The organism is Microbacterium sp. ProA8 (assembly GCF_039905635.1).
Classification (GTDB): Bacteria; Actinomycetota; Actinomycetes; order Actinomycetales; family Microbacteriaceae; genus Microbacterium; species Microbacterium chionoecetis.
On the sequence record NZ_CP157000.1, the window covers coordinates 2,966,130 to 3,021,979 of the forward strand.

The window sequence follows — 55,850 nt, forward strand, 5'->3', positions numbered from 1 at the left end:
GGTCTCGTCGCGGTGCTGGAGGACCTCGATGAGCAGCTGGTCCTTCGAGCCGAAGTGGTGCAGGATCCCGGCGTGCGTCATGCCGACCTGGTCGGCGATGTCCTGCAGGGTGCCGCCGGTGAAGCCCTTGCTGCCGAAGATCTCGACCGCGGCGTCGAGGATGTCGCGCCGGCGGGCGAGCGTCTCGGGCCGCGAGCGCGGCTGTCGTCGCTGAACAGCCATCGGGGACCCCCTTCTCATCCGCGGTTTTCCGGGCGCATGAACCGGTGTGTGCGAGTTTATCGACGGCCATCCGGGGCCGCGGGTGAAGCCTACTTGCAAAGATTACTTACTTGATTGTAAGTTGATCCGGCAATCACCCTGACGCCGTCGTCACCCCTCCTGGGGAGACACGATGTCGTGCTCACATCAAGGAGAAGCAATGAGGCTCAGAACATCCCTCGCCGCCGTCGGTGTCGCCGCGGCGCTGGTGCTCACCGGCTGCGCCGGTGGAAGCGGCAACGATGACAACTCGGCGGGTGCGGCGCTCACCATCGCCAAGCCCGACGGTGCGATCACCACCGAGTCCCACAACCCCTACCTCGGCGACTCGTCCGCCTCGAAGTACGGCTACGCCAAGGTCATCTTCGAGCCGCTGGCACTCGTGAACCCCACGGGCGACCTCGGCACCACCCCGTGGCTGGCCGAGTCGGTGGAGTGGAACGACGATTACACCGAGCTGACCGTCGTCCCACGCGCCGATGTCACCTGGAGCGACGGCGAGGCCTTCACAGCCGACGACATCGTCTTCACCTTCAACATGTACATCGACGGCACGCTGAACGACACGTCGGCCCTCAATCTCGAGAGCGCGACCTCCGACGGCGACACCGTCGTCCTGAAGTTCGCCGACTCGAAGTACACGGCGCAGGCCCGCGTGCTGCACACGCCGATCGTCCCCGAGCACATCTGGGAGAACATCGACGACCCCAACACCGACCCGCTGACGGACGAGGGCGCGGCCGTCGGCACCGGCCCGTACGTGCTGGACAGCTGGACGACCGAGTCCGTCGCCCTCACGGCCAACGCCGACTACTGGGGCGGCGACCTGGCGGTTCCCCAGCTGAATTACGTGTCGTACGGCGACAACGCCGCCCTGACGACGGCGCTCGTCTCGGAGGAGGCCGACTGGGCGCAGGCGTTCATCCCGCAGATCGAGGACAGCTTCCTGGCCGCCGACGAGGACAACCAGTTCCTCGCCTCCCCCACTGCGGGCGCGGGCACGCTGTTCATGAACCTGCAGACCAAGCCGTTCAACGACCCGGCCCTGCGTCAGGCGATCGCGTGGACCATCGACCGTCAGGCGTACGTCGACGTGGCACGCGAAGGCGCGAGCACGCCCATCTGGAGCGTCACCGGCCTCGGAGACCTGCTCGCCGACGAGATCGACGCGGAGTACGAGGGCGCCGTCTACAGCGTGGACACCGACAAGGCCAAGCAGATCCTCACCGACGCGGGCTACACCTGGAAGGACGAGAAGCTGATCGACCCGGACGGCGAGGCCGTCTCGTTCTCGATCTCCGTGCCCGCCGGCTGGAGCGACTGGAACACCGAGCAGGCGCTCATCGCCGAGGAACTCGGCGAGGGCCTCGGCATCGAGGTCAAGGTCGACCAGCCTGACTGGGGCGGCTGGGACGCGGCTCGCCAGGAGGGCACGTTCGACATGATCATCCACTGGCTGGAGGACACCGGCAACGCCTACGGCCTCTACACCTCCACGATGGATCCGAAGTGGATCGTCGACGGCAAGGCGCAGTTCAACTTCGGCCGCTACGACAACCCGGCCGTCACCGAGGCGCTCAACACCTACGCGAACACCTCGTCGGACGAGGAGCGCACCGCCGCCGTCGCCGTGATGGAGAAGGCATTCGCCACGGACGTGCCGGCCATCCCGCTCGGCTCCCACCCGCTGCTGGGCGAGTTCAACACCCGCAACTACGTCGGCTGGCCCTCGGAGGAGGACCAGTACGCATCGGCGGACCCGACGCAGCCGGCTGTGGTTCAGATTCTGACGAAGCTGAAGCCTGCCGAATGATGTCCGGCAGGCGGGGCGGATGCGCGGCATCCGCCCCGCCTGCACGTCACCCTCACGAAAGCGAACCAGCATCGATGCATGATCCGCTGCTCTCCGTCCACGACTTCTCGATCGTCTACGATGTCGATCCCCCCGTGAAAGCGGTCAAGAACGTCACCCTCGAACTCCAGCGCGGTGAAATCCTCGGACTCGCCGGCGAGAGCGGGTGCGGCAAGACCACCCTCGCGTACGGCATCCAGCGCCTGCTCAAGCCACCGGCCGTCATCACGAGCGGCTCGGTGATGTTCCACGATGCGGACGGCGAGGATGTCGACGTCAACAGCCTCGACGCCGAGGAGATGCGCCGGTTCCGCTGGGACAAGGTCTCGATGGTCTTCCAGGGCGCGATGAACTCGCTCAACCCCGTTGCGACCGTCGGGTCCCAGCTGGAGGACGTCTTCGAGATCCACCGGCCGAACCTCACCGGCGCCCAGCGCCGCGAGGCGGTCGTCGAGCTTCTCGAGATCGTCAAGGTCGGCGCACAGCGCTACCGCTCGTACCCCCACGAACTGTCCGGCGGCATGCGCCAGCGCGTCATGATCGCGATGGCGCTCGCCCTGCGCCCGCAGCTCATGGTGATGGATGAGCCGACCACCGCGCTCGACGTGCTCGTGCAGCGCGAGATCCTGCGACAGATCTCGCACCTGCGCCGCGAGTTCGGGTTCTCGGTGATCTTCATCACGCACGACCTGCCCCTGCTGCTCGAGATCAGCGACCGCATCGCCATCATGCGGGAAGGCGAGATCGTCGAGCTCGACACCGCAGAGCGCATCTGGACCGACCCACAGGACGAATACACGCGGACGCTGCTCGCATCGTTCCCCCGCCTCACCGGAGAGAGAGGGGTGGTCCACCGATGACCGTCCTCGAATTCGACGCCGTCACCAAGACCTACTCGGTGCGCGGCGCCGGCCAGATAAACGCCCTCGACGACGTGAGCTTCACGCTCCACTCGGGCCAGACCATCGGCCTCGTCGGCCAGTCCGGCAGCGGCAAGTCGACCATCGCCAAGATCCTCACCCAGCTCGAGACTCCCACGAGCGGCGAAGTGCGCCTCGACGGCCAGCCGCTCCCCCGCCGCGGCAAAGCCCTGCGCACATACCGCCAGCAGCTGCGCATGGTGTTCCAGGATCCGTTCGCGTCGCTCAATCCCTACCACTCGATCCGGTACGCGATCCAGCGCCCCCTCCAGCTCGACAAGGTCGTGCCGAAGGATCAGCTCGACGACGAGGTTCGGCGAATACTCGGCCGCGTGCGGCTCGACGCCGATCAGGTCATCGACCGCCGCCCGCATGAGCTCTCAGGGGGTCAGCGTCAGCGGGTCGCGATCGCGCGCGCGCTGGCATCGCGCCCAAAGCTGCTCGTCGCCGACGAGCCGGTCTCGATGCTCGACGTGTCGATCCGCCTCGGTGTGCTCAACCTGCTCGCAGACCTGCAGCGCGAAGAGGGTCTCGGCGTGCTCTACATCACGCACGACCTCGCAACCGCACGTCACTTCAGCGACGAGATCCTCGTGCTCAACCAGGGACGCGTCGTCGAGCGCGGTCCCGCCGACGACGTGATCCTGCGTCCGCAGAACCCCTATACCCAAGAGCTGCGTGCGGCATCCCCCGATCCCGACTCGTTCTTCGCACACGCAGCAGGCATCCTCGGAGGTGAGAAGTGAGCGCCGTCGCCCCCCAGCTCCCCCCTGCAGAGACGCGCACAGCAAACTTCGATGCGATCGAGGCGGGAACGACGGCGACGAGTGCCGTCAAGGGCCGCTCCCGCATCCCGTGGCGCTTCCTCGGCGGTCGCGCCGTGTTCTACCTGTTCACGCTCTGGGCGGCCATCACGATCAACTTCTTCCTGCCTCGGCTGATGAAGGGCGACGCGGTGGACGCGTACCTCGCCCGCAACCGCAACGTCTCGCCCGAAGCGGCCGAGGCGCTGCGCGCACTGCTCGGTCTCGACACCGACGCGTCGCTCTGGCAGCAGTACCTCGACTACTGGGCTCTGCTCCTGCGCGGCGACCTCGGCATCTCGCTGCTGCACGGCATGCGGCCCGTCACCGAAGTGGTCGGCCAGTCACTGATCTGGACGGTGGGCCTCGTCGGCGTCGCGACGTTCGCCGCGTTCGCGATCGGCACCATCGGCGGTGCGATCGTGGGATGGCGTCGCGGCAGCCGGCTGGACGCCCTCGTCCCCATCACGACGTTCTTCAGCACCATCCCGTACTTCTGGCTCGGCCTCCTGGCCATCTCGGTGTTCTCGGTGACGCTCGGATGGTTCCCGATCGGCAAGGCCTACGGCGTCGGAGTCAGACCCGAGTGGTCCGCGGAGTTCATCGGCGACGTCATCCATCACGGCTTCCTGCCGGCGGCGACGATCATCCTCGCCTCGCTCGGCGGCTGGATGCTCGGCATGCGCAACATGATGCTCACCGTGCTCGACGAGGACTACGTCACGGTCGCGCAGGCCAAGGGCATGCCGAACAGGCGCGTGCTCTGGCGCTATGCCGCACGTAACGCGGTGCTGCCCCAGATCCAGAGCTTCGCGCTGGCCCTCGGATTCATCGTCGGCGGCACGATCGTCATGGAGGTCGTCTTCAGCTATCCCGGCGTCGGCAAACTGCTGCTCGACGCCACGAATGCGAAGGACTTCGCCCTCATGCAGGGAGTGTTCCTCGTGATCACGATCTCGGTGCTCGTCGCGAACCTCCTCGCCGACATCGCCTACGCATTCCTCGACCCGCGCACGCGCCAGACGGAGGCCTGAAAACATGGACACGATCGCCGACGACACGATGACCAGACGCCCCGCGAACACCCCCACGACCGCGACGGTCCGCACTCCCCGCTCCGGCGGAACGGCCCCGCACAAGAGGCCGACGTTCCGGTCGAAGCTCGGCTCCGCCTTCGCCATGTTCGGAAACGGCAAATCGATCACGGGCCTGTCGATCCTCGGGTTCTTCGTACTCGTGGCGATCTTCGCCGACGTCCTCGCGCCTTACTCGCCGACGAAGGTGGACAACACCGCCCGCTTCCAGCCGCCGTCGGCCGAGCACTGGCTCGGCACCACGCACATCGGCGAGGACGTGCTGAGCCAGGTCATCCACGGCACCCGTGGCGTCATCGTCGTCGGCTTCCTCGCCGCGATCATCGCGACGATCATCGCGATCGTCGTCGGCGTCATGTCGGGCTACCTGCGCGGGTGGCGCAGCGAGGGACTCTCGGCGCTCACCAACGTCTTCCTCGTGATCCCGGGCATCCCCCTCATCATCATCGTGGCGACCATGTTCGAGGACCCGCCGTTGTGGGTCATCGCCTTGGTGCTCGGTCTCATCGGCTGGGCATGGGGAGCGCGGGTGCTGCGCGCACAGACGATGTCGCTGCGCAGCCGCGACTTCGTCCAGGCTGCCAAGGCCAACGGCGAGCCGCTGCGCCGCATCATCACGGTCGAGATGCTTCCCAATCTGATGGCGCTGATCGCCGCGAGCTTCGTCGGCACGGTGACGGCCGCGATCATCGGCCTCACGACGCTGTCGTTCATCGGGGTCATCCCGGTGACGACCTACAACTGGGGCACGATCCTCAACTGGGCCAGCGCCCAGGGGGCGTTCCGGCAGGGCCAGTGGTGGTGGTTCCTGCCTCCGGGCCTGTGCATCGCGGCGATCGGCGTCGCACTGTCGCTCATCAACTTCGGCATCGACGAGTACGTCAATCCGCGCCTGCGCTCCGCCGGCGAGCGGGCTCGCGCGATGAAGAAGAAGGGCATGAACGTGAACGACACCGTCACGGTCGTGCGCACGAACACGAAGACCCAGGAGAACGCGTGACCACCGCGACCGTCCCGAACTATCTCGACGAGGCGCTGCCGGTGGCCGACCGCATCACGGACCTCCTCGGCCGCATGACGGTCGAAGAGAAGGTCGGGCAGATGATGCAGCTCGACGCGCGCGACGACCTCGACGACCATGTGCTGCGCAAGCACGTCGGCTCGATCCTGCACACGTCGCCCGAACGCGTGCTGCGTGCGCGCGAGCTGACGTTGCAGACGCGGCTGCAGATCCCGCTGCTGGTCGGCGAGGACTGCATCCACGGCCACTCGTTCTGGGAGGGCGCCACGATCTTCCCGACGCAGCTCGGCATGGCGGCATCGTGGGACGCCGATCTCGTCGAGCGGGCCGCGCGCGCGACGGCCGTCGAAGTCGCGGCGACCGGCATCCACTGGACGTTCTCGCCGGTGCTCTGCATCGCGCGTGATCTGCGCTGGGGCCGCGTCGACGAGACGTTCGGTGAGGACCCGCTGCTCATCGGGGAGCTCGCCTCCGCCATGGTGCGCGGCTACCAGGGCGGCGGTCTCTCGGACCCCACCGCGATCCTCGCGACGGCGAAGCACTTCGCCGGCTACTCCGAGACGCAGGGCGGGCGCGACGCGAGCGAGGCCGACCTGTCGCGCCGCAAGCTGCGCTCGTGGTTCCTGCCGCCGTTCGAGCGGGTGGCGAAGGAGGGATGCCGCACCTTCATGATCGGCTACCAGAGCACCGACGGCGTGCCGATCACGGTGAACGACTGGCTGCTCAACGATGTGCTGCGCGGCGAGTGGGGCTACACGGGCACGCTGATCACCGACTGGGACAATGTCGGCCGCATGGTGTGGGAGCAGCGGGTGCAACCCGACTACGCGCACGCCGCGGCCGCCGCGGTGAACGCCGGCAACGACATGATCATGACGACGCCGGGATTCTTCCAGGGCGCCCTCGACGCTCTCGCACGGGGGCTGCTGACCGAGGAGGCGCTCGACCGCGCAGTGGCGCGCATCCTGCTGCTCAAGTTCGAGTTCGGCCTCTTCGCTGATCCGCGCCTCCCCGACGACGCCCGCATCGCGAGCGAGATCGCGACCGCCGAGCACCAGGCGCTGAACCTGGACCTCACGCGTCGATCCATCGTGCTGCTGCGCAACGACGGCCTCCTGCCCCTCGACGGCGGATACACGGCGGATGCCGGCGGTCGTGCTCTGCCTGGAGCCGCCGGAGCCCGTCGCGTCGCGGTGATCGGCCCCCTCGCCGACGACGCCCAGACGCAGCTCGGCGACTGGGCAGGCGGTTCCGGCCAGGCAGGATGGCTGGCCGGCCAGCCGCGCGACATGATCACGACCGTCCTCGACGGGTTCCGCTCATACGCACCCGCCGGCTGGAAGGTCACGCACGCGCGCGGCGCCGACGTGCTGACGCTCGAAGAGGACCCCGCAGGCGCGTTCTTCCCCGACGGCCAGCCGCGCCCGCAGATCGTCGTACCCTCACCGCCCGACGACGCGCTGATCGCCGAAGCCGTCGCCGCCGCCCGGGCCGCCGATGTCGCGGTGGTGGTCGTCGGCGACGTGATCGAACTCGTGGGAGAGGGGCGCTCGACGGCGACCCTCGACCTCATCGGCGGGCAGATCGCGCTCCTCGATGCGCTCGCGGTGGCCGGCACGCCGTTCGTGATCGTGCTCGTGGCGTCGAAGCCGCTGGTACTGCCGCCGTCGGCGCAACGGGCGGCCGCGGTGATCTGGGCCGCGTCGCCCGGCATGCAGGGCGGCCGCGCGGTCGCCGAGCTCGCGCTCGGTCTCATCGAGCCCACCGGGCGTCTGCCGATCTCGTTCGCCCGTCACGTCGGCCAGCTGCCGATCTTCTACAACCAGATCCGCGGTCAGCACGGCAACCGCTACGCGGACCTCACCCAGTCGCCCGCGTGGGCGTTCGGCGAGGGACTCTCGTACACCACCGTCGAGTACGACCGCCTGCGCATCGTCGACACCGAGCTCGGCCCGGACGACACCGTGCGCGCGACGGTCGAGCTGCGCAACACCGGCGCGCGCCCCGCACACGAGATCGTGCAGCTCTACGTGCGCGACGTCATCACCTCGGTCAGCTGGGCCGACAAGGAGCTCAAGGCGTACCGCCACGTCGACCTGCAGCCCGGCGAGACCGTGACGGTCGAGCTGTCGCTGCCGGTGGCGGAGTGCACGATCGTGGATGCCGCGGGCCGGCGCATCGTCGAGGCCGGAGAGTTCGAACTGCTGGTCGGACCGTCGTCCCGCGACGACGTGCTCCTCAGCGCCCACTTCCTGGTGGCCGACGGGTCGGCGAGCTGACAGGAACGGCGAAAGGGGAGATCTCCGCGGCGCTGCGGGCCGCGGGAATCTCCCCTTTCCAGCGTCGAGCCGTCGGCTCAGTCGCGCTCGTCGTCGTCCTCGGAGTCGTCGTCGTCGGAGTCGTCGTCCTCGTCGGCGTCGTCGTCCTCGTCGGCGTCGTCGTCCTCGTCGTCGGAGTCGTCGTCCTCGTCGTCGGAGTCGTCGTCCTCGTCGTCGGAGTCGTCGTCCTCGTCGGAGTCGTCCTCGTCGTCCTCGTCGTCGAAGTCCTCATCGTCGTCCGCGCCGGCCTCGGCGAGCTCGTCGATGTCGACACCGTCGACATCGCCGGCGTGGAGGATGGGCGACCCGTCGTCGTCGAAGTCCGACGCATCGAGGTCTTCGACGTCGTCGAGGTCCTCGTCGTCGAGGTCCTCGTCGTCCTCGTCCTGGGCGGCCTCGGCGATCGCCGCCTGCGCGGCGTGGTAGTCGGCGAGCCGCACGGCCCACGGCACCCAGTCCGGTGCGAGCAGCGCGCCGTCGCCGGGGAGCAGCTCGGCCTCGAGCACCGTCGGTTCGGCGTCCTCGACGCGTGCGATGCTCACCGTCCAGAACCACCCGGGGTAGCCCGGGAGCCGGTTGGCGAACCGCAGCGAGACCACGCCGCCGGCCTCCACACGGTAGTCCGCGGGCGCGCCGACCGTCGCCTCCGGCGTGATCTCGCGCAGCGCCGCGAGGGCGAGGTCGTGCGCCGCCAGCAGCTGCGGGTCGGGCTCAGCCTCGGGCTCGGGCGCGGGCTCAAGCTCGGGCTCGGGCTCGGGTGCGGGCTCAAGCTCGGGCTCGGGCTCGGGTGCCTCGACCGCGGAAGCGGACGCCGCCTCCGGCTCCGCCGGCGCCCGCGACTCCGGCTCGTCGACCGGGGCCTCGTCGGTGACGGCGGCCGCGGCATCCGTCACCGTCGACTCGTCCGAGGGCGCGCCGGACTCGCCGTCCACTGCGGTGACGGCGTCGGCAGGATCGGCCGGATCAGGCGTCGAGCTCATCAGCCACCTTGCGCAGCACGGCGGCGACCTTCTTGCCGTGCGCACCGCTCGGGTACCGGCCGTGGCGCAGATCGCCGCCGATGCCGTCGAGCAGCTTCACGAGGTCCTCGATGATGATCGCCATGTCGTCGGCGGGCTTGCGGGAGCGCTTCGCGAGACTCACCGGCGCCTCGAGCACACGCACCGAGAGTGCCTGCGGGCCGCGCTTGCCGTCGGCGATGCCGTACTCGAGCCGTGTGCCCGCCTTGGGCGCGGGCGTGCCGGGGGGCAGGGCCGTGGCGTGCAGGAAGACGTCCTGGCCGTCTTCCGAGGTGATGAAGCCGAACCCCTTCTCCTCGTCGTAGAACCTGACCTTGCCGGTGGGCATCGAAACCTCGCTGGATCGGTCGCCGCGCGAACACCGCGGCGAAACAGAGCATGACAAAAGCGGGGTCTTCCAACCCCACCACCCAGCCTAACGGACCGGTGCACGATCGTCCCCGGCTCGCCGACGCCAGCGAGTAGGCTGGAACGGATGAGCACCAACCCCGCCGGCGACGTTCCCGTACGCCGCATCGACCGCATCCTGGCCTTCATGTCGCTGGGCCTTCTTGTGCTCTCGATCCTGAGCTTCTTCGCGATCATGATCGCGTCCGCCTCCGGCGCCGACATGCGCACGGGCGTCTGGCCCCTCGTGGGCGTGCTGGTGTACATCGCACCGCTCGTGGCGTTCGCGCTGCTGCTGGCGGTCCTGATCATGAGCTTCGTGCGAAGGGCTCGCGCCAACCGAGGGGGCTGACGCGCGTGGTCTCCGACGCGCGCGCACTCGCGACGCGGCTCGCCGATCTCGGTGACGCTGCGCTCGCCCGGACGCTCGCGGCCCGGGGCGTCTCGCCCCAGAGCGGCTGGCACGACTTCTTCGACGCCGCCGAGGGACTGCTCGACCCCGCATCCGTCGACCGCGCCCTGACGCATCTCGACCGACGCGACCTCATCGCCCTGCACAGCGCCACGCCCGCCGACAACGGCGTCGGGACGCGCGACGGCCGACCGTCGCTGCTCGCCCTCGTCGATGAGGACGGCAGCGCGTACGCCCCGGTCGCTGAGCGTGTGGCGGCAGCCGCGACGGCAGCCCCCGACGCCTTCCGGCCCACGCCGTCGCCTCCGGCACCCCTTCCCGCCGACACGCAGGCCGCCGCCGCGGCCGCAGAACGCGCCTTCACGACGGCCGGCTCGCTCGCCGACATCCTGCTGGCGTGCCTGCACACTCCCCTCGCGCGCACGGGTGCGGGTCCCGTCAGCGCGGTGGATCGGCGACGGCTCACGGATGCCGGGGCGCTCGAGTTCGCGGACGAGCTCGAGGATCTTCTCGGCTCCGCCGCCGACGCGGGGCTCGCCGTCGCGCGCGAGCGCGAGTGGACGGTGACCGAGGCGGGCGAGCGGTGGCTCGAGGCGCCCACCCCGCTGCGCTGGGAGACGATCGCGGAGGGCTTCCGCGCGGAGCTTCCCGACGGCCTGCGGACCCCGGCGAACGGGTTCCTCGTCCCGGATGCCTGGCCCGATGTCTACCCGCTCGACCCCGAGTGGCCGGCCCGCGCCGACCGGTTGCGCCGCATGGGCGTGCGGTGGGGACTGTTCGCGGCGGACTCCGCCGCCGAGTTCCCGTGGACCGCCGCACTTCGTGCCGGCGAGCCCGCGGACGCCGCGACGATGGCCGCGTATCTTCCCGCCGAGATCGACCGTGTCTACCTGCAGGCCGACCTCACGGCGATCGCCCCCGGGCCGCTCGCCCCCGCCCTCGACCTGCGACTGCGCTCGATCGCGGTGCGCGAGTCCCGTGCGCAGGCGTCGACGTACCGGTTCACCGCGTCATCGGTCGGCGCCGGCATGACCGAGGGCGAGACGGCGGCGTCGATGCGCGCCTTCCTCGCAGAACTGTCGCTCACCGGCATCCCTCAGCCTCTGGACTACCTCATCGAGAGCACGGCCGCGCGGCACGGCCTGGTGCGCGTGCGCACCGACGACGCCACCGGACGCACGCGGGTGGAGAGCTCGGATGCCGGCCTGCTGGACGCCATCGCGATCGACCAGGCGCTGCGCCCGCTGGGTCTGCTCGTGCTCGAGGGCGACGACGCGCTCTCGTCGCGGGTCGCCCGCGACGCGGTGTACTGGAGCCTCGCCGACGCGCGGTACCCGGTCGTCGCGCTCGACGCGACGGGTGCCCCCGAGTCGATCCATCGCCGCACCGCGGCCACGCCGTCGGTCCCCGCCGCCGCCCCGGAGGCGACGTACGCGCGTTTGATCCGCACGATGCGGGGCGGCCACGGCACCCAGGGCGAGGCCGGCTGGCTCGAGCGCGAACTCGAGCAGGCGGTGCGCGCACGCGCCGAGATCGTCGTGGTCGTGCGCATGCCCGACGGTTCGGAGCGCGCGTTCACGCTCGAGGCGGCGGGCCTCGGCGGCGGCCGCCTGCGCGGCCGCGACCGCGCCGCCGACATCGAGCGGACCCTGCCGGTGTCGAGCATCGTGAGCGTCGGCGCGGTCTGAGGCTGCGGCATCCACCGCCCGTCGGCGCCCAGCGGCCGGCCGCGCCCGGTGGCCCGTCTCGCGGCCGCGAGACCGGGGATTCCTGCCGACACCGAGGCCATCGCCCCACGTCTCGGCGCAGATCCCCGATCTCGGGGAGCAGTGCCGCGTCGCGCGGGCGGTCGCAGGCCGCGTCAGTGGAACCCGGCATCGGAAAAGCGCCGGTAGACTGGCACGTTATGGCTGACGGCCCCCTCATCGTCCAGAGCGACCGCACGGTTCTCCTCGAAGTCGCACACCCCGATGCCGAGAGCGCGCGGCACGAACTCGCGATCTTCGCCGAGCTCGAGCGCGCCCCCGAGCACATCCACACCTACCGCATCACGCGGCTGGGTCTGTGGAACGCACGCGCCGCCGGCCACGGCGCCGAGGACATGCTGGCGACGCTCGACCGGTGGTCGCGCTTCCCGGTGCCCCCCTCGGTGTCGATCGACATCTCCGAGACGGTGGGGCGCTACGGCCGCCTGGTCATCGAGCGCAACGACGACGGCGAGCTGGTGCTGCGATCGACGGATGCCGCGGTCCTGGCGGAGGTGTCCAAGAACAAGCGCATCCAGCCGCTGCTCATCGGCCGTCCCTCCCCCGACGCGTTCATCATCGACGCGTGGGCGCGCGGCCACATCAAGCAGGAGCTGCTGAAGATCGGCTGGCCGGCCGAGGACCTCGCCGGCTACACGCCGGGGACGCCCCATCCCATCGACCTGGCCGAGAACGGCTGGCACCTGCGGCCGTACCAGCGGCAAGCCGTCGACATCTTCACGCAGGGCGGATCGGGCGTCGTCGTGCTCCCCTGTGGCGCCGGCAAGACCCTCGTGGGCGCCGCCGCGATGGCCGACACCAAGACCACGACGCTGATCCTCGTGACCAACACGGTCAGTGCCCGCCAGTGGCGCGACGAGCTCCTCAAGCGCACGTCGCTCACGGCCGAGGAGATCGGCGAGTACTCCGGTCAGACCAAGGAGATCAAGCCGGTCACCATCGCGACGTACCAGATCCTCACCGCCAAGCGGAAAGGCCAGTACGCGCACCTCGCCCTCCTCGACGCGCTCGACTGGGGTCTCATCGTCTACGACGAGGTGCACCTCCTCCCGGCGCCGGTGTTCAAGCTCACCGCCGACCTGCAGGCGCGACGACGGCTCGGACTCACCGCGACGCTGGTGCGCGAGGACGGCCGTGAAGGCGATGTGTTCAGCCTCATCGGCCCCAAGCGGTTCGATGCGCCCTGGAAGGAGATCGAGGCCCAGGGCTTCATCTCCCCTGCCGTCTGCTACGAGGTGCGGGTCGACCTGCCCGCCGGCGATCGCCTGGAGTACGCCGCGGCCGCGGACGACGAGCGGTACCGCCTCGCGGCGACCGCACCGGCGAAGATCGGCGTCGTGCGCGACCTGGTGGCGCGCCACGAGGGCGAGCGCATCCTGATCATCGGCCAGTACCTCGACCAGATCGACGTGCTCGCCGAGGCGCTGAACGCCCCCAAGATCACCGGACAGACTCCGATCGACGAGCGCGAGCAGCTCTATCAGGCGTTCCGCGTGGGCGAGATCTCGGTGCTCGTGGTGTCGAAGGTCGCGAACTTCTCGATCGATCTGCCCGAGGCATCCGTCGCCATCCAGGTGTCGGGGTCGTTCGGCTCGCGCCAGGAAGAGGCCCAGCGTCTCGGACGCCTGCTGCGCCCCAAGCAGTCGAACCACACGGCGAGCTTCTACACGCTGATCGCCCGCGACACCGTGGATCAGGACTTCGCGCAGAACCGGCAGCGGTTCCTCGCGGAGCAGGGCTACGCCTACACGATCCTCGACGCGCACTCGCTGGCGGCCTGAGCCCCCGAGAACGCCGAACGGCCCGGCGCTGCGAGGCAGCGCCGGGCCGTTCGTCCGTGCTTACTGCTTGATGATGCGGTCGAGCGGCGTCGGCGCGTACGGGCTGTTCGCGCTGAGGTACGCGGCGAACGCGTCGATGTCGAGGCCGCCGTAGTACACGTTGTCGGCCGCCAGGAACGTCGGGAACCCGTCGCCGCCGCCCGCGAGGAAGTTGTTCGTCACGACGCGATACACGGTCGTGTCGACCAACGGCGCGCCGTTCAGCGTGACCGTGCCGAGCGTGGTGCCCGAGTACGTGTAGGCGAAGCCCTCGCTCACCTGCAGGATCTTCGGCTGGGCGGCATTCGCGCCGCTCCACTGCTGCACCAGCAGCTGCTTGATCTCGGCGCCGGTGAGGTCGAGCGAGACCAGGTAGTTGTTGAACGGCTGGACGTTGAACGCCTCCTCGTAGGTGACCTCACCCGGCGCTTCGCCCCATGCCGACGCGCTGTAGGTGAGATCGGTGCGGATCCCGCCGGGGTTCATCAGCGCGATCTGCGGCGCGGCGTACGGCCCGATGACGCTCGGGTCGGCCAGCTGCGCGTCGGCGATCAGATCTCCGAGCGCCGACTCGCCGCCCGCATTCGTCGTGCGGTCGATGGTGCTCGCGATCGAACCGATCACCTCACTCGCGATCGGCGCGACCAGTTCCTTGTACTTGGCGATCAGATCCGTCTGGACCGGGTCCCTGTCCACGTTGCGCGTCACGAGCATGTTCGCGCTCTCCACGGACGTGCGCACGATGTCCTTCGTGCGCCGGTCGTAGGTGAGATTCGTCTCGGTGTACAGGCGACCGAAGGAGGAGGCGGACGTGACCAGTCGGTCCTGGCCGGCCGGGTCCTTGATGTTGCAGATGTACGGCGCGTGGGTGTGCCCCGACACGATCAGGTCGATCGCCGGATCGAGGTTCTGTGCGATGGGGATGATCGGGCTGTTCGCCGCGATCTCCGCCCCGTTGCCGCAGGCCGCGTTGTAGGCGGCGCTCGACGGAGGCGTGCCGCCCTGGTGGATCAGCACGACGATCGCGTTCACGCCTTGGGCCCTGAGCACCGGCACCAGCGCGTTCGCGGTCTCGACCTCGTCCTTGAAGTCCAGGCCGGCCACGCCCGCCGCCGTGACGATGTCGGGGGTCTCCTCGAGCGTCATGCCGATGAAGCCGATCTTGGCGCCTCGCACATTCTCAACGGAGTACGCGGGGAGGATCGTCTCGTTCGTTCCGTCGTAGACGACGTTCGCCGCGAGGAAGTCGAAATCGGCCCCGGCGAACGAGCCGTCGGGGCACGAGTTCTGGTTGTTCGCGCCGTCGCCGTCGTCGAGGCAGCCGCCGTCCGCCATGCGGAGCAGCTCGACATAGCCCTCGTCGAACTCGTGGTTGCCGACGGCCGAGACGTCGAGGTGGAGCGCGTTGAGCGCCTCGATCGACGGCTCGTCGTGGAAGGCGCCGGACAGCAGCGGCGAGGCCCCGATGAGGTCGCCCGCCGCGACGGTGAGGGAGTTCTTCTCGTGCCCCTGCCGCGCCTGCGCGAGGTGGGTGGCGAGGTATTCGACGCCGCCGACCCCGGGAGGGGTGAGGGTGTCGGTCGTCACGCCGCCGGGCAGGTTCAGCCGGCCGCTGGAGCCTGCGGGCGGCTCCAGGTTGCCGTGGAAGTCGTTGAACGACAGCAGCTGGATCTCGATCTCCGGTCCGTTCGGAGTGTTCTTGTCGCCAGGCGCTGCGGTCGCAGCGCCGGGACCGGCGAGCGCCAGCGCGACCGCGGTCGCGGCGATGACCGCTCCTCCGGTCAGCCGTGAGATGGATGTCGAGCGCATGTGCAAGGGCCCTCCCCTTCGTGGCGGACGCCTCAGCCCGCCGCGTTCACGCGTCCTCGTGGGCGCGATCAGGATGAACCTAATACAGCGCGCGCGGACGCGACAGTGGAAATTGGATGCCGGGTGCGCTGCGCGCACGAGTGCGCCTGTCTGCGAACCCTCGCCGCCGCCGAATCCCGTCCGTCCTTCCGCTGGCCGATGTCGGAATGGGCGAGTAGAACGGGGGCATGCCAGAGAACAATCGCGTCGATCTCGTGGAACTCCCCGCCGACCCCGCCACGCTGAGCGCCGCACGCGGCTTCTACGAGGCGGTGTTCGGCTGGTCCTTCACGTCCTACGGCGAGGGCTACGCCGACACCACCGACAGCGGCGTCGCCCTGGGTCTGAACGGTTCGGCAGACGACACGCAGCAGCGCGCGCCCCTCGCGGTGCTGTTCGTCGACCATCTCGAGGCCGCGCGCGATCGCGTGACATCGTCCGGGGGCACGATCCGCCACGACATCTATCGCTTTCCCGGGGGACGCCGCTTCCACTTCGTCGATCCCGCGGGCAACGAGCTCGCCGTCTGGTCGCACGACCCCAACCAGCCCTGAGGTGGATGCCGCGAACCCTGCTACGCGGATGAGACATTCCCGACCGGCGAACGTGTTGCACTACGAAGGTAGTACTCCTACACTACATTCGTAGTATCACCGCCGAGGTTGGTGCCATCCGCGGTGCGGAGGGAGCGACGACATGCCCACAGCACTCGTCACCGGGACCAGGCGCGGGATCGGAAGAGCGGTCGCACGACGGCTGGCAGGATCAGGGTGGACCGTCTTCGCCGGGGTCCGAGACCTCGCTGACTGGAAGGACGTCACCGAGGCGGACGAACGCATCACCGCCGTCCGCCTCGACGTCACCGACCCGGCGCAGATCGACGCCCTCGCCGACGTCCTGCCCGACCGTCTGGACGCGCTCGTCAACAACGCCGCGGCTGCCGCTCTGGGACCGATCGAGGCGCTCACCACGGCCGACCTTCGAAGGCAGTTCGAGGTCAACGTCGTGGGCACGGTGGCCGTCACCCGGGCGGTACTGCCCCGACTGCGCACCGCAGCGGGCAGGATCGTGTTCGTCTCGTCGGTCGGCAGTCGGTCGGTCGTCCCCATGGAGGGCGCCTACTGCGCCTCGAAATGCGCGGTGGAGGGGATCGCCGATGCTCTCCGGGTGGAACTTCGGCCGTGGAACATCGCCGTTTGCGTCGTCGAACCGGGGCCGACCGATACCGAGACCTGGCGCGAGGTCGACACCATGATCGACGACATGGAGGCGCGGATGTCGCCGCACCACCGCAAGCTCTATGCGCAGCATGTGGTCGGACTGCGCAAGAACATCGCGCGCTTCGGATCATCGGCCGCAGCGCCCGACGCCGTCGTGCGCGCGGTAGAACATGCGCTGACCGCGCGGCGGCCGCGCGCCCGCTACGTGGTGGGGGCTCCGGCACGGACGATGGTCGCCATGCACGCCCTTCTCCCGACCCGCACCGGAGACGCCATCGGCGCCCGCATCGCGGGTCTGACGTGAACCACTGAGCCCGGGCGACGCGATGGCGCTCTGCGCTCATCCGTCGCCTATCGTCAGAACATGGCTTCAACGAGGGACCGCGCGCTGGATGCCGCGGTCGCGCTCGTGGGTGAGCAGGGCATCCGGGCTTTGACGCACGCCCGGGTCGACGAGCGGGCCGGGCTGCCGAAGGGCTCGACGTCGAACTGGTTCCGCACGCGTGACGCGCTCATCGCCGGGGTCGTGACGTGGATCGCCGAGAGCGAGCGAGCCGATTTCGGCTCGGACGAGAGGCCCGCCATCGAGACGCCCGAGCAGCTCATCGACGCGCTCAGCGGTGCGATCGCGCTCCAGACCGGGCCACTCGCCTCGCGGACGAAGACGCGCTACGCGATCTTCCTCGAGTGCGCCGGCGATGCCGAGCTGCTGGCTCCGCTGCTCGCTCAGCGTCGCGTCTTCGTGGACTGGACCATCGCCCTGCTGACAGCCGTCGGCGCGCGCTCCCCCCGGGACGCTGCCCGGGCGCTGATGGCGACCGGTGAGGGGCTCGTCCTTCATCGCATGACCGTGGATCCGGATGCCGAGATCCGGCCCGTCATCGAGCGCGCCGTGCGCGCCGCGCTCGACTGAGGCCGATCCGCGCCGGTACGGCGTCACACCGCGACGTAGCGCAGGAAGACGAATCCGTCCTCGTCCGTCACGACCCCGGCGAGGGAGAACCGGCGGTCGGACTCCGCGCCGCCCTGAGCGATCCGCCCCGCTTCTCCGGCCACGAACCGGGGTGCCAGGGTGAGGCAGACCTCGTCGACCAGCCCCGCCTCGAGCAGCGCGCCGAAGAGGTGCGGTCCGCCCTCGCACAGCACCTGGGTCCAGCCCCGACGCGCGAACAACTCGAGCATCGCCGCGAGATCGACCGATTCCTCTCCGCAGGCGAGCACCTCCGCCACCTCCGTGAAGCGGCCGCCGCGGGCGTCGGCCGCGGCATCCGTCGTCACGATCAGCGGGCGCCCTACCGCCGCGGCGAACACGGAGTCGCCGGGCTCGAGATGCAGGCCGCCACTCACCACGGCGAGCCCCGGCTGATCTGCGAGACCGTGAGCGCGCCGCCACTCGACATGGTCGGCGTCGACGTGCAGTCCGCCGTAGCCCTCGGCACGCACGGTGCCGGCGCCGACCACCACGACGTCGGCCATCGCGCGCAGCACCTGCATGAGCGTGCGGTCGGTCTCGCCGCCGAGGGCGCCGCTCTGCCCCCCGAGCGTGACGGCGCCGTCGGCGCTCGAGACGAAGTTCATGCGCACCCGTGGCTCGCTCCGACCGGGCAGGTCGTATGCGTCGAAGAGCTCCTGCCGAGTCGGCATCAGACGTTCCCTTCCGCGCGGGTGTTGTGCAGCTCGAACACCGGATCGCGCCAGCCGAGGATCGCCTCCACCATGCGCATGGCGTCGACCGTCTCGCGAACGTTGTGCGCGCGCACGATGCGCGCGCCCTGCAGCACGCAGAACACGGCGGCCGCCAACGATCCCGAGAGGCGGTCGCCGCGCTCGCGGTCGAGCGTCTCGCCGACGAAGTCCTTGTTCGAGAGTGCGACCAGAAGCGGCGCGCCGAGCGGTGCCAGTTCGCTCAGCCGGCGGGTGAGCTCCAGCGTCTGCCGTGTGCTCTTGTTGAGGTCGTGCCCGGGGTCGAGCACGATTCGAGCGTCCGGCACGCCGCGGTCTCGGGCGAACTCCCGCCGAGCGGCGAGGAACGCGGCGACGTCGCCGACCACGTCCGTGTACCGCGGACGCGGATGCGAGGTCCGAGGCGCCGCGAGGCTGTGGGCGATGACGACCCCGGCGCCGCCCTGCGCGACGACATCGGCCATCGCGGGGTCGTGAAGGCCGGTCGTGTCGTTGATGATCGCGGCGCCCGCCTCGATGGCCGCGCGCGCCACCTCCGGATGGAACGTGTCGACGCTGACCCGCGCGAGCGGCGCCAACTCGCGCACAACGGGCACGACGCGCGCGATCTCCTCCTCGACGGGCACCGGCGGTCCCGGCGCGAACTTCACTCCGCCGACGTCGACGATCTCGGCGCCCGCCGCCACGGCCGCGACGCCGGCGGCCACCGCGGCGTCGAGCGCGAACGTGGCACCGCGGTCATAGAACGAGTCGGGCGTGCGGTTCACGATCGCCATGACAGCGACATGCCGCGAGATGTCGAGGGGTCCGCCGGGAAGGTCGAGCACCCCCGCGATCTGTTCAGCGGATATATCGGAAGCGAGGGTCACGGCAGCAGGCTATCCAGCGGCACGCCCTCGTCCCGCAGGCGCTCCGCGTCGAGCCGCTCCCCCGACCTGATCAAGGCCTGGACGGTCTCGTTGACATCCCACACGTTGACGTTCATTCCCGCGACCACGCGGCCCGTGCCGGTCGGGGTGAGCGCGTCGACCCAGAAGGCGATGAATTCACGGGCGTCGAGATCGCCGCGGACGACGAGCTCGGCATCCGCCATCAGCGGCGGGTAGCCCGACAGCTCCATGCCGAGATCGAACTGGTCGGTGTAGAAGTACGGAATGTCGTCGAAGGATGCCGGCATGCCGAGCATCGATCGCGCCGCGACCTTTCCCGCGCCCTGCGCGTTGGCCCAGTGCTCGCTGCGCAGGTGTCGCTGCAGGACCGGATGGAACGGATTGGCGACGTCCCCCGCGGCGTACACGTCGGGCGCGCTGGTGCGCAGCGCCGCATCGGTGAGGACCCCGTTCAGGATGTCGAGGCCCGCGCTCTCGGCCAGCCTCGTGTCGGGTGCGGCGCCGACGCCGACCAGCACGAGATCGGCGGGGAGGCTCTCGCCATCGACGACGACCCCTTCCGCACGGTCGGAACCGGCGATCCGCTCGACCGCGACCGAGGTGCGCAGATCGACGCCGTGCTCGAGATGCAGGGAACGGAACACCTCGCCCATGTCGGCGCCGAGTGCGGTGGCCAGGGGCACGTCTTCGCGCGCGAGGATGGCGACCTCGTTGCCGAACCCGCGCGCGGTGGCGGCGACCTCCATGCCGATCCAGCCGCCCCCGATCACCACGAGCCGCTGCCCGCCGCCGCGCAGCCGCGCAGCGAGCGCGTCCGAGTTCTCGAGGCGGCGGAGCGTCATGACGCCGGGAAGCTGAGACCCGGGCAGCCCGATCGTGCGCGGGGTGGCGCCGGTCGCCAGCAGCACCGCGTCGTACTGCAGCCGTCGGCCGTCATCCAATTCGACCGCGTGGGCTGAGGGGTCCAGCCGCGTCGCCTCGACGCCTGTGATGAGACGGATGCCGCGCTCGGCATACCACTCCGCGGGGTGCAGGATGACGGCATCCAGCCCCTCGTTCCCCGCCAGATACCCCTTCGACAGCGGGGGTCGCTGATAGGGCGGGTGCGGCTCGGCGGCCACGAGGGTGATGTCACCGTCGAAGCCCTCCTCGCGGAGAGCCTCGGCTGCCGTACCGCCGGCGAGGCCTCCCCCGATGATCAGCATGTGGCTCATGACGGCTCCTCTCGTCGACGTGCAGGCGTCAGCCGGGGCGCGCGACGGGCCGTCGTCATCTCGATCCGTCGCGCCACAGCGCACGGCTCGCCTGGCTCTGACGCTACCCTTCCTCGCCCCCGCAGTGGCCGCTCCAGGTGGGAGAACCGCCCCAGCGAGGTGTGAACGATTTTCGGGCCGCGGCACCGATATCCAGACGCCGCATGGGTTCCGCCGACATAATGAGGGCATGACCGCACCGCGCATCCTCGTCGTGGACGACGAACCGAACATTCGCGATCTGCTGATCACGAGCCTGCGATTCGCCGGATTCCAGGTACGGGCCGTCTCCAACGGCGCTCAGACGATCTCGGCCGTCCTCGAAGAGGAGCCGGACCTCATCATCCTCGACGTGATGCTGCCCGACATGAACGGGTTCAGCGTCACCAAGCGCCTCCGCGGCGCCGGCTACACCGCGCCGATCCTCTTCCTCACCGCGAAGGACGAGACAGAAGACAAGATCACCGGCCTCAACGCCGGTGGCGACGACTACGTCACCAAGCCCTTCAGCCTCGACGAGATCGTCGCCCGCATCCAGGCCATCCTGCGCCGCACGATGCAGGCCGACGAGGAGTCCGTCATCCGTGCCGGTGAGATCACGATGGACCAGGACACGCATGACGTCCAGGTCGGCGACGCGTCGATCGACCTCAGCCCGACCGAGTTCAAGCTGCTGCGCTACCTCATGCTCAACCCCAACCGCGTGCTGTCGAAGGCGCAGATCCTCGACCATGTGTGGGAGTACGACTTCAACGGCGACGCCGGCATCGTCGAGAGCTACATCTCGTACCTCCGCCGCAAGATCGATCCCCACTCGACCGAGCCGCTCATCCAGACCAAGCGCGGCTTCGGCTACATGCTGAAGGCCGGCAAGACCGCGTAGCGCGGCTCGAGCGAGGGGGACGATCTGGCGCAGAAGCCCGACGCGATCACCCGGTGGTGGCGCGGCACGAGTCTGCGCGCGAAGGTCACCGGGGTCACTGTCGCGCTCCTCGCGGTCGGCCTCATCGCGGCGGGCGTCGGCACGGCGGCGTTCCTGCGCAACTCCCTCGTCGACGGCGTCGACGCCCAGGTCGACGCGCTTGCGCGGACGGATGCCGCGAGCCCGCTGCTCGATCTGAGCGCCAACGCGGGCATTCTCGAGGCCGACCCCATCAGCAATGCTCCGTCGACGGACTACTTCGTCGCGGTGTACGAGCCGGCGCACGGCACTCTCCTGGAGACGGCCGGCGGACGAGGCGGTCCGGAGCCCGCCTTCCCCGACGAATTCCCGCTCGACGCCGCGCAGTCGCAGGAACTCCAGATCGAGACCCTCTCCTCGGCCGACGGCGACGCCGAGTTCCGTGCCACCGTCACGGTACAGGAACTGGCCAACACGGGCCTGCTCTACTCGCAGATGGTCGCTGTGCCGCTGGCCACCGTGAACCGGACGATCGCGTCGTACATCGGCATCTACAGCATCCTCGCGATCCTGATCCTCGTGGGCGGCGCGGTCGCCACCCGCTACCTCGTCACCCTCACCTTCCGGAGCCTCGGACAGGTCGAATCGACCGCCGACGCGATCGCCGCCGGAGACTTCAGTCTGCGCATGACCGACATCGAGCCCACCACCACCGAGGTCGGGCGCCTGAAGACGGCGATCAACGCGATGCTCGACCGTGTCGACGCCGCCATCTCGCAGCGCGATGCGACCGTGCGACAGATGCGGCGGTTCATCGGCGATGCCAGCCACGAGCTGCGCACCCCGCTCGTCACGGTCCGCGGCTACGCCGAGCTCTACCGCATGGGCGCCGTGCGCGGCGACGAGGACGTCGCGCAGTCCATGGAGCGCATCGAGAAGGAAGCCATCCGCATGGGTCTTCTCGTCGAGGACCTGCTCGCCCTCGCCCGCCTCGACGAACGCCGCGACGTCGTCATCGGCCCTGTGGATCTGCGCCCCGTCGCACGGGATGCGGCGCTCGATGTGCGCGCCGCCGCCCCGGCACGACCGGTCACCGTCATCGACACCACGATCGAGGAGTCCGCCCCGCCGGCCGAAACGGAGGCCACCGTCTCGCCCGACGACAAGCGGCGTGCCGGCAGCCCGTCCGCGATCTCGCGGGCCGGGGCGACGCTGTCGCTGCTGCGACGGCGCCCCAAGCCGGTGCCTGCGACAGGCGCGGCCGCGTCCGCCATGCCGCCCCTGCTTCCGCAAGCCGACGACGCCCTCCCGGTCGACGGGCTGCTGCCGGTCGTGCTCGGCGACGAGAACCGCATCCGCCAGGTCGTGGCGAATCTGCTGGGCAACGCGCGTCGCTTCACCGCCGAGGACTCGCCCATCGAGCTCCGCGTCGGCGTCGATGCCCGCGCCCGCATGGGCTGGATCGAGATCGTCGACCACGGCGAGGGGGTGCCCGACCAGATCAAGGACAAGATCTTCCAGCGCTTCTGGCGGGCCGACACCTCCCGCACGCGCGAGACGGGCGGCTCGGGACTCGGCCTGTCCATCGTGGCGTCGATCGTCGAGGCGCTGCACGGCTCGGTCGACGTCGTCGACACGCCGGGCGGTGGCGCGACGTTCCGCGTCGCCTTCCCGCTGGCTGATGCCCGCGCCGCTGCGGAGCACATCGACATTCTGACGCAGCCGATGCCGCGCCTGGCCGACGCCTCCGAGTGACGACTCTCCTCCCCAGCCGACGCCTCTGCCGCACCGTCCACAGATGACGACGGATGCCGCGTCCCGCGCCGTGCGGGCGCTTAGCGTTGCGGTCACCGCGGTTTCGGCATCCGGCCGCCGCACGTTGATCAGGAGCCCCGAATGGCCGTCTTCACCGTCGACAGCGACAGCATCCTCACTTCGACCGCCACCGTGCGCGGCACGATCGACCGGCTGCAGGCGGAGTCGAACGCGATGCTCGCCCAGCTGACGCAGCTGCAGTCCTCGTGGTCGGGCTCGGCGGCGGTGGCGTTCGCGGGGGTTGTGGAGCAATGGCGCGGGACGCAGCGCCAGGTCGAGGAGTCGCTGGCGAACATCAACGCGTCTCTCGCCGCCGCCGGCCGGCAGTACGCCGACACCGAGCTGGCGACCACCAGTCTCTTCCGCTGATCCCCCCGGAGCCAGACGCAGAACGGCCCCTCCGCGAGGAGGGGCCGTTCTGTGAACGCGTTATGCGACGGGCTGGATCAGAAGTCCATGCCACCGGTCGGGTCGCCGGCCGGAGCCGAGACCTTCTCGGGCTTGTCGGCGACGACGGCCTCGGTCGTGAGGAAGAGGCCGGCGATCGACGCGGCGTTCTGCAGCGCCGAACGGGTCACCTTGGCGGGATCGATGATGCCCTGCGCGAACAGGTCACCGTACTCGCCCGTGGCGGCGTTGAGGCCGTGGCCCGCGGGGAGCTCCGACACCTTGTTCGCCACGACGCCCGGCTCGAGACCGGCGTTGAGGGCGATCTGCTTCAGCGGAGCCTCGATCGCGACGCGCACGATGTTGGCACCGGTCGCCTCGTCACCGGTCAGCTCGAGCCCGTCGAGGGCCTTCTTGCCGGCCTGGATCAGCGCGACGCCACCACCGGGGACGATGCCCTCCTCGACGGCCGCCTTCGCGTTGCGAACGGCGTCCTCGATGCGGTGCTTGCGCTCCTTGAGCTCGACCTCGGTCGCCGCGCCGGCCTTGATGACGGCGACGCCACCGGCGAGCTTGGCGAGGCGCTCCTGGAGCTTCTCGCGGTCGTAGTCGCTGTCGGTGTTGTCGATCTCGCGGCGGATCTGGGTCACGCGACCCTCGATCGCAGAGGCGTCGCCGACGCCCTCGATGATCGTGGTCTCGTCCTTGGTGACGATGACCTTGCGCGCGCGGCCGAGCAGGTCGAGGGTGGCGTTCTCGAGCTTGAGACCGACCTCCTCGGTGATGACCTGCGCACCGGTGAGGATCGCGATGTCCTGCAGCTGCGCCTTGCGGCGGTCGCCGAAGCCGGGAGCCTTGACGGCGACCGACTTGAAGATGCCGCGGATCTTGTTGAGCACCAGGGTCGCGAGAGCCTCACCCTCGACGTCCTCGGCGATGATGACGAGCTCCTTGCCGTCCTGGATCACCTTGTCGACGACGGGCAGAAGGTCCTTGATGTTCGAGATCTTCTGGTTCGCGATGAGGATGTACGGGTCCTCGAAGACCGCCTCCTGGCGCTCCGGGTCCGTGACGAAGTACGGGTTGATGTAGCCCTTGTCGAAGCGCATGCCCTCGGTGAGCTCGAGCTCGGTGCCGAAGGTCTGCGACTCCTCGACGGTGACGACGCCTTCCTTGCCCACCTTGTCGATGGCCTCGGCGATCAGCGCGCCGATCTCGGGGTCAGCGGCCGAGATCGAAGCCGTGGCGGCGATCTGCTCCTTGGACTCGACCTCCTTGGCGGACTCGAGCAGCTCGGCCGTGATGGCGGCGACGGCCTTCTCGATGCCCTTCTTGAGCGAGATGGGGTCGGCGCCGGCTGCGACGTTGCGCAGGCCCTCGCGGACGAGCGCCTGGGCGAGGACGGTCGCGGTGGTCGTGCCGTCACCGGCGACGTCGTCGGTCTTCTTGGCGACCTCCTTGACGAGCTCCGCGCCGATCTTCTCGTACGGGTCGTCGAGCTCGATCTCCTTGGCGATCGAGACGCCGTCGTTCGTGATCGTGGGGGCGCCCCACTTCTTCTCAAGCACGACGTTGCGACCGCGCGGGCCGAGCGTCACCTTGACGGCGTCGGCCAGGATGTTGAGGCCGCGCTCGAGACCACGGCGGGCCTCCTCGTCGAAAGCGATGATCTTTGCCATGTTGTGTGTCGTCCCTCCGGAACGTTGGCTTTGGGTATTAGCACTCAACAATCACGAGTGCTAACTCATTCTGGCACTCGGCCCTATCGAGTGCAAGCCGCGAGGACGGATGTCGCAACACGAAGAGACGGGGAGCCTTTCGGCATCCCCGTCTCTTCATCACGTTCAGCGCAAAGCGTTGCGTCGGTCGTTCAGACGACGCGCACGGCCTCCGCCTGGGGGCCCTTCTGCCCGGACCCGACCGTGAACTCCACGGTCTGCCCCTCTTCGAGCACGCGGAAGCCCGTCATGTCGATGTTCGAGTAGTGGACGAAGACGTCCTGGCCGTCGGCGACGGTGATGAAGCCGAATCCCTTCTCGGCGTTGAACCATTTGACGGTGCCCTGGGTCATGCGAATCTCCTGTAGCCGGCGGTGCAGGGCTTCATCGTATGCAGGCGAAAACGCGGCCTCGGCGCGATTCGTCACTTGTTGACACGCAGGAATAGAAGTGTTTACCGGCGCGAAACACGCCACTTCGCCGGGTCAGGGAGTGGGTGCGGGCGTCTGGCCGGCGGCGGTGCGGTCGAGGCCGATCACCACGGTGAGCTGAGGGACCTCGGGCGAGGTCGCGGGGTACGCATCGCTCTGCTCGATCTCGGCGCCGCCGATGACGCCGGCGAGACCGGCCGCCGCCGCTTGGTCCGCCGGGTCGACATAGAAGACCGTGGTCGTCGGGAAGTCCTGCGAGCCGGCTTCACCCGCCGTCACCTTCTCATCCGCCCATCCGGCCGCGACGACGACGTCCTTCATCTGGGTGGCGAGCAGATCCTCGGGGGTCGCGTTCAGGATCATGACGTCGTAGTCCAGGTCGATGACGGGCGTGACCTCGGGCTCGGGCGCCACCGTGGGAGCGGGCGTCGGCACCAGTTCGATCCGGCCGGACGCCAGCAGCGTGCCGAAGATCCCGACGATGATGAGCACGACCGTGGCCAGTGCGGCCCACAGCAGCACGACCCAGCCGCGCATGCGCGGGTTCTCCGCCCGATGGGCGCCGACGCGGTCCGTCTCCGGCACATCGTCGAAACGATCCCGGGGGAAGCTGGTGGTCGGCACCCGTCGATGCTACCCGGCCCATGCTGGGCGTCTTGCGCGCGACAGCCCGTCCGCGCCCGAACCGATCGTCAGCGCGCGTCGGCGGAGCGTGCGGCGCGCTCGTGCAGCCGCGCGTCGCGCAGCCGACGCAGCCGCTTCACGAGCATCGGATCGTGCTCCTGCGCCTCGGTCGTGTCGATGAGCCGCCCGAGCAGCTGGTAGTACCGCGCCGGCGACATCCCCAGCTCGGCGCGGATCGCCTCCTCCTTGGCCCCCGCGTGCCGTCGCCACTCGACCTCGAAGTCGAGGAGGGCGCGGTCGCGGTCGGTCAGAGGCACGCGTCCACGCTAGCCCGCGGCATCCGTCCATCCGGGGCGCCACGCGCGCCAGTGCACGAACCCGCCGAGCGGATCCACCGCGGCCAGCGGTTCGCCGTCGCGGCCGAGCACGAAGCCGCCCCAGGCGCCGGGATCGACGGCCGCATTCCACTGCTCGTGAAGACCGGGCGGATCGATCGTGATCCACACGGCGCGCCGCTCAGAATGGCCGAGCTTCTGCACGGCGTCGATGACGCGCTCACGCCCGGCGCGCGGGATGTGCGGGAGCACCCCCGGCGTGGTCACGACGAGCGTCGCGCCGTCCGGCGCCATCGCGGCGACGGAGCGGAGGACGTCGGGGTCGGACGCATCGCCGGCCACCAGCAGCGGCGGGTCGGCGGCCACGATGTCGAGGGCGGCGCCGATCCGCTCGGCGCGGCCGCCCTCCCCCGGCCACACGAGGCTCGTGAGGAAGCGCCGGTCGCCGGCGTCTGCGGCGTCGAGCGGGTGGAGGTCGATCCCGGCGCGCCACACGACCTGCGGCATCCCGAGCGGCGGCTCGCCGGTGACGTCGCAGTCCAGCATCACGGTCGATCGCCCGCCGGCCGGGTCGAGCGCCGTCACGCCCTCGCGGCCGCGGTAGCGGTACGAGTAGCGGTCCGGGTACAGGCAGAGCCCGGCGCTCGCGCCGACCTCGAGGAGGGCGATCGGCCCCGGCACGGTCGCGAGGGCCGGCAGGAGCGCCGCGCATCGCTGCGGCTCGTTGGTCTGCAGGCGGCGGACGGATGCCTCGGCCACGGCCTCGTCCGCGTGCGCGTGGAGCCATGCGGCCCATGTCGCGAACCCCTCCTCGGGCGCCCCGAGCATGCGCGTGACGGCGAAGACGAGGGGCGGCTGCCGCCGCGTGGCCGGAATCCGAGCGACGATCGCGGCGATGTCCGGATCGGCGGCGACACCGCGAGCCCAGTCCGCATAGAGGTCGGAGCGCCCGGGCGCCTCGTCGCGCGCGAAGCGCCCGTACCGCTCCGCGACCGCCGCGGTCTCGGCATCCGGCTCCTCGATCATTCCGCCATCCTCCCCCACGGTCCGCTCTTCGGCGTTCGGGGCGCCCGGCGAACGTTCGGGGCGCACGCGACGCGCCCCGAACGTTCCCGGCGCGCCCCGAACCCGCACCGACGACCCGCTGCCCCACCCGCTGAGGTTGAATGGAACCTGAAGAGCACGGGCCCGGATGCTCTGCCCAGGAGGAGACCATGACCTACGCCGTCGACAAGAGCGACGCCCAGTGGCGCGAAGACCTGTCCGCCGAGCAGTACGCGGTGCTGCGGGAAGCGGGCACCGAACGGCCGTGGACCGGCGAGCTGCTCGACGAGAGCCGCGCCGGTCTGTACACGTGCGCGGCGTGCGGCGCCGAGCTGTTCCAGAGCGGCACCAAGTTCGACTCGCACTGCGGGTGGCCGAGCTTCTACGAGTCCATCCGGCCCGAAGCGGTCGAGCTGATCGAAGACGACAGCCACGGGATGGTCCGCACCGAGGTCCGCTGTGCGAACTGCGGCTCGCACCTCGGCCACGTGTTCCCCGACGGCTTCGGCACCCCGACCGGCGACCGCTACTGCATGAACTCGATCTCGCTGCAGTTCACGCCGGGCGACGAGTCCGGCGCCGCCTGATGCCCGGAGCCCTGGAGGCCGCGCTCGCGCGGCGATCGTGGTCCAAGGTCACCGACGAGGCGCCGACGCACGATGAGCTGCTGGCGCTCGTGGCGGCCGCGGGGCGGGTCGCCGATCACTCGTCGCTTCAGCCCTGGCGGTTGATCGAGCTGCGCGGCGACGATCGCGAGCGGCTCGGCCGCGCGATCAACAAGGCGCAGGGCGACAAGGGCGTCTCGTCGAAGCCGTTGCGCGCGCCGCTGCTCATCGCCGTCGTCGCGAGCTATCGCAAGAGTCACAAGGTGCCGCGCTGGGAGCAGGAGGCCGTCGCCTCGGGTGTCGCCCACCTGCTCAGCCTGCTGCTGGACGAGGCCGGCTGGGGCGTCATCTGGCGCACCGGCCACTACACGCGCGCGAAGGCCGTCGCCAAAGCGCATGGCCTCAGGAAGAACGAGGAGCTCCTCGGCTGGCTGTACGTCGGCGGCAAGCCGCCGCGGTCTCGTCCGGAACGACGCAAGGCGGTCGACGCCCGAGGGCTCGTCAGCCGGATGCCCTGACGCGCCGGACGACCCCACTGACACGGATGCCGCGACCCGGCCCGTCACCTCGATGAAGGCGACGGGCCGGCCGGACGGGTCTCAAGCGGCGAGCTGAGCGTGGAGCCGCTCCACGTGACCGTTCGGGTCGACGTGGTACTCGGCGGACTCCACCGTGCCGTCGGGCGCCAGGACGAACGTCGAGCGGATGAGTCCCACGCGCTCCTCGCCGCGTACGACCTTGGTACCCCAGGCACCCCACGCCTCGGCGACCGAGTGGTCTTCGTCCGACAGCAGCGGGAACTGCAGCTGCTCGGCCTGCGCCCACTCCGCGAGACGCTCCACCGAGTCGGGCGAGATGCCGACGACCGCGGCGCCCGCGGCCTGGAGCGAGGCGAGGTTGTCGCGGAAGTCGCAGGCCTCGGTCGTGCAGCCGGGGGTGAACGCGGCCGGGTAGAAGTACACGATCAGGCGGCGGCCGGCGAAGTCCTCCGGCCGGACCACGGCGCCCGTGGCATCGGCGAGGGCGAAACCGGGGTTCTTGTCGCCTTCGCTCAGGCGGATGTCGTCAGCCATGTGGTGCGTCCCTTCGGGGTTCGGTGGTGCGGCGTCTGTCACGAGGTCGGGTGTACCCCGAACGCGATCGCCAGCTTCTCGATCTTCTGCGCGCGGCCGAGTCGCGGCAAATCGCTGCCGTCGCGGACCACACGGCCACGGCTCTCGAAATCGGCCAGGAAGTCCAGCGCCCACTCCACCTCACTCGGTGCGGGGCAGATCACCTCGTTGATGACGGGCGCCTGTTCGGCTGCGAGGCACAGCTTGCCGGTCATGCCCATCGACACGGTGATCGCGGAGTGCTCGCGCAGCGTCGGCATGCTGTTGCCCACCGTCGGGCCGTCGATCGGGCCCGGGAGGTCGCCGACGCGGCTCGCGACGACCAGGCGCGCCCGCGGGTACGCCATGGCCTCGGCATCAGCGCTCATGCCGGTGTCGCGACGGAAATCGCCGCTGCCGAACGCGAGACGGAAGGCGCCGCGCGCGCGGGCGATGTGGGCCGCGTCCTCCATGCCGAGCGCCGACTCGATGAGGGCGACCACCGGCACGCTGGCGCGCAGGCGGTCGAACGAGCTCGTCACCTGGTCGGGCGACTCGGTCTTGGCGAGCATGATGCCGAGCAGCCCCGGTACGCCGACGAGCGCGGCGAGGTCGTCGGCCCAGAACGGGCTGGCCGCGTCGTTCACACGCACCCACGCCCGGCCTCCGGCGGTGAGCCAGTCGACGACGTCCTGCCGCGCCTGCGGCTTGTTGCGGGGGTCGACCGCGTCCTCGATGTCGAGCACCACGGCGTCGGCCCGGGAGGCCGCCATGTCGCCGAACGACTCGGGGCGCGTTCCGGGCACGAGCAGCCAGGAGCGGGCGATCGACGGATCGACGGCGCGGTGGCGCGCAGGGCGGGCGGAGATCAGGGTGCGCAGATCCTCCTCGGGATCGAGGACCTCTGCACCGTTGCCGTAGGGATCTGCCGACATCTCACTCTTCTTCCGGAATTCGGGTCTGGGGCGACCGCGAGCCGTCGGGCGCGGCACTCGCATCGCACTGCGGGCGACCGCGATCACGCGGCTTCACGCCCGCCGGCGGCCGACCTGCGGGCGGGGTGCGCGCGCCGTCGAGCCGACGTGGAGCGCGACGCCGCCCCTGCGGATGACGCCCGGGGCCGGCGATCGCGCCGACATCCATTCCACCACCTTCTCGCGCCGGCGGCGCACCGGCCGGCGGTCGCCGCGTCGGAGCGCGGGTCGTATGCCTCGTCGGCGGGCAGGAGGACCGGCACGCGGTGTCAGCGCCGGCGGCGCGGCATCCGTCTCCAGGGCACGACCGCCACGACCACCGAGAGGATCGCGAGCGCCGACATCAGCAGCGACGCCGCCGGGGCGGGGGCCCCCACCGCAGGCCAGATCGCGTCGATGATGACGGAGGTCACCACCTGCCCGACGACAGTACCCAGTCCCAGCAGCAGCACTCCGGTGTGGGGCACGAGCGCCGCCGCCAGGAAGATGTACGCCACCCCGATCACACCGCCGAGGTAGAGCCAGGGGTCGGACGGGTACGACGTCGGCGGGCCGGCGACCGCGGTGTGGATGAGCTCGGCGACCCCGAGGACGGCCGTGCCGCCGATGAAGTTCACGAGGGTCGCGGTCAGCGGCGTGCCGACGCGCTGACGCAGCCGACCGTTGACGGCGGACTGCCAGGCGATGCCGGCGCCTACCAGGAAGGGCAGCACGACCAGCACCGGCGGGGCATGGATGCCACCTGCCAGCGATACTCCGGCGGCCAGCAGCGCCAGGGCACCGCCGGCCAGTCGCGCCGGGGTCACCGCCACGACGCCCGCCGGGCCGAAGCCCGAACGGTCCAGCAGCAGGCCGCTCACGGTCTGCCCGGCGACGACTCCCACCGTGAACAGCGCGACGCCGATGATGCCGACCGCGAGCGATTGCGTCGCCACCGAGAGCGCGCCGGCGACGCCGCCGCCCAGCATCCAGATCGGGATGCCGCCGCTGCGCACGCCGCCGACCAGCGCGACGAAGCCCCGCCGTCCCTGCGGCAGGGCCGCCGACAGCACGATGAGCACGATCAGGCCCGAGCCGAACGAGATCACGGCGGCTGCGAAGCCGTCGTCGATGCGGACGCCCAGCTGGCCGTTGATGCGCGCCTGCACCGCGGTCAGCACCCCGATGAGCGCGGCGCCGCCCAGGCCCATCCAGACGGGCAGGCGGGATGCGGTCACCCGATCCATCTTGCCTGCCCGCGAGCGGCACCGATGACGACCACGCCTGCGGCGGAGCCGGCGACGTCGGGCACGATGCGTGTCGACGCCGAGATTCGACGACGCGCGCGGAAGTGGAGCCGACTACGGGACTTGAACCCGTAACCCCCGTATTACAAGTACGGTGCGCTACCAATTGCGCCAAGTCGGCAGAGCGCCCAGTCTAGCGGCGCCCGGGCGGGCACCCGATCAGGGAGCCGGAGTCGGCGTCGGGGTCGGGGTGGCCTTGTAGTAGGCGTCGCTCGCGACCGTGAGGACGAACTGTGCGAACTCCTTGGGGTCGTCCAGCTTGCCCACGTACTGGGTGCCGTTCACGAGCACCATCGGCGTGCCGGTGAGGGCGGCGCCGTCGGTGCCGGGAAGCTCCTGCAGCGCCCGGTCGGTCGCCGTCTTCGCCCACGACGCGTAGGACTGCTCCTCGATGCACGCGCGCACGACCTTGGGGCCGTCGAGACCCGTGGCGATCGCCATGGCGGCGAGCTCGCTGTCGCTGTAGCCGTCCGAGTCGACCTCGGGCTGCTGACGCAGCAGCGCGTCGTTGAACGCGAAGAAGTAGTCCGGCGCATGCTGGGCGACGCAGGCGGCCGCACCGGCGGCGCGCAGCGAGTACTTGGTGCCGTTCGACTTCGCCGTCAGCATCGCGACCGGGTAGTAGGTCAGGGTCGCGGCGTCGTCGTCGACCCACTCCGACAGCTGCTTCATGTTGGCCAGCTGGAATTCGCGCGAGCCCGTGGAGAGGTAGTCGACGTACACCCGGATCTCGACCGCGGGCGCCTCCGTGGGGGTCGCGGTGGGTGTCGGCTCCGGCTCGGGGGTGGGGGTGGCCGTGCTGGCCTCCCCCTCGGGAGACCCGTTGACGTCCGCACCCTCGGAGCCCACGCCACCGCCCGTGACGTCACTCACCACGAAGCCGTCGTTCACGACGTTCGCAGGGCTCATCATGGGCTTCGATGCACTGGACGAGACCGTCCACGTCACCACGACCGCGATGACGGCCACGAAGGCGATGGCGACGACCGCGAGCGACGTCCGCCGGATGACGCGAGCCCGAGACTGCCGCGCCTTCACCTGCTGCGCCTTCTCACGCACGGCGTCGCGGCGCTCGCTGGACGCGGCGTTCTGTGACTCGTCGCTCGACATGGGACCTCTCGGTGCGGAAATGTGGCCGGTATCCGGCGGGGGCCGGACGGGAAAGCGGCCGTCCACGATGCTAGCCAGCCACCCTGGGAAATGCCCAGACGCAACCTCCGCACGCGCCGTGTCATACTGTTCGTGCGCCCGATGACGGGCGTGCGGGAATGCCCCCGCTCATTCCATCACTACGGATCGTCCGGCACGTACCTGCCGGTGAAGGAGAAGAGAACATGGCGTCCGTCACGTTTGACAACGCAACTCGCCTGTACCCCGGGGGCACGCGCCCCGCTGTGGACAAGCTCAACCTCGAGGTCGCCGATGGCGAGTTCCTGGTTCTCGTCGGCCCGTCGGGCTGCGGAAAGTCCACGTCGCTGCGCATGCTGGCCGGCCTCGAAGAGGTCAACTCGGGCCGCATCCTGATCGGCGACCGTGACGTCACCGACGTCCCCCCGAAGGACCGCGACATCGCGATGGTCTTCCAGAACTACGCGCTGTACCCGCACATGACGGTCGCCGAGAACATGGGCTTCGCGCTCAAGATCGCCGGCGTCGGCAAGGAGGAGCGCGCAGCCCGCGTCCTCGAGGCCGCCAAGCTCCTCGACCTCGAGGAGTACCTGACCCGCAAGCCGAAGGCCCTCTCGGGTGGTCAGCGTCAGCGCGTCGCCATGGGCCGCGCCATCGTCCGCCAGCCGCAGGTGTTCCTCATGGACGAGCCGCTGTCGAACCTCGACGCCAAGCTCCGCGTGCAGACCCGCACCCAGATCGCGTCGCTCCAGCGTCGCCTGGGCGTCACCACGGTCTACGTCACCCACGACCAGACCGAGGCCCTCACCATGGGCGACCGCATCGCGGTCCTCAAGGACGGCCTCCTGCAGCAGGTCGGCACCCCGCGCGACCTGTACGAGAAGCCGAACAACGTGTTCGTCGCCGGCTTCATCGGCTCGCCTGCCATGAACCTGTTCCCGGCGCACCTCGCCGAGGGCGGCGTCCAGTTCGGCGACACCGTCGTCGGCATCGAGGCCGACACGCTCGGCAAGGCGCACGGCTCCGACGTCACCATCGGCGTCCGCCCCGAGGACATCCAGGTCGCCCCCGCGGACGGCAAGGGCCTCACGGTCACGGTCGACCTCGTCGAGGAGCTCGGCGCCGACGGCTACCTGTACGGGCACACCGACGTCAACGGCAAGCGCACCGACATCGTCGCGCGCGTCGACGGCCGCCGTCACCCCATCGCGGGCGACCAGGTCGCGCTGGCTCCGGTCCCCGGACACGTCCACGTGTTCGACATCGAGTCGGGCGAGCGCCTCACCGACAGGGCGATCGCTGCGGCGTAACACCGTTTCGCATCGCGACGGCGCGGGTGGGAGAGATTCCCCCGCGCCGTCGCTTTCTTTTCAGGAGGGGACGTGCCTGACGCCCTGAGCATCACCGCCAGCAGTGTGGACCCGGGATTGCTGACGCTGCCCTGGTCGACACCGCTGGGCGACTGGCCGTCGCAGCACATCGTCTTCCTCCCCAAGGGCCTGTCACGCCACCTGGTGCGCTTCGCCAACCTCTCCGGCCGGGTGGTGGCCATCAAGGAGACGACGCAGGCGATGGCGCAGCGCGAGTACGACATGCTCGGCAACCTCGCCCGCCTCGACGTTCCCTGCGTCGCACGGGTCGCCGTGATCGCCGGACGGACGGATGCCGCGGGTGAGCCGCTGCCCGCCGCCCTGGTCACCGCCCACCTGAAGTTCTCGCTCCCCTACCGCGCCCTGTTCACCCAGGTGCTGCGCCCCGACACCGCCACCCGCCTGGTGGATGCGCTCGCACTGCTGCTGGTGCGCCTGCACAACGTCGGGTTCTTCTGGGGCGACGTGTCGCTGTCGAACACGCTGTTCCGCCGCGATGCCGGCGCCTTCGCGGCGTACCTGGTCGACGCCGAGACCGGCGAGCTGCACGAGAGCGGTCTGACCCCGGGCCAGCGCGCACACGACCTCGATATCGCCCGCACCAACATCGCCGGAGAGATCATGGACCTCGAGGCGGGCGGCCGCCTCGAGGGCGGCGTCGACGCCATCGCGGTGGCGGACGGGATCGTGTCGTCGTACCACGCACTGTGGGCGGCGCTCACCGACGAAGAGAGCTTCCGCGCCGACGAGTCCTGGCGCCTGACCGAACGGGTGCAGCGCCTCAACGAGCTGGGGTTCGACATCGGCGAGATGTCGATCCAGGCCACGGCTGACGGCGCCCGGGTGTCGATCCAGCCGAAGGTCGTGGACGCGGGTCACCATCAGCGCCGCCTGCTGCGCCTGACCGGCCTCGACGTCGAGGAGAACCAGGCCCGGCGCCTGCTCAACGACCTCGACGAGTTCCGCGCGCGCATCTCCCGCCTGGGTGACGACGAAGAGATGGTCGCGCACGAGTGGCTCACCCGCGTGTTCGAGCCGGTTGTCAAGGCGGTCCCGTGGGATCTGCGGTCCAAGCTCGAGCCCGCCGAGGTCTTCCACCAGCTGCTCGAGCACCGCTGGTACCTGTCGCAGGCGAAGGGGAAGTCGGTCCCGCTCGCGGAGTCGCTGACGAGTTACATCGACAACGTGCTGCGACACCGCCGCGATGAGGCGACGCTGATGGGGCCCCCGACCGAGACGGTGTCGCTCTCGATCATCACGTCCCCGAATCCGGTGATCGACGACGACGAGGACGACATCGACTGGCGCGACCTCGTATAGCCACGGGGTCTGGCCCAGCACCGTCGCCGGGACGCGCGAAAGGGCATGTTCCCGCACGCCACGCGTGCGGGAACATGCCCTTCGGCGATTGCGGGTCAGTACCCGACGGTGAAACGCTTGCGCGGGTGCTGCGGGTTCTCGATCTCGTCGACGATCGCCACCGCGAGGTCTTCACCCGAGATGTACGACTCGCCCTCGGCGTCGGTCACGATGACGTCGCCGCCGGTGCGGTACGAGCCGGTACGCTCACCCGGCTTGAACGCGCCGAACCCGCCGGCGGGGTGGATGTAGAACCAGTCGAGCGAGTCCGGGCCCGCCTGGAGGTCTTCCAGGATGCCGATCGCCTCGAGCGCCTCCGGCTTGTAGTCCTCGCTGAACGAGGGCAGGTCCACGACCCGCTGCCCGTCCTCGGTGACGAGGCTGCCGCCGGCGCCGCCGATGACCCCCAGCCGGACGCCTTCGGGCAGAAGCGAGGCGAGCGCGGCGATGTTCGGGCGCACGAGCCCGAGCATGTCGCCGCGGGGCGCCACCGCCGACACGACGACGTCGACCCCTTCGATCTGGGCGAGCAGATCGGGCACGTCGGTGAGCGAGCCCTCGATGTAGACGGCGCCGGGCTGACGCTCGCTCGGGACGCGGCGCGCGATGGACAGGACGCTGTGCCCGCGGCTCACCGCCTCGGCGACGATGTGGCGGCCGGCGTAGCCGGAGCCTCCGATGACGGCGATGCGTGCCATGTTCTGCCTTTCGATCTGTCGTGCCGGCGAACGCTCGCCGGCCCTGCGTGAGACAAGCGGGCCCGCCGGCGCTTCATTCCCGTGAATGCGTCACGCGGCGACTCATTCGGGCGGAGCGGTGCGGAGTGTGGCGACCTGGTAGAGAGCGACGGATGCCGCGATGCCGGCGTTGAGCGACTCGGTGCTCGACGAGATCGGGATCGAGACGATCTGGTCGCAGGTCTCGGTCACCAGTCGCGAGAGGCCCTTGCCCTCGGAGCCGACGACGATCACCACGGGACGGTCGGCGAGCTGCAGCTCGGGGAGGGAGACATCTCCCCCGCCGTCCAGGCCGAGCACGAAGACGCCCTGCTTCTTGAAGTCCTTGAGCATCGCGGTCAGGTTCGCCGCGATCGCGACGGGGATGCGCGCGGCCGCGCCGGCGCTCGTCTTCCACGCCGCCGAGTTGACGCTCGCCGAACGGCGCTGCGGCACGATGACGGCGTGGCCGCCGAACGCGGCCGTCGAGCGGAGGATGGCGCCGAGGTTGCGCGGGTCGGTGATGCCGTCGAGGGCGACGAAGAGCGGTGTCTGGCCGCGGTCGATCACCTGCTCCAGCAGATCCTGCGGGTGCGCGTACTCGTACGGCGGCACCTTCAGCGCGACGCCCTGGTGCACGCCGTCGAAGCCCGCCATGCGGTCGAGCTCCGGTCGCGTCACCTCGAGCACGGGGATCTCGCGGTGCGTCGCGATCGACAGCATCTCCTTGACGCGGTCGTCCATCTCGACGCGCTGCGCGATGTAGAAGGCGGTCGCGGGGATCTTCGCACGCAGCGCCTCGAGCACCGAGTTGCGACCCGTGACGGTCTCGGTGTCGTCGTCCTTCTTGCCGGGGCGCGGCGAACGCGGTGCCGACTGGCCGGGCTGGGCCTTGCCACCCGCAGCCGCGTAGCGCTCGGCGGCCGCCTTGCGCTTGCCGGCGGGGTGCCAGGCGCGGTCCTCCGCCTTGGGGGTCGGCCCGCGGCCGGCGAGCGACCGCTTATTCTTGCCTCCGGTCCCCTTGGTGGGGCCCTTCTTGTTGCCCTTGCTCGCGCCGGGGCGTCCTGCCTTGGCCATCAGTTCTCCTTCACGCGGGGCGCCGCCCCGTCAGTTGCTCTCCGCGGAACGAGGGGTGTCGGCGACACTCCAGTGCGTCCCGTCGGGTCCGTCTTCGAGGGCGATGCCGGCCGCCGCGATCGCGTCGCGGATGCGGTCGGCGGCCGCCCAGTCCTTCGCTGCGCGCGCATCGGCACGCTGCGCGATCATCGTCTGCACCAGGGCGTCGAGCGCGCGGGTCTGGTCGGAGGCATCCGTCGAACGCCAGTGCGGGTCGAGCGGGTCGATGCCGAGCACACCCGTCATCACCGCGACGTCGGCGAAGGCGCGCAGCGCGCCGTCGCGGTCGCCGGCGTCGAGCGCCGTGTTGCCCTCGCGCACGGTCTCGTGCAGCACGGCGAGCGCCTGCGGCACGCCGAGGTCGTCGTCGAGAGCGGCGGCGAAGGCGGTCGGCACGGTGGCGGTGACGCGCACGTCGTCCGCGCCGCGGAGCGCCCGGACGGCGCGCTCGAGGAAGGTGCGGATGCGGTCGACCGCCGCTTCCGCCTCGTCGAAGGTCGTCGTGGTGATGTCGAGGCTCGAACGGTAGTGGGCCGCGGCGAGTGCGTAGCGCACCACCAGCGGGTCGCGCTCACGGAGCACGTCCTCGGCGAGGATGAAGTTGAAGAGCGACTTCGACATCTTCTGCGCACCCACCGTCACGAGGCCGTTGTGCACCCAGTAGCGGGCGAAGCCGTCGCCGGCGGCCGTCGACTGGGCCAGCTCGTTCTCATGGTGCGGAAAGCGCAGGTCCAGCCCGCCGCCGTGGATGTCGAACTCGCTGCCGAGGTAGCGCCGCGACATCGCAGAGCATTCGATGTGCCAGCCGGGGCGCCCGGGTCCCCACGGCGAGTCCCACGTCGCCGACGTCGGCTCCTCGGCCTTGGCGCCCTTCCACAGCGCGAAGTCCCGAGGATCGCGCTTGCCGCGCGGGTCGGCGTCCGCCGCCGGCTCCATGGCGTCGAGGCTCTGCCTCGTGAGCGACCCGTAATCGGCCCACGACCGCACGTCGAAGTACACGTCGCCCGCGGAACCGGTCTCGGCCCCTGAGCCGGTCGAAGCGGCGGGGTATGCGTGCCCTGCGTCGACGAGCCGCGCGATCAGCTCCTGCATCTGCGGGATGGAGGCGGTGGCCCGGGGCTCGTACGTCGGCGGAAGGATGCCGATGGCGCTGTACGCGCGGGTGAACTCGAGCTCCATGCGGTACGCGAGGGCCCACCACGGCTCGCCGTGGGTGGCGTTCGCGAGCACCTTGTCGTCGATGTCGGTGACGTTGCGGACGAACGTGACGCGGCCGTGGCGGTGGGTGAGCCAGCGCCGCAGGATGTCGAAGCTCAGCGCACCGCGAAGGTGCCCGATGTGCGGGCCCGACTGAACAGTCGGACCGCAGACGTAGATGGTGACGTTTCCGGGGTCGAGGGGCACGAAGTCGCGCAGTGTCTGCGTCTTGGTGTCGTACAGCTGAACCGTCACCGCACCAGCCTACCGGCGGTGCCACGGCGGCCCCTGGGAGCCTGGTGGTCATGTCCGCCGGAGGGTGACGATGCGGATATAAACGGAGGATGCATGTGCTCGCCGTCCTCGCCGCCGCCGTGCTGTTCGGCACGACCGGGACGTCCCAGGCGCTCGGTCCCGACGGCACCACGCCGCTCTCGGTCGGCGTCATGCGCATGGTGATCGGCGGCACGGGGCTCGCGGTGATCGCATTCGCCCTCGCGGCCCGTCACGCCCGGCGCCGCCCCGAGGCCGCGCCGAAGACCCTCCGGTCGCTGCGCCTCTCGAACGGAGGCGTGCGCCCGCTCGCCCTGATGGTGCTCACCGGCGTGTGCATCTCGCTCTATCAGCCGCTGTTCTTCCTGGGCACGACGCGCAACGGCGTCGCCGTCGGCACGGTGGTCGCCCTCGGCTCCGCCCCGATCCTGGCGGGTCTTCTGGAGTGGGCGCTGACGCGACGGATGCCGAGCCGCACCTGGATCGGTGCGACCGCCCTCGCGACGCTCGGCGTCGTGCTCCTGGGCTCGGGCGGCGAAGCCGGCGCCGCCGGCGGCACCGATCCGCTCGGACTTCTCGGGTCGGTGGGCGCCGGGGCCTCCTTCGCGGTCATCGCGAACGCGCAGCGCCGTCTGCTCGACGACGGCTGGGACCCTTTCACGGTCGTGGGTGCCATGGGCGCCAGCTCCGCGGTCATCTGCGCCTTGGCGCTGCCCTTCGTCGACCTGGCCTGGCTCGGCACCCCGGCGGGTGTGGTGATGGCGCTGTGGCTGGGGTTCGCGACCATCTCGGTCGCCTACGTGCTCTTCACCTGGGGGCTGAGCGGCTTGACCGCTGCCACGGCTGCGACCCTCACGCTCGGCGAGCCGCTGACGGCCAGCGTGCTGGGCATCGTCGTGCTCGGCGAGCGGCTCTCGGCGCTCGCGATCGTCGGTCTCGTCGTGCTGGCGGCAGGGCTGGCGCTGCTGGCGTGGGGATCCCGCGCGCCGCGCGACCCGGCGCCGTTCGCGGTCGAGGCCTGACGCGCCACGCCGAAACACGCCCGCAATCGACGCGTGGCACACTGGGCGCGTTATGCAGCGCACCATCGAGATCCGCACCGACGACCTGAGCGGCGACGCCACCCGCCGCCTCATCGCCTCGCACCTGGCCGGGATGCACGACACGTCGCCCGCGGAGAGCGTGCACGCCCTCGACGTCGATGCGCTGCGGCATCCGTCCCTCTCGGTGTGGTCGGCGTGGATCGACGGAGAGCTCGCGGGCGTCGGTGCGTTGAAGGCGCTCGACTCCGACCGCGGCGAGATCAAGTCGATGCGCGTCGACGATCGCTTCCGCGGCACCGGCGTCGGCCGCGCGATGCTGCGCCACATCATCGACGAGGCTCGGCTGCGGGGCCTGTCGAGCCTGTGGCTCGAGACCGGCACGACCGAGGACTTCGCACCGGCGCAGCGCCTGTACGCGAGCGAGGGCTTCGCTCTCTGCGGCCCCTTCGAGGACTACGCTCTCGATCCCTTCTCGGTCTTCATGACGCGCGCGCTCTGACGCGCGCTGCGCCCGAGTCCCGGGCCCGGAGCCTCAGGCGGGAACCACCAGGGCGACCGCGAAGGCCGACACGCCCTCGGCGCGTCCGGCGAATCCGAGGCCGTCGGTGGTGGTCGCCGAGACCGTGACGGGCGCGCCTCCGAGGGTGGCCGACAGCACCCGCTCGGCTTCCGCACGGCGCGCCGAGAACCGCGGCCGCTGGGCCTGCACCTGCACCGACACGTTTCCCACGCGCCATCCCGCTTCGCCGAGGAGGGCGACCGTGCGCCCCAGGAAGACGTCCGCGTGCGCGCCGGCGTATTCCGGGTGATCGGTGCCGAAGTGCGTGCCGATGTCGCCCAGGCCTGCGGCAGAGAGCAGCGCGTCCACGATCGCGTGCGCCACGGCGTCCCCGTCGGAGTGGCCCGACAGTGGCGTCTCTCCGGGCCATTCGAGGCCCGCGAGCCACAGCGTGCCGTCGCCGCCGAAGGCGTGCACGTCCGTGCCCACGCCCACGCGGGGAACGACCGGGCCGTGCTCGAGATGCGCAGGAGCGCGGGGAACGGCCGCGGTGATCAGGTGTCGGGCACGGTCGAGGTCGGCCGCGGTCGTGATCTTGAAGGAGAGCGGATGCCCCGGCACTGCGACGACCGCATGGCCCGCCTCCGCGACCAGGGCGGCGTCGTCGGTGAAGTCGCGACGCGCTGCGGCATATGCCACATCGAGCACGTCACGCCGGAAGCCCTGCGGCGTCTGCGCGGCCGCAAGCTCGGCACGGTCCACCGCCGCCACGATCTCGTCCCCGACGACGCGTTTGACGGTGTCGATGACCGGCAGCACCGGGATCGCACCCGTGGCCCCGGCGTCGATCGCGGCGACGACGCGCTCGAAGACCTCGGCGGGGGTCAGCGCCCGCGCCGCATCGTGCACGAGAACGACCTCGACGTCTGCCCAGAGCGCAGCGAGCCCGGCGGCGACGGAGGCCTGACGGGTCTCACCGCCGGCCACCACCGAGACCAGGTCACGGCGCTCGCCCGCCGCAGCGAGCGCTTCGCTGAGTGCATCGCCCTCGCGCCCGGCGGGGGCAACGATCACCACCTGGGCAGGCGGGGCGGCGAACACGCCCGTCAGCGCGTGACGCAGGATGCTGCTGCCGTCGATGCCGACGAATGCCTTCGGCGCGCCGCCTCCGAGGCGGGTGCCGGAACCGGCGGCGACGACGACCACGCCGATACGCGGCACAGGGGTGATGGTCACCCGTTCACGCTATCGCGATCGGCGGAGGGCATCGCTCCACGCACCGCTCCGCACCTCGCGGGGACCGGGTCGCCGGCGCACACCGCGCACAGCAGAACGGCGCCCCGCGGGGCGCCGTTCTGGGAGTCTCAGCTCGCGAGGACCTCGTCGAGAAGGACGCCCGCCTTCTCCTCGTCGGTCTTCTCCGCGAGGGCGAGCTCGGAGATCAGGATCTGCTTCGCCTTCGCGAGCATCCGCTTCTCTCCGGCCGACAGGCCGCGGTCCTGGTCGCGGCGCCAGAGGTCGCGCACGACCTCGCTGACCTTGATGACGTCACCGGAGGCGAGTTTCTCGAGATTGGCCTTGTAGCGGCGCGACCAGTTGGTCGGCTCCTCCGTGAACGGAGCGCGCAGCACCTCGAAGACCTTGTCGAGACCCTCCTTGCCGATGACATCTCGGACGCCGACCAAATCGACGTTCTCTGCGGGGACTTCGATGATGAGATCACCCTGCGTGACGTTGAGCTTCAGGTACTTCTTCGTCTCGCCCTTGATGATCCGGTCTTTGACCTCGATGATCGTTGCCGCCCCGTGGTGGGGGTAGACGACCGTCTCGCCAACCTCAAAAAGCATGGAGTTATGTCCTTTCGGCAACCTCCAGGATACCACAGGAGAAATACGCTAAGGTTCTCCGCCCCACGGGTCGGGCGGCGACACATCCCCCGCCGGGCATCGGCCGCCGAGGTGCTCCGCGCGCTCGACGGCGAGCCCCTAGAATGCTGGAGAACCGTCATCCGTCTAGGAGGATCCGTGATCTCGATACACCGCCGCAGCGGTTCTACGCGCGGACGATCCGCGGCGGCACCCGGCACCCGCAATCGCCGGCTGATCGCGTCACTGGCCGTCGGCACCGCTCTGGTCCTCACCGCCACCGGGTGCAGCATGATCTCGCCTCAGGCGACCACCATCGCCTACTCGGCCGCCGAGGGGACCAACGTCTACGACTCCGGCCCCCTCGAGGTGCGCAACGCCCTCATTGTGGCGAACGAGGACGGCTCGGAGGGCAACTTCGTCGCCGCGATCGTCAACCGCACCGACGACTCGCACACGCTCACCATCGAGATCGGCGAGGACGGCGCGTCGCTGACGGTGCGGGTTCCCGCCAACACGACCGTGAGCCTCGGCTCCGACGAAGACGAGCCGCTGCCGATCGAAGAGCTGGACGCCCTGCCCGGCACCGACGTCACCGCGTTCTTCCAGTCCGGCGACGCCGAGGGCGAGCTCGCCTCCGTGCCGGTGCTCGACGGGTCCCTCGACTACCTCTCCGCGCTCGCTCCCTGAGCGGCGGGTCACACGTACACGAAGAGGGCGCCCCACCGGGGCGCCCTCTTCGTCATGTGTGGACGGCGCTCAGCCCTCGAAGCGGTAGCCGAGGCCGCGCACCGTGACCAGCATCTCGGGCGACCCGGGATTCCGTTCGATGCGTGAGCGGATCCGCTTGATGTGCACGTCGAGCGTCTTGGTGTCGCCGAAGTAGTCGCTCCCCCACACCCGGTCGATGAGCTGACCGCGCGTGAGCACCCGGCCGGCGTTGCGCATGAGCACCTCGAGCAGCTCGAATTCCTTGAGCGGCATGTTGATCTCGCCGCCCTCGACCGCGACCGTGTGACGGTCGATGTCGAGCACCACCCGCCCGCCCTCGAGCACCCGGTCCTCGAGGTCGGCGTCGATCTGGGAGAAGCGCCGCAGCACCGCCCGCATGCGCGCGAGCAGCTCACGCGCCGAATAGGGCTTGGTGACGTAGTCGTCGGCGCCGAGCTCCAGTCCGACGACGATGTCGACCTCGGAGTCCTTGGCGGTCAGCATGATGATCGGCACCGCCGAGGTGGTGCGGATCTGACGGCACACTTCGGTGCCCGGCATGCCGGGGAGCATGAGGTCCAGCAGCACGATGTCGGCACCGCGCTCGCGGAACGCGGTGAGGGCGGCCGGGCCGTCCTCGGCGATCTCCACGTCGTACCCCTCGCGACGGAGGAGGTAGGCGAGCGGGTCGGCCAGGTCGGGCTCGTCCTCGACGATCAAGACGCGGGTCATGCGGGATCTCCATTCCTGCCGGAGGCGAGGTTCTTGCCGGCGGCCGGGCCGACGGGGGTTCGGGTGTCGGTGGGCGGGCTCGGGTTCGCGGGGGCGCTCGGGGCCGAGGCCGGGGCCGGGGCCGCAGACGGTCTTGCTGCCCGGGCCGCGGACCCACCCGGGTCGGCAGGTGGGGGCACGCTCGGCTCAGCGGGTGGGGGCACGCTCGCGGCAGCAGGGGCCGCGGCGGCGGGCGGCGCGGCGGGCGACGGCGCCGCGGCGGGGCGCTTCTTCCGGCGCGGGCGCTTGGGCTCGGGCTGGATGTCGGGCGCATCGATCTGCGGCAGGCGGATGGTGAAGGTCGAGCCGCGCCCGGGGCGCGACCACAGCCGCACCTCGCCGCCGTGACGCTGGACTGCGTGCTTGACGATCGAGAGCCCCAGGCCGCTGCCGCCGGTGCGACGCGCGCGCGCCGGATCGGCGCGGTAGAAGCGCTCGAAGACGCGGTCCTGCTCGCCCTCGGCGATGCCGATGCCGCGGTCGGTCACGGCGATCTCCACGACGCGGTCGACGGCCTTGACGCCGATTCCCACGCTGGAGCCGCGCGGCGAGTACGCGATGGCGTTGGCGATGAGGTTGCCGACCGCCTCGCTGAGGATCTGCGCGTCACCGTGGACGTACAGACCCCGCGCACCTCCCCGCACCACCTCGACCCCGGCGGAGTCGGCCTGGATCGCGTGCGCATCGAGCGCCGACGCGACGACCTCGTCGACCGAGACGTCGCGCTGCGGCAACTCGTCGGATGCCTGCAGGCGCGAGAGGTTCATGATGCGCGACGTCAGCAGTGCCAGGCGGTTCGCCTCGGCCTGCAGCCGCGTGGCGAAGATGCGCACCTGAGGCGGGTCGTCAGAGGCCGACTCGATGGCCTCGGCGAGCAGGCTCACGGCGCCCACCGGAGTCTTGAGCTCATGGCTGGTGTTCGCCACGAAGTCGCGGCGCATCTCTTCGACCCGCTCGCGCTCGGTGATGTCGCGCAGCACGAAGAGCGTCAGCCGCGGCGAGATGCGCGATGCCCGCACGACCACGAGTCGCGGTTCCGCCGGCGGCGCGCCTCGACGCAGCCGCATCGTCTCGGTCGCGCTGGATTCGGTCGCGACCGAATCGCTGGTCCGCACGCGGCGCACGAGGGCGCGCAGCTCGTCATTCGGCAGCATGCCGCCCTCGACGAGGTCGAAGGCGGCAGCGGCCGCGGAGGCGGCCAGCACCGTGAACGACGCGTCGACGACGAGCGCCGCGTCATCCATCCCGTGGAGCACGCCGCGCACGCCGTCGGGGATCTCGACGGACCTCTCCGCCTGCGCGCGGTCGCGCGCCCGCATCGCCGCGACGACGACGGCGGAGATCGAACCGCCGATGATGATCCCCGCGAGGAGGGCGAGCAGCGCGAGCTGCGTCGTGTCCATGCGACCAGCGTAGAGGCACCCGCGACGCGGCATCGGACCGGAGGGGGAAGGCCCACGGAGGATCCGGGTACTGTTCACCACGGGGGCACCATCCGTTAACCTTCCCTGGCGACAATCGGCGGGGCGCGGGACGAGCCTCTCCCCCGAAAACCATGAAAGGTGCGTCGGAATGCGCGAAGTCTTCCACCAGTCCCTCGAGGACGTGCAGGGGCGTCTCGTCGAGATCGCCGAACTCGTCACGGTCGCCATCGACAAGGCGACGCGCGCGTTCGGCACCAGCGACGTCGCTCTGGCGGAGGAGGTCATCGAAGCCGACGCGGTCATCGATGAGAAGGCCATCGAGCTCGACGAGCTCGCCATCGAGATCCTGGCGCGTCAGCAGCCGGTGGCCCGCGACCTGCGCATCGTCGTCAGCGCGCTGCGCATGAGCGCCTCGCTCGAGCGCATGGGCGACATCGCCGAGCACATCGCGCAGCTCACGCGCATGCGCTTCCCCGAGCGGGCCATCCCCAAGGGCCTGAAGTCGACCTTCCTCAAGATGGGCGAGCTCGACGTCGAGGCGGCGCGCCAGCTCACCGAGCTGCTGCGCTCGCAGGACGGCGACCTCATCGACGAAATCCGCAACGCCGACGACAAGCTCGACGAGCTGCACGTCTCGGTGTTCGAGAAGGTGCTCAGCGACAGCTGGCAGGGCGACCCGTCGGCCACCGTCGACGCGACTCTCGCGAGCCGCTACCACGAGCGCTTCGGCGACCACGCGGTGTCGGTGGCGAAGAAGGTGGCCTACCTGTCGACGGGCGACTGGACCACGAGCACCGACACGATCGACATCATCTCGCCGCAGTAGCCCAGAGCGCTGCACAGCGAGAAGAGCGGATGCCTCCGGTGGAGGCATCCGCTCTTCTGCATGTATCCGTCGTCAGGCCTTGCCCTGGTTCGCGACAGCGGCAGCCCCCGCGGCAGCGGCCTCGGGGTCGAGGTACTCCCCCGGGCTGAGCGGCTCGAGGTTCTCGTCGAGGCGGTACACCAGCGGGATGCCGGTGGGGATGTTGAGCTCGGCGATGTCGGCGTCGCTGATGCCGTCGAGGTGCTTGACCAGGCCGCGCAGCGAGTTGCCGTGCGCCGTCACAAGCACCGTCTTGCCGGCCTTCAGGTCGGGCACGATGTCGCTGTGCCAGTAGGGCAGCATGCGGTCGATCACGATCTTCAGCGACTCGGTGTCGGGCACCTCGCCGTCGATGCCGACATACCGCGGGTCGCCGACCTGGCTGTACTGGTCGTCGGCGGCGAGCGGCGGCGGCGGCACGTCGAACGAGCGACGCCACAGCATGAACTGCTCGTTGCCGAACTCCTCGAGGGTCTGCGCCTTGTCCTTGCCCTGGAGAGCGCCGTAGTGGCGCTCGTTCAGGCGCCACGAGCGCTTGACCGGGATCCACAGGCGGTCGGCCGTGTCGAGCGCGATGTCGGCGGTCTGGATGGCGCGGCTCAGCACCGAGGTGTGCAGGACGTCGGGCAGGATGCCGGACTCGGCCAGCAGCTCGCCACCGCGCGCAGCCTCGGCCTTGCCCTGCTCGGTGAGGCGGACGTCGACCCAGCCCGTGAACTGGTTGGTCTTGTTCCACTCGCTCTGGCCGTGACGGAGGAGGATCAGCGTATAGGGCGCGGTCATGCGCCCCATGATATCCGGGCGACGACGCCCGCCCCGGCGCCATGTCGGCCAGCCTCGCCGGTCGGCTGGACGATGGCGATCGCCTGGCATCATGGAGGGATGGCGCGGGGACCGGTCGGGCAGATCACGCGCGGCACGACCGGGACCAACCGGCTGCGGCGCGTGGATCGCTGGATCGCGCGGCAGCCCGCTCTCCGCCGGGCCACCGACCCGCTGGTGGTCGACCTCGGCTACGGCGCCAGCGGAGTCACCGCGCTGGAGCTGCACTCGCGCCTCGCCCTGGTCCGCCCGGACGTCGAGGTGCTCGGTCTCGAGATCGACCCCGCCCGGGTGGCGCGGGCCCGCGCGCAGCTCGGTCAGGTACGCGCGGGTGAGACGTCATTCGCGCCCGACTCGCGCGTGTCGTTCGCCCGCGGTGGATTCGAGGTGCCGGTCGCGGGCGGGCGCCGGCCCGCCGTCGTACGGGCCTTCAACGTGCTGCGGCAGTACGACGAGGACGAGGTCGCCGTGGCCTGGGCGACCATGGCCGGCCGCCTCGCGCCCGACGGCCTTCTGGTGGAGGGCACCTGCGACGAGATCGGGCGCATCGCGACGTGGGCGGCGATCGGGTCCGACGCGGCACCCCGGACGCTGACCGTGTCGCTGCGACTGGCCGGGCTGCAGCATCCGTCCGTCGCCGCGGAGCGGCTTCCCAAAGCGCTCATCCACCGCAACATCCCCGGGGAGCGGGTGCACGCGTATCTGGCCGCGCTCGACGCCGAGTGGGAGCGCGCGGCGAGCGTCTCGCCGTTCGGTCCGGTGCATCGGTGGCGCACGGCGCTCTCGGCGCTCGTCGCCGGCGGTTGGCCGATCCTCGAGCGGTCGCGATGGCGCCTGGGCGAGGTCACCGTCCCTTGGAGCGCCGTCGCCCCGCGCTGATGCCCGGCACTGTCACACCCGGCACCGCCACACCGGCCCTGTCACACCCGGGGCAGCACGGCACGCGCCTCGGCCGACGACATGCCGGTCGCGGTCAGCAGATCCACCGCGAGCGGGCGCAGCGCGGTGAGCAGGTTCTGCTCGCCCTGCGAGCCGTCCGGCAGGATCTGCGCGGGGTCCAGACGCACGGCCACCGCGCGAACGGCCTCGCGCGCCGCGGGCTGCAGCGAGATGTCGTCGAGGCTCTCGCCAACGAGGGCGGCCGCCCGCATCAGCTCCGCCAGCAGCTCGGCGGGCACGGGACGCCGTCCGCCGTCGTCGCACAGGTACACCGCCCGCCGCGCCACCACGCGGAGGTTGCGCGTGGCGAAGTCCATGGCCTGCAGCACCGCCTGATGGCGCCGCAGCTCGGCGCGCTGCGGCCGCAGCCAGGGCGAGAAGCCGGCCACCGCGAGCCCCGACTCCAGCGACGCACGCCACTCGTCGATGCGCGGGGCGATCGCCCGTGCCTTCTCGAGGCCACGCGTCGCCCGCATCGCATCGCCGCGGCGGAGCGCCTGCACGATGGTGCGCGCGGCGGCATCGGCCGCGGCGAACACGGCGTGCCCGTCGCGTGCCTCTTCCCTGCGGGGATTGCGTGGAATCAGCGCCGTCACCAGCAGGGCTGCCACGCCGCCGATGATCCCGTCGATGAGCCGAGAGAAAGGCTGCGACGCCGGCAGCGACATCACGATGGACGCCTGGATGCCGGCCATGATCGCGAAGGGCGGATACGGGGACAGGAACCGCGCGACCACGAGCGTCACGCCGAGCGCGAGCGCCAGCTGCCACCACCCCGGCCCGACGACGACGACGAACCCCTCGGCGACCAGGATGCCCACCAGCATCCCGACGACCGTCTCGAGCACGCGGCGAGGACGGGCGTCGCGCACGAGGCCCAGGCTCGAGATCGTGACGGTCGCCGCGAGGAGCGGTGCCGGATGCCCCACCACATAGTGGGCGAAGGCCCACGCCGCGGTCGCGGCCAGCGTGATCTGCACGATCGCGATCGCGGACCCGCGGACGCGGGCCAGGTGCGGCCGGAGGTCGAGCCGGGCGCGCCAGCCCGTCGGGACGGTCTGCGTGATCGCGGCGGTGTCGCCGTCGCCGCTCACCGCCCGTGCTCCTACTGCGCCGCCGCGCGCCGCGACAGCCGCGTGATCCGCGGCACGTTGGCCGTGGCACCGGCGTCGGGCGGCACCACCGTCTCCTGGGCGGCGGCGACCGGGCCGTCGGCGGTGTCGACCGTCAGCGGCGCGTCGACGGGCGTCGTGCGGCGCACCACCGCGAGCGCGATGGGACCCTCCTCGTAGTGCAGCGCCGCCGACGTGACGATGCCCACCTCGGTGTCGCCGAGGCGCACGGCCGCGCCGTGCTCGGGCAGCACACTGTCCGACCCGTCGAGCTGCAGCGCCACCATCCGCCGCGGCGGGTGGCCGAGGTTGTGCACCTTCGCGATGGTCTCCTGGCCGCGGTAGCAGCCCTTCTCGAGATGGACGGCGGTGCGCAGCCAGTCCAGTTCGTGCGGCAGCGCCCGCTCGTCGACGTCGGTGCTCCAGCGCGGACGCCAGGCGGCGACGCGCAGCGCCTCGGCCGCCGCGATGCCGGCGAGTTCGAGCTCGCCGCGGGTCGCGGCATCCGCGATGCGCAGCTCCTCCTCGCGCGTCACGATCGCCTCGGCCCAGTCGCGATCGGCGCCGGGGTGGGGATCGACCGGAGAGTAGGCGTAACCGCCGGGCGCGACCGCGGGCCACGGGTCGCGCCACACGAGCGGGACTCCCGACGGCGAGGCGGGCGAGATGCGCTCGAGCGCCGCCGCGGTGCCGCCGACGATCGCGTACTCGTCGTCGGCGATGCGAGGGTCGACGCGCAGCCGGAAGCGCATCTTGCGGAGCCAGCCGAAGAGGCCCTCGACGTCGGCGCGATCGGCGATGAGCCACGTGGTCTCGCCGTCGTCGACCACGGATGCGGCGTGCTCGACGTGTCCCTGCGGATCGAGGATGAGCAGCTCGGTGCTCACGCCGGGTGCGAGGCGCGCAAGCGCCTGCGAGGACAGCGAGTCCAGCCAGGTCAGGCGGTCTTCGCCGGGCACGGCGATGACCACGCGGTCGTGGCGTGGTGCGAGCGCCGCACCGGCGGCGAGGCGGCGCTGCTCGACGAGGGGGCTGCCGACGTGCTGCAGTCCCGCGTCGTCGACGACGGCGCCCGGAACGGCCGCGAACGGGTCAGTCATCGATCTGGTCATCGGAGGTGCCGCCCATCAGTACGTGCTCGTTCCCGCGTTCATTCGACCCGGGCAAGGCGTGCCGACGCGTGCGCGCCGAGCTCGAAGCCGAGGGCCGCGATATCCCACGCCCACAGCAGGTGGCCGTCGACGAGGCCGTACATGCGGGTCGCCGCGGCGTAGTTCTTTGCGCTCGCCGGACGCACGACGGCGTCGGTCGCGATGTCGATGCGAGGGCCCTTGATCTGGCCGAGGTACAGCTCGCTCACGCCGTCGGCATGGACGAGGGCCACCTCGATGTCGAAGCCGCCGTCACTGTTGCGCAGCCGCTCGATGTCATCCGCCGTGCGCGCGACAGCGGGTGCGAGCGCCGGCAGCAGACCCGGGCCCGCGTCGGCTTCGGTCGCCGGGAGCACGAGACGCCAGTACCCCAGCTCGGCCACCAGGCGCGTGCGCGCCTCGGGGTCGTCGGCGCTGTGGAACCAGGCTTCGGCGGAGTAGTTGAGGTAGTCGCCGCCGTCATGGCTGAAGCTCACGCGGTGCGTGAACTCGCCGGTGTACGCGTGGTCGCCGTAGTCGATGACGCCGGTGCCCTCCCACACGCCGATGAGCCACGACAGCGGGACGAGCTCCGCAGGAAGGTCGGTCGGGATGTCGAGCACGACGCGACCCGTCAGCGCTGGCCGCGGTAGAGGTTCCAGACGACGACGCCCGATACGAAGACGATCGCGAGCGACGCGAGGCCGAGCAGGCCCACGAAGAACAATTCGAGCGCGACGAGATCCATGACGATGAGTCTAGCCGGGAACGAGGGCTGCCAGCCCGAAGCCCAGGCTGACGACACCCATCACCAGCGCCGCACCCAGCACGCTCGCCGCCACGCGCTCGGTGAATCCCTGGGAGCGTCCCGACCAGAGCTGCGTCGCGAACGCCGCGATGAGGCATCCGCCCAGTCCGACGCCCAGCCATGCGGCACGCCAGTCCGGCGTCGCGAAGATCCCGATCAGGATCGCGATGACCGCCGCCAGCACCCACACGGCGACGACGCCGCCGAAGGTGCGACGAGGAGCGAGTTCAGGCAGGGCCACGTCTCCATCATCGCCCATCGCGTCGCCGGCCGCACCTGCCGCTGCCGGGCCGACGGCTGTGGCGGCGGCCCTGGGACGGTCACGAAGACGGGTGGCCGCCGCCCACGCTCTACACTGGGGTTCGCGGCGCGCGCCCCCACGCGCCGGGAAGGCGTTCCATTGGCACAGCTCCTGGTTCTCAGTTCCACGCACGGAGGCGGCCCCGTGCTGCCCTCGCTCGAACTGCTGAGCCACCGCGTGCGCCTGATTCCCGCGGAGCCCGCTCAGCTGGTCAACGCCCCGAGCGCCGACATCATCTTCGTCGACGCCCGCGTGGACCTCGTGGGTGCGAAGTCGCTGTGCAAGATCCTCAACACGACGGGCCTCGACGCCCCCCTGCTGCTCATCGTGACGGAGGGCGGGCTCACCGCCGTCTCGCCCGATTGGGGCGTCGACGACGTGATCCTCTACACGGCAGGCCCCGCCGAGGTGGACGCGCGCATCCGGCTCGCGGTCGGACGCCAGTCGGCCGAGCAGGTGTCGACCCGCATCCAGACCTCGGGCATCACCATCGACGAGTCCTCGTACTCGGCCAAGGTGCACGGGCGGCCGCTCGACCTGACGTACAAGGAGTTCCAGCTCCTGCACTTCTTCGCCACCCATCCCTCTCGCGTGTTCACGCGCGAGCAGCTGCTGAGCGAGGTCTGGGGCTACGACTACTTCGGTGGAACGCGCACCGTCGACGTCCACGTCCGGCGCCTGCGCGCCAAGCTGGGCGACATGGAGCAGCTCATCGGCACGGTGCGCAACGTGGGCTACCGCTTCAACGTGTACGAGGACGAGCCCGAGCCCGCTCCCCGCGAGCGCACCGGCGCCTAGGCCGAGCCGACCCCGGAACGCGGCATCCGTCCCGCACCGTCCTGAGCGAGCGAAGCGAGACGAAGGGTTCACACTCTCGTCACGCGACCCTGCAATGATGAGGGGATGATCGAACCCGAGGTGCTCGACGCCGGCCTGGGCGATGCGGACGACGACGACTTCGACCTGTCGGAGGTCTTCGATTCGCAGCTTCCCGACCACCGCTACCTGGATCGCGAGCTCAGCTGGCTCGCCTTCAACCTGCGCGTGCTCGAACTCGCCGAAGACCCGAACCTGCCCACCCTGGAACGGGCGAACTTCCTGGCGATCTTCGCGAGCAACCTCGACGAGTTCTTCATGGTGCGCGTCGCGGGCCTGAAGCGCCGCATCGCGACCGGCCTGGCCCTGCCCACCAACGTCGGCCGGTCCCCCGCCGACGTGCTCGGGGACATCTCAGCCGAGGCGCATCGCCTGCAGATGCGGCATGCGCAGGCGTGGACGTCGCTGGTGATGCCGGCGATGGCGGATGCCGGCATCCAGGTCGTCTCGTACGACACGCTCGACGAGGCCGAGCGGGCCGCGCTGTACGAGTACTTCCAGGCGCAGGTCTTCCCGGTCCTGATGCCGCTCGCGGTGGACCCCGCCCACCCGTTCCCGTACATCTCCGGGCTGTCGCTGAACCTCGCGATCCGCATCCGCAACGCCCGCACCGGGCGCCAGGAGTTCGCCCGGCTCAAGGTGCCGCCGATGCTCCCCCGGTTCGTCGAACTGCCGCCCGCCGCCGGCGCGGTGCGGTACCTGCCGCTCGAAGACCTCATCTCGAACCACCTCGACGACCTCTTCCCCGGCATGGAGGTGCTGGACCACCACGCCTTCCGCCTGACCCGCAACGAGGACATGGTCATCGAGGAGGACGAGACCGAGAACCTCATCCAGGCGCTCGAGGCGGAGCTGCTGCGTCGGCGATTCGGCCCGCCGATCCGCCTCGAGATCACCGACGACATGGACGACGTGACGCTCGACCTCCTCGTGAAGGAGCTCGACATCACGGCACAGGAGGTCTACCGCCTCCCCGGGCCGCTCGACCTGCGCGGGCTGTTCGACCTCTCGCGCATCGACCGCCCGGACCTGCACTTCGCGCCGCACCTGCCCACGACCGCGCTGGCGTTCCAGCCGGGCGACAACAACGAGCGCGCGGACATCTTCGCCGCCATCCGCAAGGGCGACGTGCTCGTGCACCACCCTTACGAGTCCTTCGCGACGAGCGTGCAGTCCTTCCTCGAGCAGGCGGCGAAGGACCCGCATGTGCTCGCCATCAAGCAGACCCTCTACCGGACGTCGGGCGACAGTCCGATCGTCGAGGCGCTCATCGACGCCGCCGAGGCCGGGAAGCAGGTGCTGGCGCTCGTCGAGATCAAGGCGCGCTTCGACGAGGCCAACAACATCGTGTGGGCCCGCAAGCTCGAGAAGGCCGGCGTCCACGTCGTCTACGGCCTGGTCGGACTGAAGACCCACTGCAAGCTGGCCCTGGTGATCCGCGAGGAGAGCGGCGTGCTGCGCAGCTACAGCCACGTCGGCACCGGCAACTACAACCCGAAGACCAGCCGCATCTACGAGGACTTCGGCCTCTTCACCGCCGACGACCAGGTCGGTCGCGACCTGACCCGCCTGTTCAACGAGCTGAGCGGCTACGCGATCGAGAAGAAGTTCAAGCGGATCCTCGTCGCGCCGCTCCACCTGCGCAAGGGTCTGCTGCGGCTCATCGAGAAGGAGCGGCGCAACGCGCTCGGCGGCAAGCCCGCCAGCGTGCGCATCAAGGTCAACTCGATGGTCGACGAGCAGATCATCGACGCGCTGTACCGCGCCAGCCAGGCCGGCGTGAAGGTCGAGGTGTGCGTACGGGGCATCTGCTCGCTGAAGCCCGGCGTGCCCGGGATGAGCGAGAACATCACGGTCCGCTCGATCCTCGGCCGCTACCTCGAGCACTCGCGCATCTTCGCGTTCCACAACGACGGCGAGCCGGTGGTGTACATCGGCAGCGCCGACATGATGCACCGCAACCTCGACCGCCGGGTCGAGGCGCTCGTGCGGGTGTCGACACCCGCCCACGTCAAGGAGCTGAACGACCTCTTCACCCTCTCGATGAGCGACAACACCAGCTCGTGGCACCTGGGGCCGGACGGCGAATGGGTGCGGCACAACATCGGCGAGGACGGCAAGCCCCTCCTGGACATCCAGGACAGGACCATGACCAACGTGCAGCGCCGCCGGCGTGCACGGGCGGTGCGATGACCGAGACGGCCGTCTACGCGGCCGGGGGCGTCGTCTGGCGCGTCGTCGACGGCAAGCTGCGCGTGCTCCTGATCCACCGCACGAAGTACCGCGACGTCACCCTGCCCAAGGGCAAGGTCGACCCCGGCGAGATGCTCGCAGAGACCGCGGTGCGCGAGATCCACGAAGAGACCGGCATCCGTGTCGCCCTCGGCGTGCCGGTCGGCGTCTCGCGCTACCGGCTGCCCAGCAAGCGCATCAAGATCGTGCACTACTGGGCGGCCGAGGCGACGGAGGCGGCGATCCGCGCCTCGGCGTTCGTGCCGAACAAGGAAATCGCCGCGCTCGAATGGGTGTCGCCGAAGAAGGCTCTGCGCCGGCTCAGCTATCCCGTCGACACCGAGATCATGGAGACCTTCGTCCGGCTGCTCGACGAGGGCGTGCTGCGGACGTTCCCGATCGTCGCGCTGCGGCACGCCAAGGCGCTCCCCCGCGAGGAATGGAAGGGGAAGGATGCCGCCCGCCCGCTGTCTCCGCGCGGCCGCAGGCAGGCGGCCTCGATCGTCGGCCCGCTCCTCGCCTTCGGCGTCCGCAGGATCGTGTCGAGCCCCGCGGTGCGGTGCGTGGAGACCGTCAAGCCGCTGTCTGACGCCATCGGGCGCAAGATCGAGACGAGCGCTCTGATCGGCCAGGACGCGTGGGAAGAGGGGAAGTCCGACGCCCGCACCGTGGTCGGCGATCGGGTGCGTGCCCGCAAGCCGTCCGTGCTGTGCAGCCACGGACCCGTGCTGCCCGACATCCTGAGCGAACTCGCGCTCGCGACGGGCACACTGCGTGGGTCGTACCTCGGCAGCGCCTCGGCACTCGATCTCGCCGCCTTCTCGGTCGTGCACATGTCGGTGGACAATCCCGGCTCGGGGATCGTCGCCATCGAGACCCACATCCCCAAGAACTGACCTCGGGGCCATTCAGCGGCTCGAGTGAACACCAGTCGCCGAGGGTCCCGGAATTCCGGGGCCGGATGTCGCGGGACCTCGATGCGGACGCATGGATGTCGGCATCCCGTTCACCTTCCGTTCACCCGCGCAGCGCAAGCTCTTAAGAGTCCGAGCCTACGTTTCAGAGCGAACCCCGCACCGGGTTCGAACCCGAAGGCCTTCTCGGGCCTGTTTCCCTGACACGTGAAGGATTCACACAGTGAAGATCTCTCGCATCGCCCAGGTGGGCGCTGTCGCCGCAATCGCGGCCCTCGCCCTCGCCGGCTGCGCTTCCAACGAGACCCCGACCGGCGACAACGCCGACGCAGCCACCTCGGACCTCTCCGGCGAGATCGCCGGCGGCGGCGCCTCGTCGCAGGAGGTCGCCGTCCAGGCGTGGACCGCCGGCTTCCAGACCGCCAACCCCGACGTCACCATCACGTACGACCCGTCGGGCTCGGGTGCCGGGCGCGAGTCGTTCCAGGCGGGCGCGTTCCCGTTCGCCGGCTCGGACCGTGCGTTCAAGGTCGAGGAGATCGAGGCCGGAGGGTTCGAGGCGTGCGCCGAGGGCTCGGGCATCGTCGAACTGCCGACCTAC

The 55,850-nt window shown here is 70.5% G+C and carries 56 protein-coding genes and 1 tRNA gene (2 of these 57 cut by a window edge); 28 read left to right on the forward strand and 29 right to left on the reverse strand.

Translation table 11 applies throughout. The features are described 5' to 3' along the window. Positions 1-222: the beginning of a TetR/AcrR family transcriptional regulator gene (locus tag ABG085_RS13285; RefSeq protein ID WP_347976214.1), read on the reverse strand. It extends 504 nt beyond the left edge of the window; only the first 222 of its 726 coding nucleotides appear in the window; it begins with the start codon at positions 220-222; the stop codon falls past the left edge of the window. Between the two features lie 199 nt (positions 223-421). Here ABG085_RS13285 and ABG085_RS13290 point away from each other — a divergent pair, with 199 nt between their 5' ends. The 6 genes from ABG085_RS13290 to ABG085_RS13315 all read left to right on the forward strand — a co-directional run bounded on the left by ABG085_RS13290 (position 422) and on the right by ABG085_RS13315 (position 8,230). Then, complete coding sequence (locus tag ABG085_RS13290; protein WP_347976215.1) at positions 422-2,074, forward strand: ABC transporter substrate-binding protein; 1,653 nt, start codon at positions 422-424, stop codon at positions 2,072-2,074. A gap of 74 nt (positions 2,075-2,148) precedes the next feature. Further along, the gene (locus tag ABG085_RS13295; protein WP_347976216.1) at positions 2,149-2,973 is read left to right on the forward strand and encodes an ABC transporter ATP-binding protein; all 825 of its coding nucleotides are present in this window, start codon (positions 2,149-2,151) and stop codon (positions 2,971-2,973) included. Further along, on the forward strand, positions 2,970-3,779 hold the full coding sequence (locus ABG085_RS13300) for an ATP-binding cassette domain-containing protein (protein WP_347976217.1): 810 nt from the start codon (positions 2,970-2,972) through the stop codon (positions 3,777-3,779). Before ABG085_RS13295 ends, ABG085_RS13300 begins: the two co-directional genes overlap by 4 nt. Beyond that, a complete protein-coding gene (locus tag ABG085_RS13305) occupies positions 3,776-4,870 on the forward strand; it encodes an ABC transporter permease (RefSeq protein WP_347976218.1) in 1,095 nt (364 codons plus the stop codon). Before ABG085_RS13300 ends, ABG085_RS13305 begins: the two co-directional genes overlap by 4 nt. Before the next feature lie 4 nt (positions 4,871-4,874). After that, entirely contained in the window at positions 4,875-5,930 is a 1,056-nt protein-coding gene (locus ABG085_RS13310) for an ABC transporter permease (protein WP_347976219.1), read from the forward strand. Continuing rightward, complete coding sequence (locus ABG085_RS13315) at positions 5,927-8,230, forward strand: glycoside hydrolase family 3 N-terminal domain-containing protein (RefSeq protein WP_347976220.1); 2,304 nt, start codon at positions 5,927-5,929, stop codon at positions 8,228-8,230. The genes ABG085_RS13310 and ABG085_RS13315 overlap by 4 nt, the downstream gene beginning before the upstream one ends. A 77-nt stretch (positions 8,231-8,307) precedes the next feature. Here ABG085_RS13315 and ABG085_RS13320 read toward each other — a convergent pair whose 3' ends face one another. Together ABG085_RS13320 and ABG085_RS13325 are read right to left on the reverse strand one after the other, a co-directional pair. Continuing rightward, positions 8,308-8,967, reverse strand: coding sequence for a DUF3027 domain-containing protein (locus tag ABG085_RS13320; protein WP_347979194.1), 660 nt, complete (start codon positions 8,965-8,967; stop codon positions 8,308-8,310). A gap of 265 nt (positions 8,968-9,232) precedes the next feature. After that, positions 9,233-9,616, reverse strand: a complete 384-nt coding sequence (locus ABG085_RS13325; RefSeq protein WP_308869876.1) for a cold shock domain-containing protein — start codon at positions 9,614-9,616, stop codon at positions 9,233-9,235. Positions 9,617-9,763: 147 nt separating this feature from the next. Here ABG085_RS13325 and ABG085_RS13330 point away from each other — a divergent pair, with 147 nt between their 5' ends. From ABG085_RS13330 to ABG085_RS13340, 3 genes are all read left to right on the forward strand, one after another. After that, positions 9,764-10,027: a multidrug ABC transporter ATPase gene (locus ABG085_RS13330; RefSeq protein WP_163619631.1), complete on the forward strand. Its 264-nt coding sequence runs from the start codon at positions 9,764-9,766 to the stop codon at positions 10,025-10,027. 5 nt (positions 10,028-10,032) lie between these two features. Beyond that, positions 10,033-11,775 (forward strand): helicase-associated domain-containing protein, encoded by a 1,743-nt coding sequence (locus ABG085_RS13335; protein ID WP_347976221.1) that lies wholly within the window; start codon positions 10,033-10,035, stop codon positions 11,773-11,775. Between the two features lie 218 nt (positions 11,776-11,993). Next, complete coding sequence (locus tag ABG085_RS13340; RefSeq protein ID WP_347976222.1) at positions 11,994-13,634, forward strand: DNA repair helicase XPB; 1,641 nt, start codon at positions 11,994-11,996, stop codon at positions 13,632-13,634. Positions 13,635-13,694: 60 nt separating this feature from the next. Here the strand turns inward: ABG085_RS13340 and ABG085_RS13345 are convergent, their stop codons facing one another. Continuing rightward, positions 13,695-15,482, reverse strand: coding sequence for a bifunctional metallophosphatase/5'-nucleotidase (locus ABG085_RS13345; RefSeq protein ID WP_347976223.1), 1,788 nt, complete (start codon positions 15,480-15,482; stop codon positions 13,695-13,697). Between the two features lie 227 nt (positions 15,483-15,709). On the opposite strand from ABG085_RS13345, the gene ABG085_RS13350 reads away from it, so the two are divergent. From ABG085_RS13350 to ABG085_RS13360, 3 genes are all read left to right on the forward strand, one after another. After that, entirely contained in the window at positions 15,710-16,075 is a 366-nt protein-coding gene (locus ABG085_RS13350; RefSeq protein WP_347976224.1) for a VOC family protein, read from the forward strand. Between the two features lie 142 nt (positions 16,076-16,217). Further along, positions 16,218-17,045: an SDR family NAD(P)-dependent oxidoreductase gene (locus ABG085_RS13355; RefSeq protein ID WP_347976226.1), complete on the forward strand. Its 828-nt coding sequence runs from the start codon at positions 16,218-16,220 to the stop codon at positions 17,043-17,045. Between the two features lie 60 nt (positions 17,046-17,105). Beyond that, on the forward strand, positions 17,106-17,654 hold the full coding sequence (locus ABG085_RS13360; RefSeq protein WP_347976228.1) for a TetR family transcriptional regulator: 549 nt from the start codon (positions 17,106-17,108) through the stop codon (positions 17,652-17,654). A gap of 23 nt (positions 17,655-17,677) precedes the next feature. On the opposite strand, the gene ABG085_RS13365 is transcribed toward ABG085_RS13360, so the two are convergent. The 3 genes from ABG085_RS13365 to ABG085_RS13375 form a co-directional block, all read right to left on the reverse strand. Then, positions 17,678-18,385: a pyrimidine reductase family protein gene (locus tag ABG085_RS13365; protein WP_347976229.1), complete on the reverse strand. Its 708-nt coding sequence runs from the start codon at positions 18,383-18,385 to the stop codon at positions 17,678-17,680. Next, positions 18,385-19,200, reverse strand: coding sequence for a dihydropteroate synthase (gene folP / locus ABG085_RS13370; RefSeq protein WP_347979195.1), 816 nt, complete (start codon positions 19,198-19,200; stop codon positions 18,385-18,387). The genes ABG085_RS13365 and folP overlap by 1 nt, the downstream gene beginning before the upstream one ends. Before the next feature lie 89 nt (positions 19,201-19,289). Beyond that, complete coding sequence (locus ABG085_RS13375) at positions 19,290-20,528, reverse strand: FAD-dependent oxidoreductase (protein ID WP_347976230.1); 1,239 nt, start codon at positions 20,526-20,528, stop codon at positions 19,290-19,292. A 229-nt stretch (positions 20,529-20,757) separates the two neighbouring features. Between ABG085_RS13375 and ABG085_RS13380 the strand changes: the two genes are divergently transcribed. The 3 genes from ABG085_RS13380 to ABG085_RS13390 all read left to right on the forward strand — a co-directional run bounded on the left by ABG085_RS13380 (position 20,758) and on the right by ABG085_RS13390 (position 23,652). Continuing rightward, positions 20,758-21,450 carry a response regulator transcription factor gene (locus ABG085_RS13380; RefSeq protein ID WP_163619645.1) on the forward strand — a complete coding sequence of 231 codons (693 nt, stop codon included), beginning with the start codon at positions 20,758-20,760 and terminating at the stop codon, positions 21,448-21,450. Between the two features lie 123 nt (positions 21,451-21,573). Next, positions 21,574-23,223: a HAMP domain-containing sensor histidine kinase gene (locus tag ABG085_RS13385; RefSeq protein WP_347979196.1), complete on the forward strand. Its 1,650-nt coding sequence runs from the start codon at positions 21,574-21,576 to the stop codon at positions 23,221-23,223. Between the two features lie 141 nt (positions 23,224-23,364). Further along, a complete protein-coding gene (locus ABG085_RS13390) occupies positions 23,365-23,652 on the forward strand; it encodes a WXG100 family type VII secretion target (RefSeq protein WP_163619647.1) in 288 nt (95 codons plus the stop codon). 77 nt (positions 23,653-23,729) lie between these two features. Here ABG085_RS13390 and groL read toward each other — a convergent pair whose 3' ends face one another. The 5 genes from groL to ABG085_RS13415 all read right to left on the reverse strand — a co-directional run bounded on the left by groL (position 23,730) and on the right by ABG085_RS13415 (position 27,804). Further along, entirely contained in the window at positions 23,730-25,349 is a 1,620-nt protein-coding gene (groL, locus tag ABG085_RS13395) for a chaperonin GroEL (RefSeq protein ID WP_163619649.1), read from the reverse strand. 191 nt (positions 25,350-25,540) lie between these two features. Beyond that, positions 25,541-25,741 carry a cold shock domain-containing protein gene (locus tag ABG085_RS13400; RefSeq protein WP_109210192.1) on the reverse strand — a complete coding sequence of 67 codons (201 nt, stop codon included), beginning with the start codon at positions 25,739-25,741 and terminating at the stop codon, positions 25,541-25,543. A gap of 132 nt (positions 25,742-25,873) precedes the next feature. Continuing rightward, complete coding sequence (locus tag ABG085_RS13405) at positions 25,874-26,443, reverse strand: LytR C-terminal domain-containing protein (RefSeq protein WP_347976232.1); 570 nt, start codon at positions 26,441-26,443, stop codon at positions 25,874-25,876. A gap of 68 nt (positions 26,444-26,511) precedes the next feature. Further along, entirely contained in the window at positions 26,512-26,760 is a 249-nt protein-coding gene (locus tag ABG085_RS13410; RefSeq protein ID WP_347976233.1) for a DUF3263 domain-containing protein, read from the reverse strand. Between the two features lie 9 nt (positions 26,761-26,769). Continuing rightward, positions 26,770-27,804, reverse strand: a complete 1,035-nt coding sequence (locus tag ABG085_RS13415; protein ID WP_347976234.1) for a DUF2332 domain-containing protein — start codon at positions 27,802-27,804, stop codon at positions 26,770-26,772. A 188-nt stretch (positions 27,805-27,992) separates the two neighbouring features. On the opposite strand from ABG085_RS13415, the gene msrB reads away from it, so the two are divergent. After that, positions 27,993-28,409, forward strand: a complete 417-nt coding sequence (gene msrB / locus ABG085_RS13420; RefSeq protein WP_347976235.1) for a peptide-methionine (R)-S-oxide reductase MsrB — start codon at positions 27,993-27,995, stop codon at positions 28,407-28,409. Beyond that, entirely contained in the window at positions 28,409-28,945 is a 537-nt protein-coding gene (locus tag ABG085_RS13425; protein WP_347976236.1) for a nitroreductase family protein, read from the forward strand. Before msrB ends, ABG085_RS13425 begins: the two co-directional genes overlap by 1 nt. An 81-nt stretch (positions 28,946-29,026) precedes the next feature. On the opposite strand, the gene bcp is transcribed toward ABG085_RS13425, so the two are convergent. The 5 genes from bcp to ABG085_RS13450 form a co-directional block, all read right to left on the reverse strand. Then, the gene (bcp, locus tag ABG085_RS13430) at positions 29,027-29,500 is read right to left on the reverse strand and encodes a thioredoxin-dependent thiol peroxidase (protein ID WP_347976237.1); all 474 of its coding nucleotides are present in this window, start codon (positions 29,498-29,500) and stop codon (positions 29,027-29,029) included. Positions 29,501-29,538: 38 nt separating this feature from the next. Further along, positions 29,539-30,453, reverse strand: a complete 915-nt coding sequence (locus ABG085_RS13435; RefSeq protein ID WP_347976238.1) for a CoA ester lyase — start codon at positions 30,451-30,453, stop codon at positions 29,539-29,541. 308 nt (positions 30,454-30,761) lie between these two features. Beyond that, positions 30,762-31,682, reverse strand: coding sequence for a DMT family transporter (locus tag ABG085_RS13440; protein WP_347979197.1), 921 nt, complete (start codon positions 31,680-31,682; stop codon positions 30,762-30,764). Positions 31,683-31,823: 141 nt separating this feature from the next. Then, a tRNA-Thr gene (locus tag ABG085_RS13445) sits at positions 31,824-31,899 on the reverse strand. A 38-nt stretch (positions 31,900-31,937) separates the two neighbouring features. After that, positions 31,938-32,888: a thioredoxin domain-containing protein gene (locus tag ABG085_RS13450; protein WP_347976239.1), complete on the reverse strand. Its 951-nt coding sequence runs from the start codon at positions 32,886-32,888 to the stop codon at positions 31,938-31,940. A gap of 224 nt (positions 32,889-33,112) precedes the next feature. Here ABG085_RS13450 and ugpC point away from each other — a divergent pair, with 224 nt between their 5' ends. Both ugpC and ABG085_RS13460 read left to right on the forward strand, forming a co-directional pair. Next, on the forward strand, positions 33,113-34,216 hold the full coding sequence (ugpC, locus tag ABG085_RS13455; protein ID WP_163619668.1) for a sn-glycerol-3-phosphate ABC transporter ATP-binding protein UgpC: 1,104 nt from the start codon (positions 33,113-33,115) through the stop codon (positions 34,214-34,216). Positions 34,217-34,288: 72 nt separating this feature from the next. After that, positions 34,289-35,596, forward strand: a complete 1,308-nt coding sequence (locus ABG085_RS13460) for a DUF4032 domain-containing protein (RefSeq protein ID WP_347976240.1) — start codon at positions 34,289-34,291, stop codon at positions 35,594-35,596. A 95-nt stretch (positions 35,597-35,691) separates the two neighbouring features. Here ABG085_RS13460 and ABG085_RS13465 read toward each other — a convergent pair whose 3' ends face one another. From ABG085_RS13465 to cysS, 3 genes are all read right to left on the reverse strand, one after another. After that, positions 35,692-36,333 (reverse strand): NAD(P)H-binding protein, encoded by a 642-nt coding sequence (locus tag ABG085_RS13465; protein WP_347976241.1) that lies wholly within the window; start codon positions 36,331-36,333, stop codon positions 35,692-35,694. 102 nt (positions 36,334-36,435) lie between these two features. After that, on the reverse strand, positions 36,436-37,428 hold the full coding sequence (rlmB, locus tag ABG085_RS13470) for a 23S rRNA (guanosine(2251)-2'-O)-methyltransferase RlmB (RefSeq protein WP_163619674.1): 993 nt from the start codon (positions 37,426-37,428) through the stop codon (positions 36,436-36,438). Positions 37,429-37,458: 30 nt separating this feature from the next. Then, the gene (cysS, locus tag ABG085_RS13475) at positions 37,459-38,919 is read right to left on the reverse strand and encodes a cysteine--tRNA ligase (protein WP_347976242.1); all 1,461 of its coding nucleotides are present in this window, start codon (positions 38,917-38,919) and stop codon (positions 37,459-37,461) included. 89 nt (positions 38,920-39,008) lie between these two features. Here cysS and ABG085_RS13480 point away from each other — a divergent pair, with 89 nt between their 5' ends. Both ABG085_RS13480 and ABG085_RS13485 read left to right on the forward strand, forming a co-directional pair. Continuing rightward, a complete protein-coding gene (locus ABG085_RS13480) occupies positions 39,009-39,959 on the forward strand; it encodes an EamA family transporter (protein WP_347976243.1) in 951 nt (316 codons plus the stop codon). Positions 39,960-40,011: 52 nt separating this feature from the next. Next, a complete protein-coding gene (locus ABG085_RS13485; RefSeq protein WP_347976244.1) occupies positions 40,012-40,479 on the forward strand; it encodes a GNAT family N-acetyltransferase in 468 nt (155 codons plus the stop codon). 33 nt (positions 40,480-40,512) lie between these two features. Here ABG085_RS13485 and ispD read toward each other — a convergent pair whose 3' ends face one another. Together ispD and ABG085_RS13495 are read right to left on the reverse strand one after the other, a co-directional pair. Further along, on the reverse strand, positions 40,513-41,715 hold the full coding sequence (gene ispD / locus ABG085_RS13490; RefSeq protein ID WP_347976245.1) for a 2-C-methyl-D-erythritol 4-phosphate cytidylyltransferase: 1,203 nt from the start codon (positions 41,713-41,715) through the stop codon (positions 40,513-40,515). 128 nt (positions 41,716-41,843) lie between these two features. Then, a complete protein-coding gene (locus ABG085_RS13495; RefSeq protein ID WP_347976246.1) occupies positions 41,844-42,326 on the reverse strand; it encodes a CarD family transcriptional regulator in 483 nt (160 codons plus the stop codon). Between the two features lie 177 nt (positions 42,327-42,503). Between ABG085_RS13495 and ABG085_RS13500 the strand changes: the two genes are divergently transcribed. Then, the gene (locus ABG085_RS13500) at positions 42,504-43,034 is read left to right on the forward strand and encodes a DNA modification methylase (protein ID WP_347976248.1); all 531 of its coding nucleotides are present in this window, start codon (positions 42,504-42,506) and stop codon (positions 43,032-43,034) included. 69 nt (positions 43,035-43,103) lie between these two features. On the opposite strand, the gene ABG085_RS13505 is transcribed toward ABG085_RS13500, so the two are convergent. Together ABG085_RS13505 and ABG085_RS13510 are read right to left on the reverse strand one after the other, a co-directional pair. Then, positions 43,104-43,787, reverse strand: coding sequence for a response regulator transcription factor (locus ABG085_RS13505; protein ID WP_347976249.1), 684 nt, complete (start codon positions 43,785-43,787; stop codon positions 43,104-43,106). After that, positions 43,784-45,229 carry an ATP-binding protein gene (locus tag ABG085_RS13510; protein WP_347976250.1) on the reverse strand — a complete coding sequence of 482 codons (1,446 nt, stop codon included), beginning with the start codon at positions 45,227-45,229 and terminating at the stop codon, positions 43,784-43,786. The genes ABG085_RS13505 and ABG085_RS13510 overlap by 4 nt, the downstream gene beginning before the upstream one ends. A 169-nt stretch (positions 45,230-45,398) precedes the next feature. Between ABG085_RS13510 and phoU the strand changes: the two genes are divergently transcribed. Next, positions 45,399-46,076 carry a phosphate signaling complex protein PhoU gene (gene phoU, locus ABG085_RS13515; RefSeq protein WP_347976251.1) on the forward strand — a complete coding sequence of 226 codons (678 nt, stop codon included), beginning with the start codon at positions 45,399-45,401 and terminating at the stop codon, positions 46,074-46,076. Positions 46,077-46,148: 72 nt separating this feature from the next. Here phoU and ABG085_RS13520 read toward each other — a convergent pair whose 3' ends face one another. Next, positions 46,149-46,898 (reverse strand): phosphoglyceromutase, encoded by a 750-nt coding sequence (locus tag ABG085_RS13520; RefSeq protein WP_347976252.1) that lies wholly within the window; start codon positions 46,896-46,898, stop codon positions 46,149-46,151. A gap of 99 nt (positions 46,899-46,997) precedes the next feature. Between ABG085_RS13520 and ABG085_RS13525 the strand changes: the two genes are divergently transcribed. Beyond that, positions 46,998-47,816, forward strand: a complete 819-nt coding sequence (locus ABG085_RS13525) for a class I SAM-dependent methyltransferase (protein ID WP_347976253.1) — start codon at positions 46,998-47,000, stop codon at positions 47,814-47,816. Between the two features lie 41 nt (positions 47,817-47,857). On the opposite strand, the gene ABG085_RS13530 is transcribed toward ABG085_RS13525, so the two are convergent. The 4 genes from ABG085_RS13530 to ABG085_RS13545 all read right to left on the reverse strand — a co-directional run bounded on the left by ABG085_RS13530 (position 47,858) and on the right by ABG085_RS13545 (position 51,167). Further along, a complete protein-coding gene (locus tag ABG085_RS13530; RefSeq protein WP_347976254.1) occupies positions 47,858-48,970 on the reverse strand; it encodes an FUSC family protein in 1,113 nt (370 codons plus the stop codon). A gap of 11 nt (positions 48,971-48,981) precedes the next feature. Next, positions 48,982-50,088, reverse strand: a complete 1,107-nt coding sequence (locus ABG085_RS13535) for a glycine cleavage T C-terminal barrel domain-containing protein (RefSeq protein WP_347976255.1) — start codon at positions 50,086-50,088, stop codon at positions 48,982-48,984. 50 nt (positions 50,089-50,138) lie between these two features. Then, positions 50,139-50,741 carry an FABP family protein gene (locus ABG085_RS13540; protein ID WP_347976256.1) on the reverse strand — a complete coding sequence of 201 codons (603 nt, stop codon included), beginning with the start codon at positions 50,739-50,741 and terminating at the stop codon, positions 50,139-50,141. Positions 50,742-50,876: 135 nt separating this feature from the next. After that, the gene (locus ABG085_RS13545; protein WP_347976257.1) at positions 50,877-51,167 is read right to left on the reverse strand and encodes a hypothetical protein; all 291 of its coding nucleotides are present in this window, start codon (positions 51,165-51,167) and stop codon (positions 50,877-50,879) included. 159 nt (positions 51,168-51,326) lie between these two features. Between ABG085_RS13545 and ABG085_RS13550 the strand changes: the two genes are divergently transcribed. The 4 genes from ABG085_RS13550 to pstS form a co-directional block, all read left to right on the forward strand. Continuing rightward, positions 51,327-52,025, forward strand: coding sequence for a response regulator transcription factor (locus ABG085_RS13550; protein ID WP_163620560.1), 699 nt, complete (start codon positions 51,327-51,329; stop codon positions 52,023-52,025). A 105-nt stretch (positions 52,026-52,130) separates the two neighbouring features. Then, the gene (locus tag ABG085_RS13555; RefSeq protein WP_347976258.1) at positions 52,131-54,296 is read left to right on the forward strand and encodes an RNA degradosome polyphosphate kinase; all 2,166 of its coding nucleotides are present in this window, start codon (positions 52,131-52,133) and stop codon (positions 54,294-54,296) included. Continuing rightward, positions 54,293-55,231, forward strand: coding sequence for an NUDIX hydrolase (locus tag ABG085_RS13560; protein ID WP_347976259.1), 939 nt, complete (start codon positions 54,293-54,295; stop codon positions 55,229-55,231). Before ABG085_RS13555 ends, ABG085_RS13560 begins: the two co-directional genes overlap by 4 nt. A gap of 241 nt (positions 55,232-55,472) precedes the next feature. Beyond that, positions 55,473-55,850 carry the beginning of a phosphate ABC transporter substrate-binding protein PstS gene (gene pstS, locus ABG085_RS13565; protein ID WP_347976260.1) on the forward strand. 732 nt of this gene lie beyond the right edge of the window, so the window shows 378 of its 1,110 coding nt (coding positions 1-378); it begins with the start codon at positions 55,473-55,475; its stop codon lies off the right edge, out of view.

Excerpts from the sequence above, each read along its gene's own strand:
- ABG085_RS13290 (WP_347976215.1), top strand. The coding sequence starts at position 422 with ATGAGGCTCAGAACATCCCTCGCCGCCGTCGGTGTCGCCGCGGCGCTG.
- ABG085_RS13295 (WP_347976216.1), top strand. The coding sequence starts at position 2,149 with ATGCATGATCCGCTGCTCTCCGTCCACGACTTCTCGATCGTCTACGAT.
- ABG085_RS13300 (WP_347976217.1), top strand. The coding sequence starts at position 2,970 with ATGACCGTCCTCGAATTCGACGCCGTCACCAAGACCTACTCGGTGCGC.
- ABG085_RS13310 (WP_347976219.1), top strand. The coding sequence starts at position 4,875 with ATGGACACGATCGCCGACGACACGATGACCAGACGCCCCGCGAACACC.
- ABG085_RS13325 (WP_308869876.1), bottom strand. The coding sequence starts at position 9,616 with ATGCCCACCGGCAAGGTCAGGTTCTACGACGAGGAGAAGGGGTTCGGC.
- ABG085_RS13330 (WP_163619631.1), top strand. The coding sequence starts at position 9,764 with ATGAGCACCAACCCCGCCGGCGACGTTCCCGTACGCCGCATCGACCGC.
- ABG085_RS13340 (WP_347976222.1), top strand. The coding sequence starts at position 11,994 with ATGGCTGACGGCCCCCTCATCGTCCAGAGCGACCGCACGGTTCTCCTC.
- ABG085_RS13345 (WP_347976223.1), bottom strand. The coding sequence starts at position 15,482 with ATGCGCTCGACATCCATCTCACGGCTGACCGGAGGAGCGGTCATCGCC.
- ABG085_RS13350 (WP_347976224.1), top strand. The coding sequence starts at position 15,710 with ATGCCAGAGAACAATCGCGTCGATCTCGTGGAACTCCCCGCCGACCCC.
- ABG085_RS13355 (WP_347976226.1), top strand. The coding sequence starts at position 16,218 with ATGCCCACAGCACTCGTCACCGGGACCAGGCGCGGGATCGGAAGAGCG.
- ABG085_RS13360 (WP_347976228.1), top strand. The coding sequence starts at position 17,106 with ATGGCTTCAACGAGGGACCGCGCGCTGGATGCCGCGGTCGCGCTCGTG.
- ABG085_RS13365 (WP_347976229.1), bottom strand. The coding sequence starts at position 18,385 with ATGCCGACTCGGCAGGAGCTCTTCGACGCATACGACCTGCCCGGTCGG.
- folP (WP_347979195.1), bottom strand. The coding sequence starts at position 19,200 with ATGGCGATCGTGAACCGCACGCCCGACTCGTTCTATGACCGCGGTGCC.
- ABG085_RS13375 (WP_347976230.1), bottom strand. The coding sequence starts at position 20,528 with ATGAGCCACATGCTGATCATCGGGGGAGGCCTCGCCGGCGGTACGGCA.
- ABG085_RS13380 (WP_163619645.1), top strand. The coding sequence starts at position 20,758 with ATGACCGCACCGCGCATCCTCGTCGTGGACGACGAACCGAACATTCGC.
- ABG085_RS13390 (WP_163619647.1), top strand. The coding sequence starts at position 23,365 with ATGGCCGTCTTCACCGTCGACAGCGACAGCATCCTCACTTCGACCGCC.
- groL (WP_163619649.1), bottom strand. The coding sequence starts at position 25,349 with ATGGCAAAGATCATCGCTTTCGACGAGGAGGCCCGCCGTGGTCTCGAG.
- ABG085_RS13400 (WP_109210192.1), bottom strand. The coding sequence starts at position 25,741 with ATGACCCAGGGCACCGTCAAATGGTTCAACGCCGAGAAGGGATTCGGC.
- ABG085_RS13415 (WP_347976234.1), bottom strand. The coding sequence starts at position 27,804 with ATGATCGAGGAGCCGGATGCCGAGACCGCGGCGGTCGCGGAGCGGTAC.
- msrB (WP_347976235.1), top strand. The coding sequence starts at position 27,993 with ATGACCTACGCCGTCGACAAGAGCGACGCCCAGTGGCGCGAAGACCTG.
- ABG085_RS13425 (WP_347976236.1), top strand. The coding sequence starts at position 28,409 with ATGCCCGGAGCCCTGGAGGCCGCGCTCGCGCGGCGATCGTGGTCCAAG.
- bcp (WP_347976237.1), bottom strand. The coding sequence starts at position 29,500 with ATGGCTGACGACATCCGCCTGAGCGAAGGCGACAAGAACCCCGGTTTC.
- ABG085_RS13435 (WP_347976238.1), bottom strand. The coding sequence starts at position 30,453 with ATGTCGGCAGATCCCTACGGCAACGGTGCAGAGGTCCTCGATCCCGAG.
- ABG085_RS13440 (WP_347979197.1), bottom strand. The coding sequence starts at position 31,682 with ATGGGCCTGGGCGGCGCCGCGCTCATCGGGGTGCTGACCGCGGTGCAG.
- ABG085_RS13450 (WP_347976239.1), bottom strand. The coding sequence starts at position 32,888 with ATGTCGAGCGACGAGTCACAGAACGCCGCGTCCAGCGAGCGCCGCGAC.
- ugpC (WP_163619668.1), top strand. The coding sequence starts at position 33,113 with ATGGCGTCCGTCACGTTTGACAACGCAACTCGCCTGTACCCCGGGGGC.
- ABG085_RS13465 (WP_347976241.1), bottom strand. The coding sequence starts at position 36,333 with ATGGCACGCATCGCCGTCATCGGAGGCTCCGGCTACGCCGGCCGCCAC.
- rlmB (WP_163619674.1), bottom strand. The coding sequence starts at position 37,428 with ATGGCCAAGGCAGGACGCCCCGGCGCGAGCAAGGGCAACAAGAAGGGC.
- ABG085_RS13480 (WP_347976243.1), top strand. The coding sequence starts at position 39,009 with ATGCATGTGCTCGCCGTCCTCGCCGCCGCCGTGCTGTTCGGCACGACC.
- ABG085_RS13485 (WP_347976244.1), top strand. The coding sequence starts at position 40,012 with ATGCAGCGCACCATCGAGATCCGCACCGACGACCTGAGCGGCGACGCC.
- ABG085_RS13495 (WP_347976246.1), bottom strand. The coding sequence starts at position 42,326 with ATGCTTTTTGAGGTTGGCGAGACGGTCGTCTACCCCCACCACGGGGCG.
- ABG085_RS13505 (WP_347976249.1), bottom strand. The coding sequence starts at position 43,787 with ATGACCCGCGTCTTGATCGTCGAGGACGAGCCCGACCTGGCCGACCCG.
- ABG085_RS13510 (WP_347976250.1), bottom strand. The coding sequence starts at position 45,229 with ATGGACACGACGCAGCTCGCGCTGCTCGCCCTCCTCGCGGGGATCATC.
- phoU (WP_347976251.1), top strand. The coding sequence starts at position 45,399 with ATGCGCGAAGTCTTCCACCAGTCCCTCGAGGACGTGCAGGGGCGTCTC.
- ABG085_RS13520 (WP_347976252.1), bottom strand. The coding sequence starts at position 46,898 with ATGACCGCGCCCTATACGCTGATCCTCCTCCGTCACGGCCAGAGCGAG.
- ABG085_RS13525 (WP_347976253.1), top strand. The coding sequence starts at position 46,998 with ATGGCGCGGGGACCGGTCGGGCAGATCACGCGCGGCACGACCGGGACC.
- ABG085_RS13535 (WP_347976255.1), bottom strand. The coding sequence starts at position 50,088 with ATGACTGACCCGTTCGCGGCCGTTCCGGGCGCCGTCGTCGACGACGCG.
- ABG085_RS13555 (WP_347976258.1), top strand. The coding sequence starts at position 52,131 with ATGATCGAACCCGAGGTGCTCGACGCCGGCCTGGGCGATGCGGACGAC.
- ABG085_RS13560 (WP_347976259.1), top strand. The coding sequence starts at position 54,293 with ATGACCGAGACGGCCGTCTACGCGGCCGGGGGCGTCGTCTGGCGCGTC.